At 40.2% G+C, this 57,671-nt stretch carries 56 protein-coding genes and 1 pseudogene; all 57 read right to left on the bottom strand.

The window, feature by feature from the left end; all coding sequences use genetic code 11:
• Window positions 1-230 (bottom strand): annotated as a pseudogene (locus IV73_RS06670) (signal recognition particle-docking protein FtsY); the annotation flags it as partial.
• A gap of 37 nt (window positions 231-267) precedes the next feature.
• Complete coding sequence (gene rnc / locus IV73_RS03655; RefSeq protein ID WP_057755056.1) at window positions 268-969, bottom strand: ribonuclease III; 702 nt, start codon at window positions 967-969, stop codon at window positions 268-270.
• 89 nt (window positions 970-1,058) lie between these two features.
• Complete coding sequence (gene acpP, locus IV73_RS03660; protein WP_057755059.1) at window positions 1,059-1,301, bottom strand: acyl carrier protein; 243 nt, start codon at window positions 1,299-1,301, stop codon at window positions 1,059-1,061.
• 121 nt (window positions 1,302-1,422) lie between these two features.
• Window positions 1,423-2,457 carry a phosphate acyltransferase PlsX gene (gene plsX / locus IV73_RS03665; protein WP_057755062.1) on the bottom strand — a complete coding sequence of 345 codons (1,035 nt, stop codon included), beginning with the start codon at window positions 2,455-2,457 and terminating at the stop codon, window positions 1,423-1,425.
• Window positions 2,458-2,511: 54 nt separating this feature from the next.
• A complete protein-coding gene (gene recG / locus IV73_RS03670; protein WP_236697730.1) occupies window positions 2,512-4,578 on the bottom strand; it encodes an ATP-dependent DNA helicase RecG in 2,067 nt (688 codons plus the stop codon).
• Between the two features lie 138 nt (window positions 4,579-4,716).
• Window positions 4,717-6,171 carry an NCS2 family permease gene (locus tag IV73_RS03675; protein ID WP_057755065.1) on the bottom strand — a complete coding sequence of 485 codons (1,455 nt, stop codon included), beginning with the start codon at window positions 6,169-6,171 and terminating at the stop codon, window positions 4,717-4,719.
• Between the two features lie 262 nt (window positions 6,172-6,433).
• On the bottom strand, window positions 6,434-8,116 hold the full coding sequence (gene argS, locus IV73_RS03680; RefSeq protein ID WP_057755068.1) for an arginine--tRNA ligase: 1,683 nt from the start codon (window positions 8,114-8,116) through the stop codon (window positions 6,434-6,436).
• A 21-nt stretch (window positions 8,117-8,137) separates the two neighbouring features.
• Window positions 8,138-8,470 carry a hypothetical protein gene (locus tag IV73_RS03685; protein ID WP_057755070.1) on the bottom strand — a complete coding sequence of 111 codons (333 nt, stop codon included), beginning with the start codon at window positions 8,468-8,470 and terminating at the stop codon, window positions 8,138-8,140.
• A 68-nt stretch (window positions 8,471-8,538) separates the two neighbouring features.
• Window positions 8,539-10,071 carry a Mur ligase family protein gene (locus tag IV73_RS03690; RefSeq protein ID WP_057755072.1) on the bottom strand — a complete coding sequence of 511 codons (1,533 nt, stop codon included), beginning with the start codon at window positions 10,069-10,071 and terminating at the stop codon, window positions 8,539-8,541.
• Between the two features lie 3 nt (window positions 10,072-10,074).
• Complete coding sequence (locus tag IV73_RS03695; protein ID WP_057755076.1) at window positions 10,075-11,370, bottom strand: bifunctional folylpolyglutamate synthase/dihydrofolate synthase; 1,296 nt, start codon at window positions 11,368-11,370, stop codon at window positions 10,075-10,077.
• 212 nt (window positions 11,371-11,582) lie between these two features.
• Window positions 11,583-12,476 (bottom strand): zinc metalloprotease HtpX, encoded by an 894-nt coding sequence (gene htpX / locus IV73_RS03700; RefSeq protein ID WP_057755079.1) that lies wholly within the window; start codon window positions 12,474-12,476, stop codon window positions 11,583-11,585.
• A 19-nt stretch (window positions 12,477-12,495) separates the two neighbouring features.
• Entirely contained in the window at window positions 12,496-13,056 is a 561-nt protein-coding gene (locus IV73_RS03705) for a LemA family protein (RefSeq protein ID WP_057755082.1), read from the bottom strand.
• Window positions 13,057-13,081: 25 nt separating this feature from the next.
• Window positions 13,082-14,806 (bottom strand): phospho-sugar mutase, encoded by a 1,725-nt coding sequence (locus tag IV73_RS03710; RefSeq protein ID WP_057755085.1) that lies wholly within the window; start codon window positions 14,804-14,806, stop codon window positions 13,082-13,084.
• A 177-nt stretch (window positions 14,807-14,983) separates the two neighbouring features.
• Window positions 14,984-16,660 (bottom strand): DAK2 domain-containing protein, encoded by a 1,677-nt coding sequence (locus IV73_RS03715; RefSeq protein WP_057755088.1) that lies wholly within the window; start codon window positions 16,658-16,660, stop codon window positions 14,984-14,986.
• Window positions 16,661-16,689: 29 nt separating this feature from the next.
• Window positions 16,690-17,052 carry an Asp23/Gls24 family envelope stress response protein gene (locus IV73_RS03720; protein WP_057755091.1) on the bottom strand — a complete coding sequence of 121 codons (363 nt, stop codon included), beginning with the start codon at window positions 17,050-17,052 and terminating at the stop codon, window positions 16,690-16,692.
• Window positions 17,053-17,358: 306 nt separating this feature from the next.
• Complete coding sequence (rpmB, locus tag IV73_RS03725) at window positions 17,359-17,559, bottom strand: 50S ribosomal protein L28 (protein ID WP_003609111.1); 201 nt, start codon at window positions 17,557-17,559, stop codon at window positions 17,359-17,361.
• 130 nt (window positions 17,560-17,689) lie between these two features.
• The gene (locus IV73_RS03730; RefSeq protein ID WP_057755093.1) at window positions 17,690-18,361 is read right to left on the bottom strand and encodes a thiamine diphosphokinase; all 672 of its coding nucleotides are present in this window, start codon (window positions 18,359-18,361) and stop codon (window positions 17,690-17,692) included.
• Between the two features lie 3 nt (window positions 18,362-18,364).
• A complete protein-coding gene (gene rpe, locus IV73_RS03735; RefSeq protein WP_057755095.1) occupies window positions 18,365-19,021 on the bottom strand; it encodes a ribulose-phosphate 3-epimerase in 657 nt (218 codons plus the stop codon).
• A 34-nt stretch (window positions 19,022-19,055) separates the two neighbouring features.
• A complete protein-coding gene (gene rsgA, locus IV73_RS03740; protein WP_057755098.1) occupies window positions 19,056-19,970 on the bottom strand; it encodes a ribosome small subunit-dependent GTPase A in 915 nt (304 codons plus the stop codon).
• 198 nt (window positions 19,971-20,168) lie between these two features.
• A complete protein-coding gene (gene pknB / locus IV73_RS03745) occupies window positions 20,169-22,145 on the bottom strand; it encodes a Stk1 family PASTA domain-containing Ser/Thr kinase (protein ID WP_057755101.1) in 1,977 nt (658 codons plus the stop codon).
• The gene (locus IV73_RS03750; RefSeq protein ID WP_057755102.1) at window positions 22,132-22,887 is read right to left on the bottom strand and encodes a Stp1/IreP family PP2C-type Ser/Thr phosphatase; all 756 of its coding nucleotides are present in this window, start codon (window positions 22,885-22,887) and stop codon (window positions 22,132-22,134) included. The genes pknB and IV73_RS03750 overlap by 14 nt, the downstream gene beginning before the upstream one ends.
• Window positions 22,888-22,922: 35 nt before the next feature.
• Complete coding sequence (gene rsmB / locus IV73_RS03755; protein ID WP_057755105.1) at window positions 22,923-24,296, bottom strand: 16S rRNA (cytosine(967)-C(5))-methyltransferase RsmB; 1,374 nt, start codon at window positions 24,294-24,296, stop codon at window positions 22,923-22,925.
• The gene (fmt, locus tag IV73_RS03760; RefSeq protein ID WP_057755108.1) at window positions 24,289-25,242 is read right to left on the bottom strand and encodes a methionyl-tRNA formyltransferase; all 954 of its coding nucleotides are present in this window, start codon (window positions 25,240-25,242) and stop codon (window positions 24,289-24,291) included. The genes rsmB and fmt overlap by 8 nt, the downstream gene beginning before the upstream one ends.
• 9 nt (window positions 25,243-25,251) lie before the next feature.
• A complete protein-coding gene (gene priA, locus IV73_RS03765; RefSeq protein WP_057755112.1) occupies window positions 25,252-27,684 on the bottom strand; it encodes a primosomal protein N' in 2,433 nt (810 codons plus the stop codon).
• 207 nt (window positions 27,685-27,891) lie between these two features.
• Window positions 27,892-29,076 carry an acetate/propionate family kinase gene (locus tag IV73_RS03770; protein ID WP_057755115.1) on the bottom strand — a complete coding sequence of 395 codons (1,185 nt, stop codon included), beginning with the start codon at window positions 29,074-29,076 and terminating at the stop codon, window positions 27,892-27,894.
• Window positions 29,077-29,208: 132 nt separating this feature from the next.
• A complete protein-coding gene (locus tag IV73_RS03775; protein WP_057755118.1) occupies window positions 29,209-30,225 on the bottom strand; it encodes a class I SAM-dependent methyltransferase in 1,017 nt (338 codons plus the stop codon).
• A gap of 95 nt (window positions 30,226-30,320) precedes the next feature.
• Complete coding sequence (locus tag IV73_RS03780; RefSeq protein WP_057755122.1) at window positions 30,321-30,515, bottom strand: hypothetical protein; 195 nt, start codon at window positions 30,513-30,515, stop codon at window positions 30,321-30,323.
• A gap of 4 nt (window positions 30,516-30,519) precedes the next feature.
• Window positions 30,520-31,035: a hypothetical protein gene (locus tag IV73_RS03785; protein WP_057755125.1), complete on the bottom strand. Its 516-nt coding sequence runs from the start codon at window positions 31,033-31,035 to the stop codon at window positions 30,520-30,522.
• Window positions 31,022-31,195: a hypothetical protein gene (locus tag IV73_RS03790; protein ID WP_157049536.1), complete on the bottom strand. Its 174-nt coding sequence runs from the start codon at window positions 31,193-31,195 to the stop codon at window positions 31,022-31,024. Before IV73_RS03790 ends, IV73_RS03785 begins: the two co-directional genes overlap by 14 nt.
• Before the next feature lie 10 nt (window positions 31,196-31,205).
• Window positions 31,206-31,622, bottom strand: coding sequence for a hypothetical protein (locus IV73_RS06675; protein WP_162258962.1), 417 nt, complete (start codon window positions 31,620-31,622; stop codon window positions 31,206-31,208).
• On the bottom strand, window positions 31,622-31,945 hold the full coding sequence (locus IV73_RS03800; protein WP_083485545.1) for a prepilin-type N-terminal cleavage/methylation domain-containing protein: 324 nt from the start codon (window positions 31,943-31,945) through the stop codon (window positions 31,622-31,624). Before IV73_RS03800 ends, IV73_RS06675 begins: the two co-directional genes overlap by 1 nt.
• Window positions 31,939-32,934, bottom strand: a complete 996-nt coding sequence (locus tag IV73_RS03805) for a type II secretion system F family protein (RefSeq protein WP_057755135.1) — start codon at window positions 32,932-32,934, stop codon at window positions 31,939-31,941. Before IV73_RS03805 ends, IV73_RS03800 begins: the two co-directional genes overlap by 7 nt.
• Window positions 32,927-33,826, bottom strand: a complete 900-nt coding sequence (gene comGA / locus IV73_RS03810) for a competence type IV pilus ATPase ComGA (RefSeq protein WP_057755137.1) — start codon at window positions 33,824-33,826, stop codon at window positions 32,927-32,929. The genes IV73_RS03805 and comGA overlap by 8 nt, the downstream gene beginning before the upstream one ends.
• Before the next feature lie 162 nt (window positions 33,827-33,988).
• Entirely contained in the window at window positions 33,989-35,320 is a 1,332-nt protein-coding gene (locus IV73_RS03815; protein ID WP_057755139.1) for a dihydrolipoyl dehydrogenase family protein, read from the bottom strand.
• Window positions 35,321-35,873: 553 nt separating this feature from the next.
• Window positions 35,874-36,599 carry a YebC/PmpR family DNA-binding transcriptional regulator gene (locus IV73_RS03820; RefSeq protein WP_057755142.1) on the bottom strand — a complete coding sequence of 242 codons (726 nt, stop codon included), beginning with the start codon at window positions 36,597-36,599 and terminating at the stop codon, window positions 35,874-35,876.
• Between the two features lie 200 nt (window positions 36,600-36,799).
• Window positions 36,800-38,209 (bottom strand): LysM peptidoglycan-binding domain-containing protein, encoded by a 1,410-nt coding sequence (locus IV73_RS03825; RefSeq protein ID WP_057755144.1) that lies wholly within the window; start codon window positions 38,207-38,209, stop codon window positions 36,800-36,802.
• Between the two features lie 209 nt (window positions 38,210-38,418).
• A complete protein-coding gene (glpK, locus tag IV73_RS03830) occupies window positions 38,419-39,924 on the bottom strand; it encodes a glycerol kinase GlpK (protein ID WP_057755147.1) in 1,506 nt (501 codons plus the stop codon).
• 136 nt (window positions 39,925-40,060) lie between these two features.
• Entirely contained in the window at window positions 40,061-40,246 is a 186-nt protein-coding gene (locus IV73_RS03835) for a 2-hydroxymuconate tautomerase (RefSeq protein ID WP_057755150.1), read from the bottom strand.
• Window positions 40,247-40,257: 11 nt separating this feature from the next.
• Window positions 40,258-41,187, bottom strand: a complete 930-nt coding sequence (locus tag IV73_RS03840; protein WP_057755153.1) for a YitT family protein — start codon at window positions 41,185-41,187, stop codon at window positions 40,258-40,260.
• Window positions 41,188-41,206: 19 nt separating this feature from the next.
• Window positions 41,207-42,574, bottom strand: coding sequence for a DEAD/DEAH box helicase (locus IV73_RS03845; RefSeq protein ID WP_057755156.1), 1,368 nt, complete (start codon window positions 42,572-42,574; stop codon window positions 41,207-41,209).
• A 9-nt stretch (window positions 42,575-42,583) separates the two neighbouring features.
• Window positions 42,584-43,531 (bottom strand): DHH family phosphoesterase, encoded by a 948-nt coding sequence (locus tag IV73_RS03850; RefSeq protein WP_057755159.1) that lies wholly within the window; start codon window positions 43,529-43,531, stop codon window positions 42,584-42,586.
• Window positions 43,532-43,610: 79 nt separating this feature from the next.
• Window positions 43,611-44,729, bottom strand: a complete 1,119-nt coding sequence (gene dinB / locus IV73_RS03855) for a DNA polymerase IV (protein WP_057755161.1) — start codon at window positions 44,727-44,729, stop codon at window positions 43,611-43,613.
• Window positions 44,730-44,875: 146 nt separating this feature from the next.
• Window positions 44,876-45,202: a preprotein translocase subunit YajC gene (yajC, locus tag IV73_RS03860; RefSeq protein ID WP_083485546.1), complete on the bottom strand. Its 327-nt coding sequence runs from the start codon at window positions 45,200-45,202 to the stop codon at window positions 44,876-44,878.
• A gap of 21 nt (window positions 45,203-45,223) precedes the next feature.
• Window positions 45,224-46,405 (bottom strand): tRNA guanosine(34) transglycosylase Tgt, encoded by a 1,182-nt coding sequence (gene tgt, locus IV73_RS03865; RefSeq protein ID WP_057755503.1) that lies wholly within the window; start codon window positions 46,403-46,405, stop codon window positions 45,224-45,226.
• 42 nt (window positions 46,406-46,447) lie between these two features.
• Complete coding sequence (gene queA / locus IV73_RS03870) at window positions 46,448-47,494, bottom strand: tRNA preQ1(34) S-adenosylmethionine ribosyltransferase-isomerase QueA (protein ID WP_057755164.1); 1,047 nt, start codon at window positions 47,492-47,494, stop codon at window positions 46,448-46,450.
• Entirely contained in the window at window positions 47,491-48,507 is a 1,017-nt protein-coding gene (gene ruvB / locus IV73_RS03875; protein ID WP_057755167.1) for a Holliday junction branch migration DNA helicase RuvB, read from the bottom strand. The genes queA and ruvB overlap by 4 nt, the downstream gene beginning before the upstream one ends.
• 12 nt (window positions 48,508-48,519) lie before the next feature.
• Complete coding sequence (gene ruvA / locus IV73_RS03880) at window positions 48,520-49,113, bottom strand: Holliday junction branch migration protein RuvA (protein ID WP_057755169.1); 594 nt, start codon at window positions 49,111-49,113, stop codon at window positions 48,520-48,522.
• Window positions 49,114-49,176: 63 nt separating this feature from the next.
• The gene (locus tag IV73_RS03885; RefSeq protein WP_057755172.1) at window positions 49,177-50,538 is read right to left on the bottom strand and encodes a Na+/H+ antiporter NhaC family protein; all 1,362 of its coding nucleotides are present in this window, start codon (window positions 50,536-50,538) and stop codon (window positions 49,177-49,179) included.
• A 393-nt stretch (window positions 50,539-50,931) separates the two neighbouring features.
• On the bottom strand, window positions 50,932-51,825 hold the full coding sequence (gene dprA / locus IV73_RS03890; RefSeq protein ID WP_057755174.1) for a DNA-processing protein DprA: 894 nt from the start codon (window positions 51,823-51,825) through the stop codon (window positions 50,932-50,934).
• Window positions 51,826-51,866: 41 nt separating this feature from the next.
• Window positions 51,867-52,625 (bottom strand): ribonuclease HII, encoded by a 759-nt coding sequence (locus IV73_RS03895; RefSeq protein ID WP_057755177.1) that lies wholly within the window; start codon window positions 52,623-52,625, stop codon window positions 51,867-51,869.
• The gene (gene ylqF / locus IV73_RS03900; RefSeq protein WP_057755180.1) at window positions 52,597-53,493 is read right to left on the bottom strand and encodes a ribosome biogenesis GTPase YlqF; all 897 of its coding nucleotides are present in this window, start codon (window positions 53,491-53,493) and stop codon (window positions 52,597-52,599) included. The genes IV73_RS03895 and ylqF overlap by 29 nt, the downstream gene beginning before the upstream one ends.
• A 19-nt stretch (window positions 53,494-53,512) precedes the next feature.
• Window positions 53,513-53,734: a YozE family protein gene (locus tag IV73_RS03905; RefSeq protein ID WP_057755182.1), complete on the bottom strand. Its 222-nt coding sequence runs from the start codon at window positions 53,732-53,734 to the stop codon at window positions 53,513-53,515.
• Window positions 53,727-54,341, bottom strand: coding sequence for a YpmS family protein (locus IV73_RS03910; RefSeq protein WP_057755185.1), 615 nt, complete (start codon window positions 54,339-54,341; stop codon window positions 53,727-53,729). The genes IV73_RS03905 and IV73_RS03910 overlap by 8 nt, the downstream gene beginning before the upstream one ends.
• 1 nt (window position 54,342) lies before the next feature.
• Window positions 54,343-55,227, bottom strand: a complete 885-nt coding sequence (locus IV73_RS03915) for a GDSL-type esterase/lipase family protein (protein WP_057755188.1) — start codon at window positions 55,225-55,227, stop codon at window positions 54,343-54,345.
• A 118-nt stretch (window positions 55,228-55,345) separates the two neighbouring features.
• The gene (locus IV73_RS03920; protein ID WP_057755190.1) at window positions 55,346-56,194 is read right to left on the bottom strand and encodes a DegV family protein; all 849 of its coding nucleotides are present in this window, start codon (window positions 56,192-56,194) and stop codon (window positions 55,346-55,348) included.
• A 29-nt stretch (window positions 56,195-56,223) separates the two neighbouring features.
• Window positions 56,224-57,090: a DegV family protein gene (locus IV73_RS03925; protein ID WP_057755193.1), complete on the bottom strand. Its 867-nt coding sequence runs from the start codon at window positions 57,088-57,090 to the stop codon at window positions 56,224-56,226.
• A 150-nt stretch (window positions 57,091-57,240) separates the two neighbouring features.
• Window positions 57,241-57,660 (bottom strand): MarR family winged helix-turn-helix transcriptional regulator, encoded by a 420-nt coding sequence (locus IV73_RS03930; protein ID WP_057755197.1) that lies wholly within the window; start codon window positions 57,658-57,660, stop codon window positions 57,241-57,243.
• Window positions 57,661-57,671 lie beyond the last annotated feature (11 nt).

The raw sequence follows: 57,671 nt of genomic DNA on the forward strand, positions 1-57,671 counted from the left end.
ATGATAGTCGCATCTTTGGCTGAATTGTCAACCATAGATGGCTTTATTACCACATTTTTTATTTCATGTGGCTCTAACACTTCGACACGAACCGGACTCTTTAAGCTAGCCAATTCGACTGGATGATCAGCATCAATATGCGGATATAGCGTTTCTACTTCCACCACCGTTGCCTTTTGTGGTGTTTCTTCTCCAGTAAAGGCTCGTTTAATCGCATCAAATAATCCCATTTACCTTACCTCATCATTTTAAAATGTTTGCCGTTACTTATTTATCCATGGTTAAATCTTTATAAGCGCGCCGAGCAGCAACTTTTTCAGCATCTTTTGTGGACTTTCCTTCACCAACAGCTAATTGCTTACCGTTCAATTGCACAGCTACAGTAAAAATCTGTTCATTATTTTCAATTTGTTCTTCTGAAATTTTTTGATAATTAATATCAACGGTTCCATTTTTTTGCAATAATTCTTGTAATTTTGATTTATAATCAACAAACCGATCATAAAATCCCGTATCAATCTTAGAAAAGAATACCTGCTCCAAAAGGTTCATGACCGCATCTTGACCTTGATCCAAGTACAAAGCTCCAATAAAGGCTTCCCATAAATCTTCTAACAAGCTATCGCGATTTCTGGCTCCAGAGATTTCTTCTCCGTGGCCTAATTGAACATAGTGATCAAGATGTAACTCACGTGACAAAGCTGCGAAAGAACGCGTTTGAACCATCAAAATGCGCAGCTCTGTCAATCGACCTTCATCCCAATCTGGATACCTTTTAAATAAGTAAACCGCCGAAGACTGTTGCATAATTGCGTCTCCTAAAAATTCCAAGCGTTGATAATCCCGCCCATGATAATTAGGATGTTCATTAATATAATTGGCTTGTGTTAAAGCTTCTTCTAATAAGGACAAATCATCAAAATGAATGTCATAACGTGCTTCAATCTCAGTCTGTAATTCTGAAAACATTATTTCCCTCTTTTCTGTTATTCCTTAAGTATACCAAAAAACCGGGACCCTGGGGCCTCGGTTTCACTAAATTAATTTAATCTTTTCATTTACTTTTGATGATTATAAATATAATCAACCGTATCATTAATGGTTGTGAGCTTATCCGCATCTTCATCTGGAATTTCAGCGTCAAACGCATCTTCCATTTCTAATACTAACTCCACAAAGTCAATTGAATCTGCGTCAATATCCTTTAAGAAATTTAAGTTTCCAGTTACTTGGTCCGGATTCAACTCAAAATGATCAGCAACTAGAGCTGCAACTTGATCGTAAATCGCTTGTTTTTCCATGATTATTACTTACTCCTTTAATTATCAACTTATTACTAAGTTTAAATCATGCTATCTTAGCACAAAACTGTCCGTTCTTTTAATCATTCAAAGTCAAAAGAACAAGCTAAGTATATCTTACTTAATTCTGCTGACTTGTCAAATCATTTTGATGTTCCGCTACAAAGGATTGAACGTTTCCGGTCAGATTAATCGTTAACATTTTTTCGATTTGCCCTAACGCTGCGGCAATGGCGTCCGGTCCCGCTGAACCATGAGCTTTCACTACTGGTGCTTTCACCCCCAGCACGACCGCGCCACCATATTGTTCCGGATTAAACTTTTCACCCAAATTTTTAAGTGCTGGCAATAATAACAAGCCGCCTAATTTCGTTCGTAAATTCCCTTGCTTAATCATGTTTTTAAGCATCTTCATCAACGTTTTTGCCGTTCCCTCAGTAGCTTTTAAAGCCGCATTTCCAGAGAAACCATCCGCAACTACTACGTCAGCGGCACCTTGCAATAATTCTGAAGATTCCACATTACCAATAAAATTCAAATACTTAGCATCAGACCCATTTTGTAATAAAACATGTGCTTCTTTATGCACTGAATCCCCTTTATCTGGTTCCGTCCCGTTATTCAACAGACCAACCCGCGGATTTTCATATTGTAAAATATCGTGCGCATAAAACGAACCTAAAATTCCATATTCATACAAATGACTAGCGCGATTTTCAGCATTCGCTCCCATATCCATCATGACAAAAGCATCATGCAGTCCGCCCATTGCTGGCATCAAGGTCATTAAAGCCGGACGACTAATCCCCTTTATTCGGCCAATCAAAAAGATAGCTGCTGCTAACACAGCTCCAGTATTTCCAGCGGAGAAAAAGGCATCTGCTTCCCCTGTTTTCACTGCTGTAGCGGCCATCACTAACGAACTTTGCTTCCGAGTCCGAACTGACTTAACTGGTTCGTCAGCCATGCCTAATGCATCGTCAGCTTGCACCAACTCAATTTGGCGTAAGTCCTGAATTAGCGGTTTCACTTTTGCTAAGTCACCATATAAAATAAATTCAACATTTGGCAATTGTTCGCGTGCCTTCTCAACCCCGGCAACCACCGTCTCTGGCGCATGATCGCCGCCCATTGCATCAACCGCAATTTTATACATTTTTATGGCCTCTTTTTTCTTTTTTTTCAATTTTACCACATCCCTCAAAATACCTTAATCAAAATTCCGGTACCGTTCCATGGTTTCCGATAAATAATGCGCCAAAGCTTTATTTTCTGGTGCTTGATCCCAATTGGGAGCATCTAACACCTGCATCGCACTTTGCTGAGCCGCCTCCATCATCAATAAATCTTTGACTGGATCACCTATCTTAAATTCGGGCATCCCCGATTGTCGACGACCAAGTACATCCCCGGCTCCACGCAATTCTAAATCCTTTTGTGCCAACACAAATCCATCTGTTGTTGCCGTCATGGCCTCCATTCGCTCAATGCCAAATTGCGTCTTTGGATCAGCAATTAAGAAAGCATACGATGCGCGTGATCCACGTCCGACGCGGCCACGCAATTGGTGTAACTGAGCCAAGCCAAAACGATCCGCGTCCAAAATCATCATAACGCTCGCATTGGGCACGTCAACGCCCACTTCAATAACGGTCGTGGCCACCAAAACTTGAAATTGGTTGGATTTAAATTGGCTCATCACAGCATCTTTTTCTTGATTATTCATCCGACCATGGAGCAGCCCAACTTGATATTGCGGCATAAAATACTTTTGTAACTCTTCATACACCGCGTGAGCATTTTGGACATCTAGCGCTTCAGACTCTTCAATTAAAGGCGTGACCACGTAAGCTTGCGCGCCTGTTTCTAATTGCTGCAAGATAAACTTGACCACTTGCTCTAAGGCATTCCCCCGCAACCAACGGGTCTGAATCGGCTGACGTCCCTTTGGTAATTGATCAATCACTGAAATATCCATCTCTCCATAACTCGTAATCGCCAACGTTCGCGGAATCGGGGTCGCCGTCATTGCTAAGATATCGGGATTCATCCCAATTTCACGTAACTTAGCTCGCTGTTTAACCCCAAAACGATGCTGCTCATCAATAATTGCCAAGCCTAAATTATGAAAGACGATATCGTCTTGAATTAACGCATGGGTTCCAATCAACAAATCAATTGATCCATCTGCCAAATCAGCTAATATTTGCCGTCTGGCTGCCGCCTTCGTCGAACCCGTCAACAATTCAACGCGCACTTCTGCCGGGTCAAAAAAGTCCCCTAATGTTTTGGCATGCTGTTGTGCTAGAATTTCCGTTGGGGCCATCAGCGCCGCTTGCATGCCGGCCGTAAATGCGGCATAAATCGCTAAAGCTGCTACCACCGTTTTACCCGAACCTACGTCGCCCTGCAACAAACGATTCATATGCTTAGGGCGGCGCATGTCAGCAACAATTTCATTGACCACCTTTTTTTGAGCATCCGTTAATTCAAAAGGTAACGTTTGAATGAAAGCTTTCAAACGTGGATTATCAAAGACGATTGCGCGCCCTTGATGATTTTGATCCATTAACTTTAATAGCTGCATCCGCATTTGAAAAATAAAAAATTCTTCAAACGAAGCCGTGCGCCGTGCATTTTGCGCCTCAATCAAAGATTGCGGAAAGTGCATTCCAAAAAACATCGCTTTACGTGACAACAATTTATATTGAGCTCGAATTGATTCTGGAATTAGGTTCACTAAATCATCTTGATATTTGCCTAACGCTTGCTCTATTAAACTTTTTAACGTCCGTTGTTGAATTTCTTTGGAAGCGGGATAAATAGCTTCCATTTCATCGACCTGATCAGGTAATAAAATTTTAATCCCACTCAGAGTTTGTTTACTTTTTTCATAAGTCCCATAGACCGCGACCTCTTGTTCTAAATCCAGTTTCTTTTGCAACCACGGTTGATTGAAAAAAGTCACCGCAATATTATCATGTTCAACTAAAAGCCGAAAATTTAACCGCGTTTTTTTATAACCAAATCGCGATAAAACTGGGGCTGAAGAAACCATGCCTTTAAACGTAACCTTTTCGCCGTCACCTGTTTCAGATGGTAGCTTTGTCGCCAAATCACTATATCGCAATGGAAATTTCATTAATAAGTCTTCAATCGTGAAGATAGATAAATGATGTAACCCGAGCAAACGCTTCTCACCTACTCCGCTCAATTCTTCCACGGAATTTTCTAATGGGATAGGCGCTGCGCCCATGGTATTAGTTTCTTCCTCCATTTTTTCACATCCTTCCGCAAAGCTTTATTCTCTTAATAGTTTAGCATTTTTTGCGATCAGAAAAAATTAATGCAACAATGCTTCCTCACTTAACAAAAAAAGCATTGAATTCTCATTCAATGCTTGGATACTAGTGGCTTAGCCAATTGCCATCGCTACGAAATTTAACATAAAGAGCAATGCAATTACCCACAATACCGGCGTAATCTCATGACGCTTATGCCGAGCTAACTTCACAACGATAAATAGAATAAAGCCAGCAGCAATTCCATATGAAATCGAATATGACAAGGCCATAAAGGCGGATGTAAAGAACGCTGGGATGGCAACTTCAATGTCATTCCAATCAATAGCTTTGAACTCATTCATCATTGAAATTCCAACCACGATTAAAATTGGCGCCGTAGCAGCTGAAGGTACAACCCCCACCAATGGGGCAGCCACAATTGAAAAGATGAAGCCAATGGCAACCACCACCGACGTCAATCCGGTCCGACCACCAGCATTAATACCAGCCGCAGATTCAATAAAGGTCGTTGTATTTGAGCTTCCATACATCCCGGCTAACATCGTCGCAAAAGTATCAGCAACCAAGCCACGATCCATCTTTGACTTAAAGCCTTTACCTTCTTCAAATTCTTTTTGATCTTTCTTTGAGAAAATTCCAGTCGTCATTCCAGTTCCAATAAAGGTTCCAATTGCATCAAACAAACCTGACAACCCCATTGAGAAGACCGTTAAAATCACAACCAAAATTTGCTTTGGAGTGGTAAACATTGACCATAATCCATCCTTCCCCAAGGCTGCGCCGAAAACTGTTTGGAAGTCATGGAAAGTCATTGAAAATGAATTTGCAATATCAACATGTAAATTAGTGACGCCCATGGGAATCCCAATCACGGTTGTAATCAATACTGATAATAGATAGGCTCCACGCACATTTTTAATCACTAGTACAACTAAAATTAAAAAGCCAAGCAATGCTAGTAAAACCGGGGCCGTATTGAAGTTCGCTAAAGTTGGTGTCGTTCCACCATTGGCCAACAAAGTATTAATTTGGCCAGCCTTATCCGCTGGATTGAAAGCATGATTATTTAAAGTCTCAATATTTTCACCACCTACGATGAAATTAATGAATCCAGCATTTTTTAAGCCAATATAAGCAATGAACAATCCAATTCCAGCAGCAATTGCATGCTTTAATTGTACCGGAATGGCTTTCACAATCGAAGCTCGTAATTTAGTTAATGTAATAACCACATCGACTAACCCAACTAAAAAGACCATCCCCAAAGCTTGTTGCCAAGTAAAGCCTAGGCCAAACACAATCGTATATGTAAACATGGCCTGCATCCCAATTGATGGTCCAATGGCATATGGTAAGTTCGCAAAAAGTCCCGTAATTAAGGTCCCCGTCACAATCGTTAAAATCGTGGCTAAAAATACCCCTTGTGACGGCATCCCCGTCATTGACAAGACGGATGGGTTTAAAAAGATAATATATCCCATGGCAATGAAAGTTGTTAAGCCTGCTGTAATTTCAGTGCGAACCGATGTATTATTTTCTGATAATTTGAAAAATTTTTCTAACACAATGCACTCCTTAAAAATAAAATAGCGCCTTTAAGTATTAATACCAAAGGCGCATGAAAGAAGAAAACGACGTAAAGAAAAGCCTTTACGTCGCTAACTAATATAATTTTAAATTACTCTAAAAAAGCAATCAAATTATGTTTTCATAGTCTGTGGCAAAACACGTTAACGACTAAAATAATTGAAATATTGTTATTAACAATACCCTTCTATCTTTTATTCGTCAAGCTCTTTTTGAAATCTTTGCCACAACTAAGCTATTTTACATTTCAACAGGCGCTGACACTCCTAAGAGACGTAATGCCTCAGTCAAAGTGTTTGAAACCGCTTGAACCAAAGCCAAACGTGCATTCAATTCGGCATCATCAGCTAAGATTTTAGAATTAGCATAGTACTTATTAAATGTCCGTGCTAGGTTCAAAGCATATTTAGCCACAACTGATGGTTCGCGATCGCGCCAAGCCCGGCGAATCACATTTTCGAATTCGCCAAGGAGCTTTTCAGTCTCCCAGACTTGTTCGTCACTAATCTCCAACTGATTTTCGTCAATTTCTTGATCAGCCTTCCGCAAGATTGAGTGTGCTCGTGCATTGGCATATTGAACGTATGGTCCGGTATCACCTTCAAAACGCACCACTTCTTCCAACTTAAAGTCAAAGTTCAAAGTCCGGTCGTTCATCAAATCATGGAAGACCACCGCTCCGGTTCCAACTTCATGGGCAGTCCGCTCTTTATTGGCCAAATCAGGGTTCTTTTCATTAATTTGTTCCAAAGCCAACTTCTCTGAATCAGCTAAAACATCCTTTAACAAAATAATCCGTCCTGAACGCGTTGAGAGTTTCTTTCCATCAACCGTAATCATTCCAAATGAAATGTGTTCAATATCATCAGCCCAAGCGTAACCCATCTCATTCAAAATGGCCTTCAATTGCTCAAAGTGCTCACGTTGCTCACCACCAACCACATACAAAGATTTAACGAAATTGTACGTCTTCTTCCGGTACGTGGCAGCAGCCAAATCACGCGTCATATACAGCGTGGCACCATCGCTTCGCTTAATCATCGCTGGATTCAAACCGTAAGCTTCCAAGTTCACAATTTGAGCACCTTGTGATTTTACTAGTTTGTGCTCTTGCTCTAACTTCTCAACAACACTGTCCATCTTATCATTGTAGAAAGCCTCACCATTGAAAGAATCAAATTGGATATCTAATGTATCGTAAAGATCCATAAATTCCTTCAATGATTCATCCCGGAACCATTGCCACAGTTGGATGGCTTCTTCATCACCGTCTTCTAGCTTCTTAAACCACATCCGGCCTTCATCATTTAACTCAGGAAGCTTCTCGGCTTCAGCGTGGAATTGCACGTAATATTTAACCAAAGTATTAATTGGATCGGCTTTCACCGCTTCTTCTGATCCCCAACGCTTATAAGCAACGATCAACTTACCAAACTGAGTTCCCCAATCACCTAAATGATTAATCTTAATTGGTTGGTAACCATTAGCAGATGAAATTTCTGCTAATGAGTTTCCAATAACGGTTGAACGAAGGTGTCCCATTGACATTGGTTTAGCAATGTTTGGCGATGACATATCAATCGTCACATGTCCAGCTTCACCATCAGTGTTGTGACCATAATTTTCAGTTTGCAAAACTTTAGCTAAAATTTGGCTTCCAGCGGTTTTAGGATCCATAAAAAAGTTGATATACGGTCCCACTGCTTCAATCTTCTTAAAGCCAGTTTGGTCAATCTTCTCCACCAAGTCAACGGCGATAATATTTGGAGCCTTCTTTAATTGTTTAGCTAAAATAAAAGTTGGGAAAGCATAGTCCCCTTTACTTGAATCTTTTGGAACTTCAATCTTGTCAATCAAAATTTGCTCATCTAGTTCGGGCTCCGCCTGTTTTAAGGTCGCTGCCACTTGTTTTTTATAGTCCATATTCTGACCCTCCTGCTTCACTTATTCATCATCTTTGACAATTGCTGTTTTAGAAGCTGTTTTTTCATCCTTGGTTGGTGCCTCATCTTCGACTGGTACTTCACGAGGGGCCGGGTTATCCGTCTTTACTAAGATTTTAGTATCTGACATCCGGGTAATGGCACGCCGATTGTATTCCACGACCGTTGCTTCATCACTTGGATCATTATCCGTAATCATCACCAATAATGCATGCTCATAAACCTTTTCGACAATTCCTTTAAAATCATGTTCAAAGTTAGCAAAAGCAGGTGCTTCAACGTAATCACCAATATCAAATTCGGATGTATTAATCATCGGTTCTTTTTTAGCCATTGGTAATTCTCCTTCTTATTTTGCATAAACATTCAAATCAAACTTAATCCATTATACCAAAAAAAACACTAACTTTCTAGGTCGGTAACGATTTCTTGCGCAATCTCCCAATCATTGGCATATGGAGTATTAACACCATTTATTTTCTGATACTCATCTAAGCCTTTCGCTGCTAAAACAACGACATCATCAGGCTGAGAAGCCGTAATGGCTAACTTAATCGCCTTAGCACGATCCATCTCTCGCATAACTTCGACCTGGGGGTTAACAATAGCAGCTTGAATTTCATCCGCAATGCCGGAGGGATCTTCATATTGAGGATCGTCGGCCGTTAAATATGCAACATCAGCAGCTTCGCTAATGGCTTGTCCAATGCCTGGGCGTCTAGAAACACCCTTATTACCGGGCGCTCCGACTACAATGCGTAATTTCTTCACGGTTTCATTCGAACGGATAAACTGCAATAACGCCGCAATAGATGCATAGTTATGCGCATAATCCACATAGATTGTTCCATGCTTTTGTGTATTAAAAATTTGCATCCGACCAGGAATCTTAACTTCACTCAAACCTGTTTGAATCGCTGCCACATCCGCTCCAACTAGGCGACTAGCAATTGCCGCAGCGGTTGCATTGCTTTCGTTAAAATCACCAGGCAAGTCTAACTGATAGCTGGCCTCAATCCCCAAGCGCTTTCCTTGTTCATCCTGTGTTACAAGCTCAAATTGTGATCCTTGTAAATCAGCATATTTTGTTTGATAGGCTACATCACTCCAATTTTCTTCAAATGTTTGCCCATATAACCAAATCCCATCCCGTGGCAACATATCCTCAGCACGTTCCATAATTTCACCAAAATGGTCGCTCTCGACATTCAAAACCACTTGATCAGAATGATCAATTAACATCAACTTATGCGCTAAATAATCCGCAAAAGTTGGATGCTCATTTTCACCAATATGATCTGGTGAAATATTTAAAAAGATTCCTACATCATACCGTAAACCGTAAACGCGTCGCATCTTAAACGCCTGTGAAGAAACTTCCATCACCATATGTGTCATTCCATTATCAACCGCTTCTCGCATTAATTTAAACAAATCAATCGATTCTGGCGTAGTCAAGCTTGACCGATAATGATGTTTAGGATTAGGGCCCGTAATTTGGCTAATCGTTGAGGACAGGGCCGTCTTATGGCCAGTCGATGTATCCAATATCGAATACATCATGTAAGCAGTTGAAGTCTTCCCTTTAGTTCCAGTAACCCCCACTAATTTCAAGGCGTTTTGCGGATAATCATAAAAAGCCATCCCCACAATACTCATAGCAGCTAAAGTATCATCCACATACCAAACTGGTACCGCTAAATCCAAAGCTTTCTCAATAGGAGCAACCACTCCAGCGGCTCCTTTAGCCATTGCTTGTTCCAAATATTTAGCTTTAAAATTTCCTTTAATAAAGAACAAATCGCCTGGTTGCACCGCTTGTGAATTATAGCTAACACCTGTCAGCACTAATTCAGGCTGGTCGTTGGTAACATTTTGCCTTAAAAGACCTTCTGATTGTAATAAATTAGTAATTTGATTTGCTTTTAAACCCATTAGTTATTCCTTTTCGTTCGTTCCGATTGCTTGCAAAGTATAAAATGATCCCGTTACCACAACCAAAGCGTGCGATGATTCTCGATAATGCCGGGCTAACTGCACCGCCGCACTGGGATCATCGGCAATCTCAATATCCAAGTCTGTATTGTGCACACAATAAGAAGCTAAGGCATCAGCTGTCATTGCGTCCTTACTATTTGGCGTCACCGCAATGATAGTTGAAGCCACATCCGCCACCAAATCAATCATGTCATGAGCGTTTTTATTATCTAATACGCCTAGTACAAAGACTGGCTTGAAAGGCAAATGCCAAGCTTTAATCGAATCAATTAAACCACTAATGCCGGCTGGCGTATCAGCACCATCATATAACACATTGCGTTGTGCATTAAATTCCATCCGCCCGGGAATTGAAACATGTGCTAAAGCTGTGGCAATTCGATCATTGGATAACCAAAATCCTTTTTTCCTTAAAACACCAATAATCTGTAGCACCGTACTTAAATTATAAGCTTGGTAATTACCGGTTAATGAAAGATACAAATCTGGCAGATCATCAATATTGAGCCGCAATCCTTTAGGTGAACTCGATAAAACCGTAATTTTCGGTACTTTGGCTGGGTTCCAGATTGCGCCAACTTGCTCAGCTCGCTTTTTTAAAATTTTAAAGGCGACTGCCTCTTGTCCAGGGTAACTAACTACAATCGACCCAGGCTTAATAATTTTACTTTTTTCTTCGGCTACATGAGTTAAACTTTGACCTGTTTGGAGCACATTGTCAACCGAAATTTTTGTGAACGCCACAATAAACGGATGAGCAATTACCCGGGTCGCATCTAAGTCGCCAGCGTGACCAGCTTCAAAAACAACAAAATGTAAATTTTGACGATCAAAATAAATCAAAGCAATTAAAACCCACCATTCAAACCGCGACAATACCGAAAAGTCACCACCATGGCGCTTAATCTGTGTAATAACATCGTTAACAATTTTGACGACTTCATCCGTCGTAATTGCTTTCTCATTGACCGTAATCATCTGTAAATCATCTTTTACGGCTTGTGATGAAAAGTGGCCAATCCGATAATTGCTCTCCGATAAAACCCGGGTTAAAATAGCACCAGTTGATCCACGACCATTTGTTCCCGCAACATAAATAATCCGTAAACTCTTATCCGGATTACCCATCCACGACAAAACTTCTCGGAGCATGCCGACACGGGCTAAGCTAGGTTCAGTCACACCAGCCGCACTAATCTTTTTCATAATCTTGTTGTATTCTTCGCGCCCCATCATAACTACTGTCCTTATATCTATATTAATGATTGCAAATTATTCAATCTGGATCAAATTAACGTTTTTCAAATTTTTTCACAGTGACTATCTTATACCTTAAAGTAAAAAAGCACCATCATAAAAATACTCTGATGATGCTTAAATATTCGTTGAAGCTTATTAAGCTTGGAATGATGCATGCTAAATTGCCATTCTACAATAATTCAAAACCATTACATCTTTCCCAATGCGGCAATTCGGTCTTCAACCGGCGGGTGTGTGGCAAAGAGCTTATTCATATTTTCAGCAGACAAAGGATTGCTAATATAAAGACCCGCACTGGAAGGTGCGACATTCTCTTCCTCCATCGGCTGACTCTGCGAAATCTTTTGCAAAGCCTGAATCAAGGCTTGCGGATTACGAGTTAGCTCGACCGCACCTGCGTCCGCCAAAAATTCGCGATTCCTTGAAATAGCCAACTGTACCATCGTCGCAACCATAGGGGCGAGGACCAAAACAAGTAAAGAGACTACCACTCCAACGATGTTCGTCGCGTTATTGTCATCATCACGCCGGCTACCACTTCCCCAAAACATGAAGTTCGTCCCAAAATTAGCGAGCAAAGAGATCAAAGAAGTCAAAGCAACTGCTAAAGTCTGAACTCGAATATCATAATTTCGAACATGAGTCATTTCATGGGCCATGACACCTTCCAATTCATTACGATTTAGCGTTTCTAAGATTCCTCGAGTGGCAGCGACTGCCGCTTGGTTGGGATTATTCCCCGTCGCAAAAGCATTTGGGGATGGATCATCAATAATAAAGACCCGCGGCATTGGCACCTGCGCCACTAAAGCCATATCTTCAACAACATGCCATAATTCTGGTGCCTCAGCGGGACCGCTAACTTCCTGAGCATGATTCATTTGCATAACGATATCAGTCGACTGACTAAAAACGTATACTCCATAAATCAGACCCAAAACTATTGCGATTAATAACCCCATCGATGCTGAACGCCACATAAAGTACCCTAAGGCAGCTCCTACGAGACCCACAAAGAAGAAAAACACCAAAAAGAGTCCAACGGTTTTACGCTTATTTTTGGTAATCTGTTCAAATAGCATGTCTCACTCCTTACTAACCTTAATCATCAAATGAGACTTTGGGCACACTTTTTTCAGCTTCCGGTGTTTCTAAAAAGACAGCTGGCTTAAAATGACTTAAATTAGCCACAATTGATGTCGGGAACATTTGTAACTTAGAATTATAATTTGCCGTTGTTGTATTAAATAATTGACGTGAATAAGCAATCTTATTTTCCGTATTCGTCAATTCTTCCATTAACTGTTGATATTGTTGATTGGCTTTTAAATCCGGATATGCTTCGGATAAAGCAAAAATTGATTTCAAAGAATTCGACAATTGATTTGAAATTTCCATTTTGGCTTGTGGATCATCATCTGATACCGTCATCAATTGATTCCGCAATCCAACGACTTTTTGCAAAGTTGATTGCTCATACTTAGCATAACCCTTCACCGTTTCCAACAAGTTTGGGATTAAATCATTCCGCCGCTTTAATTGTACATCAATCTGTGACCACGCTTCTTGCGTATGCATCCGAGCAGCCACTAATCCATTATAAATCACTACATATATAATAACTAAGACTACGATAATTCCTAAAAATATCCACATAAGCATTCACCCTTTCTAATCGCTTTACTGTTTAATCAATGTATTCTTGAATTGTGGCTTGAATGGCCGCCAATTTCTCAGCCGCTTGTTCTGCAGTGGCGCCCTTAGTTCCCACGTAGAACTTAATTTTAGGCTCCGTTCCAGAAGGACGAACAGCCACCCATGAACCATCGCTTAGCCAATATTTCAATACTTCTGCCTTAGGCAAAGTCATTGATGTCATTTTTTGTGTCAAAAGGTTTAATTCAGTTGACCGAGCAAAGTCTTGCAAGCTCTCTACCTTGATCCCGCCAAATGCAACTGGCATATTCTCGCGGAAATTAGCAATTATCTTTTCAATACGATCCTTCCCATCAACGCCGTCAAAAGTTAATGATTGCGTATTTTCTGCGAAGTAACCATACTTTTCAAACAATTCTTGCACACCATCATAAACTGTCTTACCTAATGACTTATAATAAGCCGCCACTTCGGCCATTAAGACGGTCGCTTGAATTGAATCCTTATCGCGCGCAAATGGTTTAACTAAATAGCCATATGATTCTTCAAAGCCAAAGAGGAAGGTATGTGCGCGTGTCGTCTCGTATTCTTTAATTTGTTCGGCGATATATTTAAAGCCGGTCAAAACGTTAATCGTCTGAACCCCAAAGCTTTGGGCGATATCAGCCGCAAATTCTGAAGATACAATTGACTTTACCAAGACCCCATTAGCTGGCAAGCTATGAGCAGCTTGATTTGCTGTAAGAATGTAATGCATCATAACGGCTCCAATTTGGTTACCAGTCAACAAAACATACTCACCAGAAGGTTGGCGTACCGCCGTCCCCATCCGGTCAGCATCTGGATCAACCGCAATCACCACATCAGCCCCGTTGGCTTTAGCTAAATCAATCCCCATTGCCAGGGCCTTAGGATCTTCCGGATTAGGCAATTTAACCGTTGGAAAATCACCATTGGGTTCCTTTTGTTCGGGAACCATCGTCACATTTTTAAAGCCAGCCTTTTCCAAAGCTGGTCCAGCAATGGCAGCACCCGTTCCATGTAATGGTGAATAAACCAACTTCATATCGCGTCCTACTGTTTCAATTAGCTCATGATTAATTGAAACGGTCTGTACATTTTTAAGGTAAGCTTGATCGATTTCATCCCCCACCACTTGATACAAACCAGCTTGTTGCAAAGACGTCATTTCAGCAACTGGTACTGCAAACATGTCAGCTTGACGAATTTCATTGGTAATGATATCTGATTCCTTTGGTGGCATCTGTCCACCATCTTCACCATAAATTTTATAACCATTATAATTCTTTGGGTTATGTGATGCTGTAATCATAATTCCAGCATAAGTTCCTAAGTGCCGGACTGCAAATGATAATTCTGGCGTTGGTCGCAAAGCATCAAAAACATAAGCTTTAATGCCATGGGAACCTAAAACTTTTCCTGCTTCTTGCGCAAAGACCCGAGAATAGTGGCGCGAATCATATGAAATCACTACTCCACGCTGCTTGATTGCTTCATCATTAAATGAATCCATCAAACGCGCTAAACCTTCTGTTGCTTGCCGCACCGTATAAATATTCATCCGATTAATACCGGCCCCTAAAATGCCGCGCATCCCAGCGGTTCCAAAACTTAGTGGGGTATAAAAAGCATCTTCTTTTTCTGCATCAGTTTTTAAATTATTTAAGTCTTCTTTTAAATCAGCTGGTAAATCTGGCTTATTTTGCCACAATTCATAATTTTCTTTCCAGTTCATGATTATTCTCCTCCATAGTTCAGTAAAACTATATTTGTTTTATTATATCACAGCCCTTAAATCGCAAGCGATGCCTTTTATTAAATCGATCAACATTTATAAAAAATAAAAAATGAGTACCCTTTAAAATGACAAAGATACTCACTAAAAAATCCATGAACTGGATTAATTAATACATTATTCAACTGCAATATAGATTGGATAGAGTGGTTGATTCCCTTTTTGGATGTCAACATCAATATCATCATCTAGATTAGTGACAATTTCTGCCAATTGGTTGGCTAACTTCTCATTACCGTCTTCACCATAGATGATAGTAACCATTTCATCTTCTTCAGTTAACATCTTCTTCAACAAAGCTTCCGCTGCACCTAGGATGTCTGCATCTGGCTCTGAAACCACGATATCGCCATCAAAAATTCCAATTGCATCTCCACTATGAATATTCAAGCCTTTCATAGTCGTATCCCGCACTGAAGTTGTGATTGAACCTGACTTAACATTGCCCATCGCATCAGTCATGGTAGCAGCATTCGTCGTCAAATCTGCATCTGGATTATATCCAACCAATAACGCGGTTAATCCTTGTGGAATGGTCCGCGTCTTAATAATTTCGACTGGTACATCGACCATGCTCTTAGCTTGTTCAGCGGCCATAAAGATATTTGAATCATTTGGCATAATCAAAACTTCTTTAGCCCCACTCTTTTGAATTGCTTCTACAATATCGGACGTTGACGGTGCTTGCGTGGCATCAATAATGATATTGGCCCCAGATGATTGAAAGAGATTTTGTACCCCTGTTCCAGTGGCAATCGCAATAATGGCACGCTCGATTTGAACTGACTGCTCATTTTTCTTTGCAGTTTCAGCTTCTTTTGATGCTTCAGCTTGTTGATTACGCATATTATCAACTTTCGTTTTACGTAATGACCCAAACTTAAGGCCCCATTCAAAGACTTTTCCGGGGTGTTCCGTGTGCACATGCACTTTGACTACTTCGTCATCATTAATAACTAACAATGAGTCACCTAGTTCAGCTAAATATGCATAAAATGTATCATAATCAAAATCAGTGTCATAAGTCGTTCCAACACCAAGATCAACCATCATTTCAGTACAGTATCCATATTTAATATTTTCAGGATTCAATTCACCTTGAACCCCAGTGTTGTGCATTTCTTTGATCATAGCTTCTAAGCCAGCATTATCAACGGTATCATGATTAGTTTCTTGACCAGATAAGACTGCATAAAAAGCTTCTAAGACGATGACCAATCCTTGACCACCAGAATCAACTACGCCAACCTCTTTTAAGACCGGCAATAGATCGGGTGTTGAAGCTAAGGCTACTTCAGCCGCATCGTAGGCCGCTTTAGCTACCGTCACGACGTCATCAGACTCTTTTGCCGTATTATTGGCAGCCGTTGCCGCTTCACGAATAACGGTTAAAATCGTTCCCTCGGTGGGCTTCATCACCGCTTTATAAGCTGTTTCAGCTCCACCCATTAAACCATTTGCAAAAGTCCGAGCTGTCAAAACATCTTCGTCTTTAACTGCCGAAGCAAATCCTCGGAAGATTTGTGATAAAATCACTCCCGAATTTCCACGTGCGCCCATTAAGAGCCCTTTTGACGTTGCTTTAGCTAAAACGCCTAGTCGTGTATCAACCTCATCACGTTCATATTCAGCTCCTGAAGCCATTGACAAAGTCATATTCGTTCCCGTGTCACCATCTGGGACTGGGAAAACATTCAACTTATTAATTTTTTCAGCATTGTTTTGCAAGGCACTTGCTGCCGCATTAATCATTTTGCCAAATTCAACATTGGTAATTTCCGTTACAACTTCCACAGTTTTTAATCCTCCGCCATTTACGCGTCTTATTCGCCCAAGATTCGTACACCCTGTACGATAACATTAACTTCATCAGCGACAACGCCCAACATACTGCTCAAATCATTCTTAACACGAGCTTGGACACTTTTTGAAATTTCTGAAATTTTCATGCCATATCCGACAATAATATAAACGTCCACTGCAATTCCATTTTCAATCTCACGTACGACAACGCCACGGCCATAATTATCACCGCTCAAAGCTTGATTAATTCCATCTCGTACAGGCGTCTGGCTCGCCATTCCAACAACACCATAATTATCAGTGGCTGCTCCACCAACAATTTTGGAAATTACATCGTTCTCAATTTGAACCATGCCTTGTTCGGTTTGAATTTTAACTGCCATGTCCAACACCCTCCTCTAAATCAATAATTGTATTTTTAATTTTAGCCCTATGAAAATTCTACTTAACGCAAAGAGCCTTCTACATATTCTACCGCATTTTTAATAAATTTAAAAAGATACGTTCAAATCATATGGAGAATTATAACGCACAAAGCCCAACTGTACAACAAAGTTTGAGCTTCGAAATAATTTAAAAAGCGTAATATTTCGTTAAGCGCCCCGTCAAGCCTTTTTGTATCTCAATACTTATCACTAAAATATAAAAAAAGTAGTCGACTATAAGTTGACTACCCTTTTCTATGAATTTTAAACGCGTTCAATTGAACCGTTCTTCAACCCAGCCTTCAAAGTACGGGCTGACAAGTAAACTTTCTTAGGGGCTGAACCGTTAATCTTAACGGTAACCTTTTGCAAGTTTGGCTTCCAGCTACGGCGGCTTGAGTTAAGAGCGTGTGAACGTTGGTTTCCAAAGCGTGTACGCTTTCCGTTGACTGCATCAACTGCCATGATGTGACCCTCCCATCTTAAGCTCATTATTTCAGTGCTTTTATTTACTTTAATTATATTATCAAAGCCCCACCCAATATGCAAGTGTTTCTGTAAAGTATTTTTACTTTACATCAATTTTTTAGGCTTTTCATGCTTTTTTAACGTCTTTGGACTGGATGACAGCAATCATTCCTTGCTCAAAAGAAAAATGATTGTGACTTCCATTAAATTCATTTGAACCCCAGATTTTAGGACCACCAGACCACTGCAAAGGATATTTTTCATCAGGCAACTCTAAATTTACCACCGGTTCCAAGGCAGCAAACCCTAAATAACGCAACTCAGGATTACGTTGAATTGTATAACTACCTGGTAAATAAAAGCGAATTTCATTATTTCGATCAATAAGCACCACTCGTTGCGCAAGTTCCCGAAAATCTGGCTCAATAAACATCCATATATTCCCTAACGCGTGATCTGCTCGGCCGCCCGTCGCCCCATAAATTTCTATCCACTTTGGGGAAAATCGCTGATCAACAGCTTTAAGAAGCGCTTGAGTATCGGTTGAAATTTGTTCAAATTTTTGGACAACCGTTGGTACTACCTGCTCAATTTTTTGCCGTTCAGCCGGACTAATTGAATCAAAATCGCCAATCGCAAAAATCGGTGGCTGATTTAGCGTAATCAAATCAATTGTTCCCCGATCTGCTGCTGCCCAAGGCCCTGATAATTCACCATTTTTCAATTCATCTGGCCACTCAGAATGTGGCCCGCCCAAGAGAATTCGCATTCGATCTTGCGGTAATACCGTATGTGCCATTTTTTAAGCCGTAACTTCCTTCAAACGAGCCACCTTAGCAGCCGGATCAACTTTATCATAAACATATGAACCAGCCACAGCCACGGTTGCTCCAGCATCATAAGCTAACTTAGTAGTCTCATCGTTGGCTCCACCGTCAATTTCAATATCAAAGTCATATCCATTGGCTTGCTTCAAAGCTGCTAATTGCTCAATTTTCTTAACTGTTTCAGGCAAGAACTTTTGTCCACCAAAACCAGGGTTAACCGTCATAACCAAAACTTGATCTACCATATACAAAACTGGTTCAATCGCTGAAACTGGGGTTCCAGGGTTAATCACGACTTCTGACTTAATTCCATGCTCATTAATTTGTTGCAAAGCGCGGTGCAAATGTTGAGTGGCTTCATAGTGCACTCCCAAAATATCAGCCCCGGCCTTGGCAAAATCATCAACATAACGTTCTGGTTGTTCAACCATCAAGTGAACGTCCAAAACCATGTTTGTCTTGGCTTTCAAAGCTTTCACCCATCCAGGACCATATGAGATGGATGGAACAAACATTCCGTCCATCACATCGATGTGCAAATATTCTGCTCCAGCGTCCTCAACCGTCTTAACATCGGCTTCCAAATTCAAATAATCTGCTGCTAAAATTGATGGTGCTACTTTAATTGCCATAATTTCCTCATTTCTATGATTGTTATATTAAGCACTAATGCTTCTTATCATGTTTATTATATACCGGACGTCGGCCTTCAATCAAATCATAAAATAATTTATAGTTGTCATAACGTGATTCCATAATTTCACCATCTGCTACAGCTGCTTTAACCGCGCATCCAGGCTCATTTAAATGTTGGCATCCCCGGAAACGACAACCTTTTGAAATTTGATTAATTTCCCGAAAATACAAGGTCAATTCCCGCGAAGGCATTTTAAAAACATCAAACGTCGAAAATCCAGGCGTGTCAGCAACCCAACCCTGACCTAACGAAACCAGTCCCACTTGGCGCGTTGTATGTTTACCACGACTCAACGCTTGTGAAACTTCTCCCGTTTTCAATTGTAACTCAGGATCTAAGTGATTTAACAAAGTTGATTTACCAGCTCCCGTTTGACCCATAACAACATTTAAGCCATGATCTAACTCATTCCTAATTTCGGTTAGACTCGCTTGATCAAACGCTGTTTGAGGTAAAATAACTTGGTAACCAGCTCGCCGATACCCATCTGATAATTTTTCAAATTGATGCAATTCAGCTTCCGTTAGTAAGTCGGTTTTAGTGAAATAAATAATTGGTTCGATATCATCACTTTCCAAAGTCACCAATTGACGATCTAATAAATTAGTCGAAAAGTCAGGCAACCTCACCGCCGTGACCAAAACAGCCTGATCAATATTTGCCACCGGTGGCCGTACCAAGCTATTCCGCCGTGAGTCAATTTCTAAAATATAACCTTCTATTTGATTATCCGCCGTAAAGGTCACAAAATCCCCTACTAATGGGGTCTGGCCCTTCTTTCGAAAATTACCCCGCGCCCGTGTGCGATACATTAATCCATCATCTGTTAAAACATCGTAAAAACCGGCTAATGATAAATGTATTTGTCCATGATAATTCGTCATTCTTTCCCCTTGTCTTAAAGTTTTCTCTCATTGTAACCTAAGCTCGCGTATCAAAACAAGCATAACCTGTGGGCTAGATTAATAGCAGCATCTTTTAACATTAAAAAATTCATGTCCTACTAGATCTATTAGCAGAACATGAATTTTAATTGATACTATATACGTCAACTTCACAGCCTTGTTTTTTATAATCCATTTTTAGGAATGACCATCCGCGTTATTATCATCACCACTATGACTATTTCCAGTTCCAGCCGAAACAGTTACTGTAATGGTATTCCCCTTTTGCATCTTATCACCGGCCGAAACGCTTTGGCTCGTAATCTTACCTTTTTCGGCTGAAGACGTTACGTCCGTTTTCGGTTGAACATTAATTCCATTTTTCTTAGCCCAACTTTGAACGTCACTTAAGGTTTTTCCACCAAAATCAGGTACGGTTACATCGTTAGAACCGGTTGAAATAGTAACCGTAATAACGGTCGCAAACGTTACTTTAGTTCCCGCTTTCACGGACTGACTAATCACCATATCAGCCGCCACTGTATCCGAACCAACTTGGTTAAACGAAACAGTTAATCCATTCTTATCAGCCCAAGCTTGAACTTGACTTTGACTCATATTTTGAAAACTAGGCACCGTAATGGTCTGCTGACCCCTAGAAACAGTAAAAGTTACCGTGGTATCACCAGGATTAACCAGCGTTTCTGCATCAACATCTTGCTCAATAATATAGCCTTCAGGAACATCTGTACTATTTTGCTGGACTTCTTTGACCGTAAAGCCCTTTTCTTCTAGCTGATGCTCAACTTTACTATACTTCTCACCAGTATAATCACCAAAACGGACTTTTTTAGCACCTGTTGAAACATACAAATTAACTGAAGAACCTTTGTCAACTTTGGTTCCTTCTCGAGGATCCGTCTTGATTACTTTTCCTTTACTAATTTGTTTATTGGAAACATGATAAACTTCACCGACTTTTAAGCCATCTTCCTTCAACGAATTTTTAGCCGATTTTTCAGTATAGCCTCGGAAGTCCGTCATAGTGACTTTATCAGACGAAACTAGTCCCACAATTAAAAAGATACCTAAAATTAAAGCTAATAATCCACCAAAGAACATCATACGGCGCCGTTTTTTAGATATTTTCTTTTTTGGCTTCTTTTGTGGTTTCTTTTCTTGTTCTTTTTGTTTTCTAGAAATTAGAGACGGACTAACTGCCCCATCTGCTTTGACATCTTTATTAGCGACCGCCGCAGCGGCCCCTATGACAGAAGCTGGGATAATTTTAGTTGCCGTACTATTAGAAATATCATTTTTAGCTGCCATTTCCAAACGAGGCTCATTAATCCGATCTTCTGCCATTACAGTTGATAAATCTTCACGCATTTCATCAACTGAATTATAACGATCCATTGCATTTTTTTGAGTTGCTTTTAAAATCACATTCTCTAAGGCTTGTGGAATTCGTGGATCAATATCACGCACGAAAGGCATCGGTTGTGTAGAGTGCATTAAAGCAACACTCACTGCTTCCGGCGCATCAAATGGAACCTTCCCCGCTAACATCTCGTACAAAATGATTCCTAATGCATAAATGTCACTCCGCGTCGTTGCTATGCCACCTTTAACTTGCTCGGGCGACATATAATGAATCGACCCAATTGCAACATCGGTTTTGGTCAAACCTAAACTCGATTGAGCCAAAGCAATCCCAAAATCAGTAATCTTAGCTCTTCCGGCTTCGTCAATTAAAATATTTTGAGGTTTTAAATCACGATGAATAATATTATGACTATGCGCCATCGCTACTCCAGCTAAAATATCATCCATAATTTGTAACGTCCGAGTAATCGTCAAGGGATGGTGCTTAGCAATATAACGCTTTAAATCCTCACCTTTGACGTACTCAGTGACTAAAAATTGTAACTGATTAGTCTCTCCAAAGTCATAAACCTGAATAATATTTGGATGTACTAATTCTGTCGAAGCCGCAATTTCATTTTCAAATCGTTGCCGAATCGTGCTATCATCGCGTAAATCCAATCGCAATAATTTGACTGAGACGTCACGATCCAAAATCATATCGTGGGCGCGATAGACATTGGCCATCCCCCCCTCACCTAGAGGTTCAATAATCTTATACCTTTCGGCAATTAACTCATTTGCTTGCATGTTGGCTACCAACCCCTTCTTGAATTCCCAACAAGGCTGTGACGTTATCTGGTGTTCCTTGTTGATTGGCAGTTGTAATTAAACTGGCTACGGCTTTAGAAATACTATCTGCTTGTTGAATAATCTGAATAATCTCATGATCTGTCAGCGCTTTACCTAAACCATCAGTAGTTAACAACAATAAATCGCCTTCTTTAATCCGCATATCTTGAATATCTGGATTAGCCGCTTCAGTTGCACCTAATTGCCGAGTGATCATATGCCGTCCAGGATGGTCAGCCGCTTCTTCAGACGTAATCGCCCCTTTGCGTAGTAATTCACTCGCCAAATTATGGTCCTGTGTTAATTGTAATATACTGTCCCGCCGCAATAAGTATGCCCGTGAATCACCTAAATTAGCAATCACTAAGGCATCGGGTAAAATCACTGCAATCACTAAGGTTGTTGCCATCCCCTGTAGTGTTTTATACCGATTGGCTGTCTTCAAAATTTCTTGATTTTCTTGAATGGTTTGTTCAACCAGCCATGCTCTAACCGTTGAAACTTGATCGAAATTGGTTTTAGTCCAATCATTGCCAATATGTGAAACCGCCATGGTTGCCGCTACATCACCAGCATTTTGTCCGCCCACACCATCAGCAACAATGGCCAATTGTAATCCTTTTTGATTGACAAAAACATCAACATAATCTTGATTTTCCGCTCGTTCTGTGCCTGTGTCGGTTGCAAAAGCCAGTCTCATACGCTAACCTCTCTTTAATTCTATCTAAAATAATCTTACTGTTTTTTTCTTAAGGTAGCAATAAAAAATCCGTCTGAACCATAATCATCTGGATAAATTTGTTGCGTGAGCTTTGTTTGACCAGATGTTTGAGCTGGTGATGTCAAAGCACCTTTTGTTTTGACTAATTCAAAATCAGAATGTTCACTTAAGAAAGCTTGTACCACGGCATCATTTTCAATTTCAAAAATGGTACAAGTTCCGTATACTAGCCGACCTTGCGGCTTTAGCTTTGGTGCGACTGCTTCTAAAATCGCTAATTGAATCTTTTGTAAATTTTGACTATCCTGGTATTGCTTTTCATACCTAATCTCTGGTTTACGACGCATTAAACCAAAGCCAGAACAAGGTGCATCGACCAAAATCGCATCAAAACTAGCATCTGCAAAGCGTTCATCAACATTGCGCGCATCTAATTGCTGTGCCATAATTTGGGCATCAACATGCAACCGTTGAGCATTTTCTTGAATTAAGCGCACCTTATGAGGATGAATATCTAATGCCTCTACCTGACCGCCTTGCTTCGGATCTAAATAAGTTGCAATTTGGGTTGTCTTTCCACCTGGTGCCGCCGCAGCATCCAATACATGCGCATTTGGTTGTAACTGTAAATTAGGCACCATCAAAGTAGCTGCCTCATCTTGAACGGTTACTAAACCATCTAATGCAGTATTAGAATTCGCAACATGCCCGTGCTCGACCACCAGCGCATCTGCACTGACCAGTGAAGGGTTAACGATAAAGCCTTCTTCTTCTAAACTAGCGATAGCTGTCTTCGGATCTGTTATAGCCCGATTAACCCGCACCGTTTGCCTAGGCGCCTGATTTAAGCTCATCGCAATCGACTGGGTTTTCTCAAAACCGACCTCTTGCTTCAATTGTTGAATGATCCAAATTGGAATAGATGTTTCAATCGAAAGCCGTTCTACTGGATCCTTGATAGCATCCATTGTTTGGACTCCTTGGCGATCAATTGCGTGCAAAATGCCCGTCACATATTTACGAATACCATCATGTCCTCGCCGCTTCGCGATTTGAATAGCTTCATCAAAAATGGCATGATTGGGAACTTTATCAAGATATTGCATTTGAAAAAGCGAAATCATCAAAAGTTCCTGGACGAACGGATCAGCTTTTCCCTTAGTAAAGGGTTGTAGCCAATATTCTAATGTCAAGCGATGTTGAATGACACCATAAACCAGGGTCGTAAGGAGGTTAACATCCCGTTGATCTAATTTTGAATCTTTAATAATTTGATTTAATTGTAAATTAGAATAAGCTCCATTTTTGACTTGTTCTAACGTCCGAACAGCTAAAGCCCGAGCATTTTGCTGTTCCCAATCTGCAATTTTTTGTTTTCCCTTACTCATTTGTAATCACCTGATCACCTTCATTAAAATTAGCGTGACCATTGAGATACGCCGTAATATCCATCACCGCCTTACCCGCTGGTTGAATCTGGTCAATTGCAACCGCATGACCATCATTTCCAGCAATCCAAAGTTCATGTTTATTTTTCAAAACCACCGTTCCAGCTTCAGCTTGATTTGTTTCATCTACCAAGTGAGCACTAATTAACTTAGTCCGCACACCATTAATCGTCGTATGCGCAATCGGAAATGGATTTAATCCCCGAATTTTATTAAAAATCGTCCGAGCCGGTTGGTTAAAGTCAATCACCTCTTCTTCTGGCTTAATCGTTGGGGCAAAAGTTACTTCCGCTTGGTTTTGAGGCCAGGCTTGATTCGTACCGGCAATTAAATCAGGTAAGGTTTGCAGTAATAAATCCCGTCCTAATAATGAAAGCTTTTCAAACATGGTCCCTGTTGTATCAGCATCAGTAATTGGCAAACGGGCTTGTGACAAAATATCTCCTGCATCCATTTCTTTAATCATGTACATAATTGAGACTCCCGTTTCATCATCACCATTCATCACAGCATAATGGATTGGGGCTCCTCCACGATATTTAGGAAGTAACGAAGCATGGACGTTAATTGCACCAATTTTAGCAGCTTTTAGCAATTTTGTTGGTAAAAATTGCCCGTAAGCTGCGGTAATCATAATATCCGGCTCCAATGCAATTAATTGGTCCATTTCAGCTGAACCAGATAATTTTGTCGGTTGGAAAATCGGTAATTGATGCTCCTGTGCTAAGGCTTTAACCGGGCTGGGCGTCAACGTATGTTTCCGTCCCACTGGTCGATCAGGTTGCGTTAAAACGGCTACTACTTCATAATCTGCTTCTTGCAACAATGCTTCTAAAATGTTCACTGCAAATACAGGTGTCCCCATAAATATAATCTTTGTCGTCATCTCTTACTCCTATCCAATATTCAAAGGGTCACGATCAATACTAATTTGAACCCCTTTTGCTTGCCATTTTTGCGCATCATCCATTAACTGTGTCATGGCTTGCTCTAGCTGTGCATCATGTTGATATCGAATCAACACTTGGTAATGATATTTATTTTTAAGTCTTTTAACTCCACTGGGCGCTGGGCCAAAAATCATCGTATTATCCGCGACATGATTTTTTAACCATTCTGCCGTTTGCATTGCCGCCTGAACTGCCTGCATCTCGTCCGCATGAACAAATTTAATCTGAATCGAATAATAATATGGTGCATAGCGCCATTGATGGCGCAAACGCATTTCCTGCTGGTAAAATCGTTCATAATCCTGATCTTTAGCCAATTGAATGGCATAATGCTGGGGATTAAAGGTTTGAATTAAGACCTCGCCCGCTTTATCTGCACGTCCTGCCCGACCAGCGACTTGAGTAATAAGCTGAAAAGTCCGTTCACTAGCCCTAAAATCTGGCAACCGTAAACTTGTATCAGCATTTAAAACGCCGACCAGCGTCACATTCGGAAAATCAAGTCCTTTCGCAATCATCTGGGTTCCAATTAAAATGTCAGCTTCTTGCCTTCCAAAACTCGTTAATAACTTTTCAACTGAGCCTTTACGCCGCGTTGTATCATTATCCATGCGTAAAATTTTAGCTTGTGGCAATAATTTTTGTAGTTGCATTTCCGCTTTCTGGGTACCCGTTCCAAACGGGCGAATGCGTTTCGAGTGGCATTGTGGGCACACATATGGCAAACTTTGTGTCGCCCCACAGACGTGACACTCTAAACGATGCGTATCAGCATGTACCGTCATCGCTAAATCACAGTTGGGACACATTGGGACATAACCGCAATCTCGACACATCATAAAATTAGCATAGCCCCGCCGGTTTAACATTAAAACCGTTTGTTCATGTCGAACTAAACGTGCTTTGATTGCCTCAATTAATTTTTTAGAATATAAATCATCACCATTTACTTTTAAAGATTCAGTCATATCAATAATTTCAGCACGTGGCAACGAATTGTTTTTAACTCGCTGTTGTAAGTGCAACAAAGTGTAAATCCCTTTTTGGGCGCGCGCGCGACTTTCCAAAGATGGGGTCGCTGAGCCTAAAACTACTGTTGCTTGATGAAAATCAGCCCGCCAATCAGCCACTTCTCGGGCATGATACCGTGGATTGTCATCTTGCTTATACGAATTTTCATGTTCTTCATCAATGATAATCAAGCCCAAATTCTCAACAGGCGCAAAAATGGCTGAACGAGCACCAACCACGACCCTGGCGGTTCCTTGATTGATACGACGCCATTCATCATAACGTTCGCCATCAGAAAGACCGGAATGTAAAACGGCTACTTGGGCCCCAAACCGGCCTTTAACACGCTGTACCATTTGCGGAGTTAGCGTGATTTCTGGTACCAACATAATCGCACTTTTTCCTAATTCCAAAGCCTGCGCAATACTATGTAAATAGACCTCTGTTTTACCAGAACCCGTTACACCTTCCAACAAAAAGGTGCGTTTTTTTTGTTCAATTAGCGCTTGTTGAATTGTTTGATAAGCTTCAAATTGTTCAAAATTCAAGGTTAATGGTTGAGCATACCCACTTAAATTCATCGTTTCGGGTTGACGATAAGCTTCGACATACTCTGTCTGTAGCCAGCCTTTTTCCTCAGCTTTTTTCACATCTTGACTGCTAAAATTAAATTCTTTTTCTAGTGCGCTAACTAAGCGCCATTCATCGTTACTGTGCTCGCTCAAATACGTTAACATGCGCGCTTGTTTCGTTGCACTAAGCTTTAATTCAGATCGTAATCGCAAATAATTCTCAGCCGTTTGCTGCGCTTTAAATTGCCGCACCAACTTGCTTTTAGCTTGGTTCTTGATATGATAATGAATTTTAATAATCTTTTGTTGCTGATACCTTTTTAAGACTGATAATAATTCGTCAGGAATTTCTTCGCGATTAAACGCCACTTCATCCCGGTCGGCAAAAAGTTGATGGACTCGCTCATCCATCACTTTGCTGGGCTCCATCAATACCAAACTTTTCTCATAACGTGCGCGAAAAAAATTAGGTAACATCGTTTGAAACATGCTAATTTGAAAAGCAAAATTTTGTTTAGCCATCACCTGTCCAAGTTGAATTAATTCAGGATTTAAAACTGGCTCTAAATCCAGAACTCCTTGAATTAATTTCAATTTTTTATCGGAAAACTCTGTAAAGTTATCTGTTTCCACGCTGACCACAAAGCCTTGAAGCAACCGACTTCCATTTCCAAATGGAGCCTGAACTCGCATTCCAGGAGTAACCACATCTTGCAATTGTTTTGGTATACCGTATGCCCAAGGACGATTTGTCTGTAAAGTTGGTACATCTACTATTACATTGGCAATTAACATCTGTGTTACTCCTTTCTAGCACGTTTTTAATTAATATATTGCTCGCTACCATAACTAGTTATTAAGCTAAAAATTCAGTAGTCATAGCACAAAGCCTTTAACTACTGAATCCTATAAGTGATATACCGGCTTACTAAGCGCAAACCACTTCAATATTTCATCGCCAACTTACAACGATAATCCACGTTTAGATGCCATCAATAAAGCTCACTTTAAAGCTTCCACATCACGCGCAATCATAATCTCTTCATCAGTTGGAACCACCAAAACTTGTGCAGTTGAATCATCCGTACTCAAGTTGGCCTCTTTTCCGTGCAAATCAGCATTCAAATCATCATCCATCCGAATTCCCATAAAATGCAAACGGTCAATAATATTCTTACGTTGCTCCGGTGAATTTTCACCAACTCCTCCAGCAAAGACCAAAACATCAACACCGCCCATTTCAACGATGTATTGTCCGATATAACGTAAGACCCGATCTTCCCACATGTCAATAGCTAACTTTGCGTGTGGATTAGTATCTTCTACGGCCTGCAAATCACGCATGTCTGAAGAAATCGTAGAGACACCCAACAAACCAGACTTCTTATTTAAGACATCTAACATTTGATCATTCGTCAACCCTTCACGTTCTTGAATATAGCTAACTAATGAGGGGTCAACATCGCCAGTCCGTGTAGCCATCATCACCCCAGCCAAGGGTGTAAATCCCATTGAAGTATCATATGATTTTCCATCTTTAATGGCAGTGATTGATGCGCCGGCTCCTAAATGAAGCGTAATCATCTTTAATTCTTCCAAAGGCTTACCTAACATCTCAGCCGCACGTGATGAAATATAGCGATGTGATGTTCCGTGAGCCCCATACTTACGTGCTCCGTACTTAGTGTAATATTCATATGGTAATCCATATAAGTAATTTACTTGTGGCATCGTTTGATGGAAAGCAGTATCAAAAACTGCTACTGAAATAGCGTTAGGTAATAACTTTTGGAAAGTTTTAATTCCTGCGATATTTGCGGGCTGATGTAGTGGCGCATAGTCAATCAACTTTTCTAACTTAGTCATTACTTCATCATCAACAACCACGGAATGGTTATACCATTCTCCACCAGCTACCACTCGGTGACCTACTCCAGTAATTTCTTGAATATCTTCGATAACGCCATGTTCGGTGAACTGCTCTAACATATAGGCAATTCCTTGTTCATGATTTTTGATATCTAAAATGTTTTCAAACTTTTCTCCATTAAATTTCAATGAAAAAATAGAATCTGATAGTCCAATCCGTTCAATTTGCCCCTTTGCAATCACCTTTTCTTCTGGCATTTCAATTAATTGAAATTTCAACGAAGAAGAGCCTGCATTAATCGCAATTGTTTTAGCCATCTTAAATATCTCCTTTTATGGTCTTGTTAATTTCACAAAACCCTTATTAACCAACATTTTACCATGGAAAGCCAAAGATTTACAACTTAAATCTAAGGTCAACCCGCATCTTAACATTCGCTAAAATACAACCTATGCTTGAACTTTTAAGCCGGGATTATTTTTAAACCACTGGTCAAATTCAGCAATAAATTTTTCGTTAGCTTCTTTATCGGTTAATTGCGGAATTTGGGCCAATAAAACGGGCTCTGCTTGTGTAGCATGTTGACCCGACTTTTGTAAAATCAAAACATGTTTATTGGCTGCAGGATTAGCAAATAACTCTTTTGGGAATTGTAAGATAGCTTGTAAATAGACGTCATCAGTTTGCAGCCAATTGAGTAAAGCTGGTGCTTGTTCAGATTTAAATAATTGGGCAGGTACTAGCAAGACTGCCACCCCATCATCATCTAGCATTTTCAAAGCCTTTTCAATTAACAAGTGATGAACGTAAGGCAGTTTTTCTTCATCTCCTTGGTAAACTTGATAACCTTCAATATCTCGATTAGGATAATATCCTACTGGCAAATCACCAATTACAATCTGTGTTGGTACTTTTTCTTCTAAGGTAATTGCATCTGCAAAATCTAATTGCCATTGTTCATCTAACAAATTCATCAAGCCATTCGCAATCGTTAACATCGTGTCATCATTTTCAATTCCACGTAATTCAACTTGTCGATCATCTTCTAATACTTGCGTCACAGTTGCAGCTAAATTCCCCGTGCCAAATCCTAAATCTGTAATATGGAGCGGTAATTTATAATTGCTCCCCAGCTCTTTAACCATAAATCCAATCCACATCCCAATCGCATCCGGGGTAATTTGATAATTTGCTTGTAACTTATCATCCATCATAGATCCAACTACAACTAATTGAAATATCTGGCGTTTTTGCGCCGAGTTAAATTGTGTTAAATTAAATTTTTTAGTTACTGTTGCCCACTGTGCAATTTGTTCTGAATCTACATCGTCACGATCCACTTGCCCATCAATTAACGCTGAAAAGATGATAATTAACGCTTCCATTGCGGAAATATCTAACTGTTGACTGATTTCATCTCGCAAAACTTGCCACGCTTGCACCGTGGTCTCAATTTTTTCATACATAATTTATCTTCATTCTCCTGTTAAAATCACTTTAATGACCAGTTTATCTATTTTAAGAATGAAGTGCAAGTTTTGCTTTATTTCAACGTTTTCTGCTATTCTCTACGTCCTTGTTGATACTCCGATATTTGACGCTCATAGTATTTAATATTCCGAATTAATTTACGATTTTGCGCCACAACCACACTATCTTTACGCATCTCTAGCTGAATTACACTCATGACGACCGTCAAGAGCGTCAAACACAAAACTAAATGTGTAACAGCAATATTTCCTGTTCTCTTTACCATATTTTTACTCATCTTCGCGATCTTTTAATGGAATTGTTAGCTTTTCATAAGCCACATAACAAGTATCTTCATGTGCTGGAATCCGCGAATGAAAAATATGCTCCGTTGGTTTAAATTCTAACCAAAAAGTTTCTGGGAATTTTGGATCTTCTTTAATATCAGTAATGTATATTTTTTTAATCATAGGCATATGTCCACCATGACCATACCGCGAACTTTTTAAAACCATGTTATTGCGAAAGTATCCTACATAATAAGGTTGCTTACGTGTACTTGAATACAAGGCTAATTCTCGACCGACATACCGATGCTCAATATACCCCAATAAACTAAATGTAAATCGCGGATGATTCAAATCCAACATAAACTGTCTAACTTGCAATTTGAAATCATATTGTTGACCAGCTACTTTTAAACTTTGAACCGTTTTAATAATACCCAATAAAGAAACAGTAACCATGGCCACTAATCCTAAACTCATTAACATTTCCGTTAAAATTATTCCTTTACGTTTTTTCAATCAGCTTTATCCAATCATATTTAACTTGCTGTACCCGTTCTAACAATTGAACTTGTTCTTTTTGATGGCGCACACGTTGTTGGCAAATAGTTTGTACACTTAAATTCGTACCGACAACAATACCACTCACGATCACCATTGCTAGTAATGCATCAAGCATAATCATCCCCTTACGCTCCATAAATTCTAAAATCACCCCATCCCATCGAAAATACAAGATCTTTAGTTTTATCATTGTGCATATTTTTTAGGTGAATACGTCCTGGTTGAACCCATCCACCATTACGAATATGAATAACATCTTCTTCACTGGGCTGCCATCCACGGGGCAAAGCTACTTTTTGATTATGTTCTTCAATACAAATATAGCCAGATTGCGTCCCCTTTTCTCCGTAAATCTCGCTATCGTATGTTAATTCAACATTGCGCCCTTTCGTAACTAACAAACGCAGCTCGGTTTCAAACTGATCCCAGTTTTCATTTGGCTCATCCTTTTTGGGTGGATGCCATAACAGCACAAAAGTTAAGCCTAAAATGCATAAAGCTACCACCATTTCCACCATAGAGCTTCCTTTTCTAAAATACATTAACGGCTACTAGAACGTGCTACTTCACCGTCCTTGCTAATATTAATTCCTAGATGGCGCATACGATCGACTTGCTGTTCATTTAAGTAGCGACCACTAATTAATTTATCTAAATTAGGTGGATTGTTAGGATATTCTAGCCGGAATAATTCTACTTGAGAGCGAACTGTTTGTTCCATCGCTTTTGCCTGCCGTTGATCAGCAATATCTCGAATCCGGTATAAATTCGGCAAAATCAACAACGTTAATAACCCAATAATAAATAAAGTTGTCACCACTTCAATCAATGTAAAGCCCTCTCGACGTTTCATTTTCTTTACCATGTTTTGATTTCTCCCATCTCAGAATACAGTGGCAACATAAAACTCACATACAATCCAATCACAACTACACCAATCAAAATAAAACAAACTGGCTGAATTAAATTCAAACAACGTTCAATTTGATGAATCACCCGGCGCCGTTTCAATTCAGCTAAAAATTCTAAATCTTTCCCCATCATTAAAGGCGTCTTGCCTGTTGATAAAACTGTTTGTGCCTCATCTGGCAATAAATTATTTTCTTTTAGATATACGATTAAATCAGAGCCATGCTCCAAATAAATTTGCATCTCACTCCCCAAAGCACCTACAAATGTCTTTTGACTATATTGACTGCTGCGCTTAACAATTGTGGCTAAATTAACACCACTTCTTAACAAGATCCCCACATTAAATGCCATATAATAACCAATAATATTACGTAATAATGATGATATAAATGGAATCTGCATGGCCAAACGCCAACGTTTTAAAGTTGGCACTCTTTTAAATTTAAACCAGAGTGAACAACATATCAGTATCAAGACGCCTAAGATTCCTCCACCATATATTGCCACGTCAATTAAATTAAAGTTAGAAGTTACTTGTAATTTGTGTGTGTAAAAAAACAAGGCTAATCCACCGCCTAAACTTCCAGTTAATAAAATTAATACAAACGGATAAAGCAATAACGCTTTAAATTTTTGTGTCTGTTGATAAGCCTGCCGTTCTAAACGTCCAACTTCCCTTATAATTGCTAATAAATTACCATGAATGGCTATAAATGAAAGCTGGAATTTAATTCGTTGATTAACATACGGCTTAATTACGTCAATGAAATCGGATCCACTTTCTAAGCTTGCCATTATGTGCTCCAAATCTTTTTCTAAATTTGGTCTCAACATCCTTAAAGTATTTAAAGCATCTTGTAATGAATAGCCTGTCTCTAAAAGATCGCTCAAATTTTCAAAAAAATAAACTTGATCCTTTGCGGTCCACTTCCCGTTACGCACGTTGCTTCTCCTTTAATTTCTCTTGTAGTTCATATCCATCTAAAACTTCTAAACGTCCACACGCCCCTTTGTCAACGGTTTGTACCATCTCTTGATAACCCACCATATTTAAAGCATATGCTAAGTCACTTTCATTAACTCCAAATGCCCGCATTCTATACCAAACGCCCAAACACGAACGTGCATGCACCGTACTTAATACTAAATGACCACTCATTGCCGCCTCAATAGCGATTTGAGCCGTTTTTGCATCTCTAATTTCACCAATCAATAAAATTTCCGGATGCAGTCTTAAAGCTATTTTTAATAACTTTGGATAAGTCATATCGGCAATTTCGTTCACCTGTAATTGTAGTAGTTCAGTATCTGCTAATTCGACAGGATCCTCGATGCTCAAGATTAACCTTGTTCGTTTCACATCTTGAAGTAGATAATGTAAAGTTGTCGTTTTCCCAGCCCCCATCTTACCGCTCAAAAGAAGCATCCCCGATGTGTTGCGTAAAGTTTGCATTAAACGTTGCAACGGCTTTTCAGATTCCCATTGTAAGTTTAAATCCGTAAGTTGATACAAGAAACGAATCACTAATGATTCTTGATTTAAAAAATTACCAACCCCTGAAATCCGGCAATGGTATTTTTGACCTCCCAATTGATAAACCATCCGACTTAACTGCGGACGTCGGGTTTCACTTAAATCCATCCCACTTTGATATTTAATATAACGAATTAATTTCCGTCCCTCCTCTATCGATATTCGTGTAATTTCTTGTAACATTTGCTGAGAAATCATTGCAATTCGGTATTCACCCGCATGCGGTAAAATATATAAATCACTTCCTTGTACTTTTAACACCTGTGCGACCAACTCATTAAAGCGTTTTTCAATAATCATGGCTTCCCCCTAACACTATAAAAGAACCCAAAATTACTAAAAACAACAATTTAATTTAAATTTTTTATGGATGAAATACTAACATTGGCTTGCCCCCATCATTCCAATTAAACAAAAAAGCATCACCCGGCGATGGAGCCAGATAATGCTTAATTTTAAATTTTATAAATTACCGATGGCATCAAAAGCAATGGCTGGGAAAATGTAAACCAATCGCTCCAATTGATCAGGAGTATATCCAAATTCAATAGCTGGTAACAAAGCATTAATGGTATCTTCTGCACGTTCTGAAATTTCAGTTGCGCCAACTAATTGCTGCTTTTGATTGAAAATCAAAGTCAACTTTGGATCTTTTTCATAATCGACTGCACGGTACCAATCACCAGATAAATCCTTCTCTTGAATCGTGTATTGCTCGGGGGCTTCTTTAGCCTCAGCAATCGTAACTCCAGCTTGCGCAATTCTTGGCGTAGTAAATACGTTCGTTGCGATAACTGGATAATCAATTGCGGCATCGGATTCCCCGGCAAAACGATGCATTAAATATTTCGATTCAAATTGAGCAGTTGGTGTCAACTTAGGTTGACGCTTATCAATTACATCCCCTGATGCATAGATACTTGGCACTGTCGTTTGTAAGTACTCATTGACTTCGATTCCTTGCGCACTAGCTTGAATTTGCAAGTCTTCAAGCCCCAAATTTTCAACATTGGCAACACGTCCAGTTGCATCCAAGACCCAATCCGCCGTGAATGTATCTTCTGACAAGACAACTTCAATTTGAGTTCCATTTTCTACAAACTTCTCTACCTCTTGATTTCGCACAATATTAACGCCACGTGCTTCCAAATCACTCAGCATCTGTTCAACATAGGTTTGATTAAACCTTGCTAAAGCTTTACCGCTATGCAAAAGCAATGTCACCTCTGAACCAGCTGCATTGGCCATCGTTGCAAATTCAACTCCAATGTAACCACCACCCACAACAACTAAATGCTTTGGCATATGATCTAGGTCCATAAATTCTTTAGAATCATGAGTCAAATCTTGGCCAGGCACTTCTAATTGATGGGGACGCAAGCCGGTCGAAATCACAATATTTTCGGCTGTAATTTTTTTATTGTCCACGCTTACTGTATGAGCGTCAACTAGCCGACCGTGTCCAAAATACATTTGAATGCCAGCGCCTTCCATTCCTGCTTGGAGGGCATCCGGAATGCCATCAATCGCTGCTTGCTTGTGAGCCCGGTTCTTTGCCCAATCAATCTCACCACTACCACTAATAATTCCATCAGAAGCACGCAAAGTCTGTTGTAAGGCCACTGGTGCATCTAGTAAAATTTTGGCATTACATCCCCAATTAGGGCAAGTCCCACCTACTTTCTCTGCTTCAACAATCGCTACACGCTTTCCCTTAGCTGCGAGCGGAATTGCTCCGTCAAAGGTTCCATGTCCGCTTCCGATATAAACTACGTCATAATCAAATTCTTGCATTATTACTGCCCTCCTATTGATACGTAATGTCAGTATTGCCGTGAAACATCATTTGCATTATTTTCCAATCAATCATCAAAATGTAAACTGAATCTCAATGTGGTATGTTGATTTTTACCACTACAAGACAATTAATCCATCAACGATTATCATCAAATAAACACTAATGATTAGCAAGCTTAGGCCTCAAAAACCAAAATTCATCAAATAAACAAATTCCCCCAATCAAGTAATTAAATTTTGATAACTTGATAAATGAACATTTTTTCTTCACAACGAAGCACAAAATAGCTGCACACCAATCGCTAAATCTTCACATTATCATTGTGCTCAAAATATCTTTATACAAACTTAAGGGCCGCTCAATTCATGAGCTTGTTTCTTGATAACCTATGCTTATTCTAGCATAATCATCCGTGAAATTTCATAAACCATCTAAAAAATTAAAATTTATTTTGAAAACGCCTTCAATTTGTGCTCTGCGTTCACAATTTAGCAAATAAAAAATGGCATTGATCTCAGGTCGCACACCTTTCTCAACACCATTCATTTATTATTCAGCAGTAGTATAAACTGCTGAAACGTCATCATCGTTTTCTAATTCGTCAACTAATTTAGCTAAGGTCTCAGCCTTGTCTGCAGGAACTTCCATTGGGTTATCTGCAATCATCGTGACTTCATCATTAACTAACTTATATCCCTTAGCTTCTAAAGCATCCCGCACTTCTGGAAAGGCCTTAGGATCAGTATAAATTTCAAATTGATCATCGTAAGTCTTCATATCGTCAGCCCCAGCTTCTAACATGTCTTCAAACAATTGATCTTCATCAACTTCTGGAGCGTCTTCGTCCCGAGGGATTTCTATATAACCTTTACGCTCAAATTGGAATGCCACTGAACCTGAAGTTCCCAATTCCCCACCGCTATGCTTAAAGGCGGTCCGGATATTTGAAGCTGTTCGGTTCGTATTATCCGTTAAAGCTTCAACCAATACGGCGATTCCAGCGGGTCCATACCCTTCATACGTCAATTCTTGGTAATTAGCACCACCAGCACCAGAAGCCTTGTCTAATGCTCGTTGCACATTATCCTTAGGCATGTTAGCTGCTTTAGCCTTTTCCATAACCAAACGCAACCCAGGATTTCCATCAGGGTCAACTCCGCCCGCTTTAGCTGCGGTATACAAATCACGTGATAACTTTTGGAAGATCTTTCCTCGCTTAGCATCTTGGGCGTTCTTACGTCCTTGAATGTTATGCCACTTACTGTGTCCTGACATTTCAAAAACCTCTTTTCAATCTTTTTAGACAGTTTGTTATCTATATCATAAAGCAAATGTTAAATTATTTCAATTATTATCTTAGCTTTAAGTATCTATTTATTGAGCCTGAATGGTTTGCCCAGACGGTTTTAAGCCTTTTGAAATCTATTCAATAAAAAAGGCTGAGCATTTTCATCTCAACCTTTAATTTTTAAAACTTAGATCACTGTGAAATCTGTTCCATTTGAAATTCCGTCAATCACGTTTCCATTAATTCCAAATCCAACCTTGGTTGTATCTGGGCTTAATAGCCAACGTCGGTGTCCCAAATTATTAGTAATCATTCCAACTGAAGCATCGTCAATATTCCAAGCATTAATGACTGATGAGCCAGCCGGCCAATCAATCGCGATTACTTCAGGACCAGCTCCCCAACTCCAGTGATCATCAGGAATTTGTCCAGTTGACGCTACTAAGTTGGCACGCCCTTGTGCTGTCATCGCCAAACGTGCATCCCAGACAACTGGCCGTAATCCACGTGAAGTTCGCAAAACATTTAGGGCATCCAACGTTGCTTGTTGCGCAGCTGAAATTCCATCAACTTCTGAACCTGAATTATTGTCTTGGTTCGTATCCCCAGCATTATTTTGATTATTATTTGCATCATTACCAGGATTGGTATTTACATCGCTACCAGCATCGGATTGATTATCACCATTGCCAGGTGCGACATTATTGTCATCATTGGCTTGATTATCATCATTTTGATTTGCGTCATCGCCAGTCGTATCATTTTGATCACCAGTGTTGCTTTGCCCAGCATTGTTATCAGGCGCGGGATTATTATTTGATTGGCTGTTGTCACTAGCTTGACTCGTCTCGTCATCTACGGCTGGTTGGTTATCATTTTGATTTGGCGTTGTATCTTGATTTTGACTCTCATCTACAACTGGGGCAGCTGAAGAACTATCAGCCTTAGAAGCTGAATCGTCTTGCGCTGGTGTTTGTTGTTTTTCATTAGTCGTTGGAATCGTAATATATTGTCCAACCCGTAAACTTGAGCCAGTCAAACCAGGATTAGCAGCTAACAAACTACTGTAAGAAACTCCAAAACGATTAGCGATGTTACTCAATGTATCACCATCAATCACCTTATACTTTTTTACATCATCATCCAGTTTAACTGGTTGTGATGCTTGACTAGATTCAACAGCAGCTGACTCAGCAGGTGTCAAAACATTAGCAGTATCCATTTTTTTAACAGAAGCACTACTTGTTGGTGCCGTCACATCACTAGTGTCTGCCACGTTCGCATCTGAAGCAATTTCTTGACTTGCCGGAGTTGCCACAATGGTTCCTGCTGATGAAATCACGTTCAAAGTTGACGTTACAACTTGGTCAACCGTATCAGCAGCGACCTTCGCAGCCACTTTATGATTCGTTTTGATGCCTTTATTTTTTACATTTTCTTCTTTAATTTGACTTGATGACGTTGCTTTTGCCAAAGACTCAGTATCTTGTCCTTTTTGCGTTAATTGTTCTACTCCAGCTTGAACTGCTGGAACTTGGGTTGCAGCTGCTACCCCTGCTGCACCAACTAATCCTACCGCAATTTTTTTATTAACCATTGCACGCCCCTACTTTCCTAAAATCATTCGTTACAATCTTTTCAATACTTATATAATAACGTATCTTTTTCGACGCATCGGCGAACAAATGTTCAAAATAGTATAAAACGCCAGTAAACTAGCCAAATACCGTAAATTAATTAATTTAAGTCATTGAATTTTGGATTTTTGACACAGTTTTGTAACATAATTTTTACTTAATTGCTATTTTAGCTTTCGCTATATGCGAACACATGTGCAGATTCAACGGCGCGTTGCCAGTTTTGATACTGCTTAACCATCCGTTCACTTTGGTATGCTCGCCCAGCTGCGGTAACTGTTGGAACATTTTTGGGTAAATCAGCTTGATCTTGCCAGAAGCCACTCTGCAAACCAGCTAAATAAGCGGCACCTCGTGCGGTCATTTCTAGTTTAACCGGACGCGTTATTTCGATTTGTAATAAGTCGGCTAAGAATTGATGCAAATAGTCATTGGCAGCCACCCCCCCATCAATCACTAATTGGGTGCGTTCAATACCAGTATCATCATACATTGCTTCTAAGACATCTTTCGTCTGATAGGCCAATGATTCTAACGTAGCCCGCACCAAATCCATATGATTTGTCATGCGCGTTAATCCAAAGGCTGCTCCTCGAATCTTTTGATCCCAATATGGCGCACCCAAACCTGCAAATGCAGGAACTAAATAAATGTCCTGATAGGGCTGAGCTAGGCTAGAATTTTGCGCCATTTGTGAGGAGAGCGTTACATCTTCTAAGATACCCATTCCTTCTTCTAACCACTGTAACGCTGCCCCAGCCACGAATATTGAACCTTCTAAAGCATAATTAACTTCATTATTAATACTATACGCAATCGTCGTCAATAAACCATACTTAGAAGTCTGCGGCTCATGTCCAGTATTCATCACAATAAAAGCCCCTGTCCCATAAGTGCTCTTAATTGCGCCCGCTTGGAAAGCCTGGTGCCCAAACAAAGCCGCCTGTTGATCCCCAATCAAGGCATTAATCGGAATTGGCGTTCCTAGTAGCGATGTCGTTCCAAAATCATCCGCCGAATTTTTAACCACCGGCAAACAACTCATCGGTATCTTTGCCAGCTGTAATAATTGTTGATCCCACTTCAAAGTATGAATATTAAATAACATGGTACGCGACGCATTTGTCATGTCAGTCGCATGTTCACGCCCCTCAGTTAAATTCCACAAAATCCACGTATCAATCGTTCCAAAACGCACCCGTTCTTGCTCAAACAATGGTTCCCACTCCGGATGTTCTTCCATCAACCACATAATTTTCGTCGCCGAAAAATAAGAATCCACCCAGAGTCCCGTTTTAGCATAAATAGTATCAATGACATCACTATCTTTAATACGTTCTGCTATTTGCGTGGATTGCTTCGATTGCCAGACAATCGCCGGCGCTAAAGGCTGTCCTGTCTCCGCATCCCATAAAACCGTTGTCTCACGTTGATTTGTAATCCCAATGGAGATAATATCAGCACTATCAATTTGATACTGTTCCAAAACTTCCAACATTAACGTGGCTGTATTTTCCCAAATCAAAGCTGCGTCCTGTTCAACCCACCCCGGCTGTCTGAATCTTGCATTTAAACTTTTTCGGACTAAGCCCACGGTCGCTCCTGAATGATCATATAAAATAACCCGTGTACTTGTGGTCCCTTGATCAATTGCCATCACATATTTTGCGGTCATACTTTCTATACTCCCATCCTTCAAGTTCAGCTATTGCCAGCGTTTTCCACCTAATTTCAAAAAAATACTAATTAACAGATTGCGTTAATTAGTATCTTTCTTATTCCAATCTGTATAACTTTAACTCAGAAATCAATTAAACTTCTGACTTCAAATTACCACCATCCATGTAGCGATTTTTAGGCATCTCATTCACGATTACCTTGATGGCTTCACGTGGTGCACCAGCGTTCTTTTCCACGGCGTCTGTGATTTCAGTCATCATCGCCTTCAATTGAGCTTCTGTTCGTCCTTCAACTAGTTCTACGTGTACAAATGGCATAATTATCTCCTTTAATTATTCAATGCATCTGATATCTGCTTTTGTGCAGCAACTTTTTCCATCTGAATCTGCCGTTGCAAATCTTCATTCACAAAGTTTTGTGATACCGTTAATGTATTTACGACATTAATGAATGCATCTGGATCTGCTTCTTTGGTATAGTATTCCATGTCACTTAGTTCATAACGTGACAAGACCATCATCAAGGTTTTTGAAGGCTCATTGGTATAAGCCCCTTTTGAATCCATCACCGTAATTCCACGGACAACATTGACCTGCAATGTCTCGATCACTTCTTCTGGATGCTTTGTTACGATAAAGGCTGTCATCTTCCGGTACTTAGTATAAATACTGTCCATCGCCGTCGACGTTGCATAAATCCCAATAATCGTATACATCGCATTTTGCCAGCCAATGAAGAAACCTGCGATAATAACAATCATTCCATTGATCATCATGCTAATGGAACCAATTGAACGTCCCGTTCGCTTTTGGACAATCGCCGCAACCACATCCATTCCACCAGTGGAAAAGCCTAACTTAAACGTTAATCCAATTCCAACTCCTAATAGCACGCCACCAAATAGTGCAGCTAAGATTGGCTCGTTATTAACAATGCTCACCTTAGGCAAAATAATTTGTAATTCTGAAGCCAATAAATTATTTAAAAAGCTCAAAACCACAAATCTTCGTCCAGCCCAAAACCATCCAGCAATCGCAATTGGGATATTAAAGAGCAAAATCACCGTTCCAACTTGAATCTTAATATGGAAGACCGCTTCCAAAAAAAGGTTTAGCAATTGTGCGATCCCATTGAAACCAGCGGAGAAAATATTATTTGGGATAAAGAAGAAGTTCATGGAAATCGCGACCATCAACGCCCCTACAATAAATCCACCAATTAAAATTACGTAGTCTTTAATGCGTGTCCAAAATAACATTATATCCCCCCTTTCTGGTTTAACGCCGATGCGTTTGATCCGATGCCTTCTTTTTAGCTTTCCGACTTGCCCGCAACTCTTCACGCGTGGCTACCCGTTTCTTGAAGCGGGCGTCTTTTGCAATTGCTGCCTTAATTTGTCGCTTATAGCCAGGTTTAACATTTTTCTTTTTCTTTTTAACCATTCCAATCATGGTTGGATCTAGTTTAGTTGTCGATTTATTTCGTTGACGGCGGCGGCGGCGATCAATTCCATCGCGCAGTTCACCTTGCACATAGTTTTTCGGTTCAAATTCAATTCCTAAGGCTTCCACGGCTGCCACACGTTGTTCCTCATCTGGATTATACAAAGTAATAGCTGTTCCGGCTTGGTTCATACGTCCCGTACGCCCTACCCGATGAATAAAGAACTCTAATTCACTTGGAATTCCATCATTAATGACTAAATCAACTCCTGGAATATCAATTCCGCGTGCGGCCAAATCAGTCGCAACCACGTATTGATAATCTAAATGTTGAATCGCCGCCATGGTCCGCTTACGTTCACGTGGCTTAATGTCACCATGAATTTCAGCCACCTTTAAGTGGTTTTGTCGCAAATATTGCGCTAATTCTTTAGCGCGCTCTTTTGTATTGGTAAATACCAACGCCATATAAGGTGAGCCCATCGTTAAGAGATGATAAATCACTTCATCTTTACTTCGCCCCTTTGTCCCCACTAACAAGTTGGTAATTGTATTAGCAATCACAGTCTCACTCGGAATTTCTTCCACGACTGGATTATTTAGGTATTTTTTCAAAAATGGTTGTAATTTTTGTGGAATAGTTGCCGAGAACACCATCATTTGTAAATCAGAAGGGAGCGCCCCAGCGATTGAATCGACATCTGGTAAAAATCCACCATCTAACGTCATGTCCGCTTCATCAATCACCAAGGTCTTGGCCGTATGTAAGTCTAACTTACCCATCTTACTTAAATCTAAGATACGTCCCGGCGTTCCAATGACCAATTGTGGTTGACCAGCATCTAACTGATTCACCTGCCGAGCTTTGTCTGTCCCACCGACATAATAACCAATCTTGGGTTGCTTTTCTGGCACAAATTGATTAGCGATTTGTTTAGCAGCATGTTCAATCTGTGCGGCTAATTCCCGTGAAGGGGTTGTAATAATAACTTGCACTTCACTAGCTTGGGTTAAATGTTCAAAAATTGGAATTAAGAACGCATGCGTCTTACCTGAACCAGTCTGTGACTGTCCCACCACCGAACGCCCCTGTAAAATCGTTGGAATCATCTTTTCTTGAACAGGCGTAGGTTTATCAAAATGCATTTCTGCTAAGGCCGCATAAATTTCGGACTTTAGATTATAATCTGTAAATTTTGCCATATTTTTCCTCTATTCTTCTTGCGCAGCTAGCGTAGCGTTGACTTCGGCAATAATTGTTTCTATCTCCGCTTGATCCTTTGCTTTAGCCCCTGATGCAAAAGGATGTCCACCACCACCGTGACGTGCTGCAACTTGATTAATCACAATGTTTCTTGAGCGAATGCGTACCCGATAAGTTTGATCTTCTTGTTCTTCAAAAACAATCCAGGCCTTAGCCGTATTGACCTTACCTAACAAGGGGACCACAAAAGCCGTTCCGAAATCACCAAGGTCAAAGCTTTCAACCACATCATGTTTTAAAATAATATAGTTCAAGCCTAAATCATTTAATTGCATTTCACTTAAAACATAGCCTGACATTTTAGCGGCGGCTGGCGAAATGGTATCCATAATTTGACTAAGATTAGTCCAGTCAAAATTAAATTGCATTAAGCCTGCTACAACTTCCATTGTATGACTATTAGTTGCATATAGGAACCTACCAGTATCACCAACAATTCCATAATAAAGAGCCGCTGCGCCAGCATCAGATAATTTAAGCTCATCTTTAAAGGTTTGATAAAAGGTAAAAATCAATTCCGACGTTGATGACATCCCAGGAATAACCCAGTTATAGTCACCATAAGGCTCTTCATTTGGGTGATGATCAATTTTGATAATCTCAGCCGCTTTATCCCAGCGCTCATCATCTACGCGCGGTGAATTCGCCGTATCTAAGACAATTACCAATGCATCATCATATAGTTGGTTTTCTAACTCATCCATTGTTCCCAACCATTCAGCGCTCGGTTTCATTTTTCCTACAACATACACAGCCTTATTAGGGAAGGATTGCTTAATCAAATCCGCCATCCCAAATTGCGATCCAAATGCGTCTGGATCTGGCCGTTGATGCCGATGAAGGATGATTGTATCATACTTCTTAATCGATGCTAAAATACTTGTTTCTGCTGACATAGTCGTTCTCTCATTTTCGTTTAATTTTATTATTAATTTTCCGATAGTACTAACCTCAAATTATACCATATGATACATTTTATTCCCCGTATAAATCTAAAGTAATCTCATCAAAATTGACTGGTGCTAAATTTTGGGCGGTTAGTCCAAGCAAACGGATCGGTTGTTGGTATCCGCCTATTTCTTCCCATAAATCCAAAGCTAGATTATATAAAATATCTACTTGGTTCATTATAAAGTCCGTTTCCGTTATTCGTCTAGTCTCAGTTTTGAAATCATCATCACGCATCTTCAATACTATCGTCTTACAATGAAAATGAGCTTGAATTAAATCTTGCTGCAATCGTATAGCTAGCTCCCGCAAGGCATCTAAAATTTCTTCCTCATTATCTAATGGTGGACCATAAGTGCGCTCATTGCCTAACGACTTCCGTTGCCGGTTACCCTGAACTTGCCGATCATCGACGCCACGAATTCGCAAGTATAAATCATATCCCAATTTACCAAAATGGCTCGCCAAATCAGTTTGCTTTTGCGCAAAAAGATCACGCCCCGTGTAAATACCAAGTTGGTGCATCACTGGTAAAGTTTTTTTGCCCACGCCGCGCACATCTTCAATCGGCAACGCATCTAAAAATATCCGAACATCTGATGAGCCAACAAACGTAAAGCCCTCGGGTTTATTATGCTCTGATGCTAATTTGGCTAAAAATTTATTAAATGAAACTCCCACAGAAGAAGTCAACTTAAGTTCTTCATAAATGGTCTGCTGTAAATGATGGGCTAACTCCACACTTGATGAAAAATCCAATTGGTGCCCCGTTACATCTAAATACGCCTCATCAAATGCAACTGGTTCAACTAAGTCAGTATAACGATGAAAAATGACATGCACTTGCTTGGAAACTGTTTTATATAGTTTGAAATCAGGTTGAACAAAATGTGCGTCCGGCGCTAATTTTAAAGCTTCGTTTGAACTCATGGCCGAGTGAACGCCCAAACGACGTGCTGCATAATTTGCAGTCGCTACGACTCCACGACCACCATTTTTGCGCGGATCACTCCCGATGATTAAAATTTCATTCCGATATTCGGGGTGTTCGCGCATTTCAACTTGCGCGTAAAAAGCATCCATATCCACATGAATAATCTGACGTTCTGTATTCAAGACAACCGGTACTTCTAACAAATCTGCCAAAATCTGCTACCCCCACGCTCATATTCAACTTGTTGGTCACTTTAAGCATTTTAACATTAATTTATTCCTAATTCATCCAAATAATAAAAAGGCTTAGACTTATCAGCATGATAAATCTAAACCCATCATTTAACCTTACAGTTTAATTAATCTTCTTGATCCGTATGCTTATCTTCTTCGACTGGTACCGTCGTAGTTGTAGCTTCAGGCGCAGCTGTGGCTGGCGTTACAACATTCTTAATCGCTGACCGTTCAAAAGTAAGCAACACTCCATCGGCGTCCAAGGTAATTGTTTTTTCATCAGAGTGATCAATCACACCATGTAATCCACCGATAGTGACAACTTCTGTCCCTGGTTGCAATTGTTGTAACATCTCTTGATGCTTCTTAGCTGCCTTTTGTTGTGGACGCACCATCATGAAGTACATCAAGGCCAAGAAAACGATAAAAATCAAAATACTATTCATTTGCATTATTTAAATCTCCTATAACTTTTAGAATAGACGGGCATTTGGCTTATTATAACCATAATCTTCAAGAACTTGTTCTCTAAATTCTATTAATTCATCATTATAAATAGCTTCACGCATCTCTTCCATTAACTTTAACAGATATCGCAAATTATGAACAGACGCAATATTTTGACCTAATAATTCATTAGCCTTAAATAAATGATGCAAATAGGCCTTTGTAAAGTTTTGTGAACCATAGTCTTCTGTATCTGCGTCAATTAGACTAAAGTCATCTTTATATCTACCATTTGTAATAACAATCCGGCCGTTCTTAGTCATTAATGACCCATTCCGTGCAATCCGAGTTGGTAAGACACAATCAAACATATCAATCCCACGAATCGCCGAATCAATTAAGGAATCAGGCGCCGCCACCCCCATCAAATAACGGGGCTTGTCAGCAGGCATCCAATCAACGGTAAAGTCTAAGACTCGATTCATTTCCTCTTTTGATTCACCCACAGACAAACCACCCACAGCATACCCAGGCAAGTCAAGATCAACTAACCCTTCAGCAGACAAACGTCGCAAATCTTTAAACCCAGCCCCTTGGATAATTCCAAATAAGGCTTGATCATTTGGGCGGGCATGGGCGATTTTAGCGCGCTTGGCCCAGCGTGTCGTCCGTTCAACGGAGTTTTTAACGTAATCATACGTTTCAAAATAAGGAATCGCCTCGTCCAATTGCATCATCACATCTGAACCCAAATTATTTTGAATGCGCATAGCCACTTCGGGAGACAAAAACATCGAAGCCCCATCAACGTGGTTTTTAAAATCGACCCCTTCTTCAGAAATTTTATTATTTTTAGCTAATGACCAAACTTGAAACCCACCAGAATCTGTCAAAATGGGGCCATTCCATTGCATAAATTTATGCAAACCACCCGCTTTAGCAATCAAATCATCCCCAGGACGGACCCATAAATGATATGTGTTCGACAAAATAAATTGCGTATTAATAGCTTCCAAATCACGGGGAGACACATTTTTAACTGAAGCTTGGGTCCCAACCGGCATAAACATCGGTGTGTGCACAATCCCATGGCGTGTGTAAATTCGGCCTAACCGGGCGCCCGTATGCTTTTCTACATGTAATAATTCATAAATAACTGGTCGATCTGGATCATTCAAATATTCTTCTTTTAATGGATATTTTTCCATTAAGAATTGATCAAACTTACTATATTGTTGCATAATTTCTCCCTAACGATAGATAAACATCGCATCACCAAATGAAAAGAACCGATAGCGTTCTTCAATTGCATGCTGATAAGCATTTAAAATATTTTCCCGGCCAGTAAAGGCTGCGACTAACATCACTAATGTTGACTTAGGTAAGTGGAAGTTAGTAATAAAAGCATCAACCACCGCCCATTGATAACCTGGCTTAATAAAAATGTCAGTCCAACCTGAATCCGCCTGTAAAACACCATTAAACTTCGATCCAATCGTCTCCAAAGTCCGAATGGAAGTCGTTCCCGTCGCGATAATACGACCACCATTTGCGTGCACTTCATTTAAAGTATCTGCTGCCGCTTGACTTAACTGATAGAATTCAGAATGCATTTTGTGCTCATTTAAATTATTCGTTTCAACAGGACGGAACGTTCCTAAACCAACATGCAGGGTTAATTCGACTAGCTTAACCCCTTTGGCTTCCACCTTAGCTAACAATTCTGGCGTCCAGTGGAGTCCAGCGGTTGGGGCCGCGGCGGAACCATTTACCTTGGAATAAACCGTCTGATAGCGTTCTTGATCATCCAATTTTTCCTTAATATACGGAGGTAAAGGCATCTCACCTAATGATTCCAAAACTTCTAAGAAAATTCCATCATAATGGAATTCCACCATCCGGCCCCCATGCTCTAATTCCTCTACTACCGTCGCAGTTAGTTCACCGTTTCCAAAAGAAATTTGGGCACCTACAGGGTACTTCCGCGCCGGCTTAACTAACGTCTCCCACACGTCTCCATGATCTTGACGCAACATTAAGACTTCAACATTCCCCCCTGTATCTGGTCGAATCCCATGCAATCGCGCAGGTAGGACTCGCGAATTATTCATCACAATTGCATCCCCAGGGTTTAAATAATCTAAAATGTCATAAAAATGGCGATCTTCCATTGCTCCTGTATCAGCATTCAATGTTAATAAACGTGAGCTGTCACGTTGTTTTAATGGTGTTTGCGCAATCAACTCTTGTGGCAAATCATAATCAAAATCATCTAAAGTATATTCTGGTAAACTCATTTTATATCTTCTTTCTTTGGATCATCCAAACCTAAATGCTCATATGCTAGTCGTGTGACTACGCGTCCTCGTGCAGTCCGCTTGATAAAACCAATTTGCAACAAATATGGTTCATACATTTCTTCTAATGTATCAACTTCTTCGCCAATATTAGCCGCTAGCGTTTTAATGCCGACGGGACCACCATCATAATAATTAATAATTGTCGTTAGTAGCTTCAAATCGACTTGATCCAAGCCTGACTGATCAATATTTAATAATCCTAAGGCGTAGTCCACCATGGCTTGGTCAATTTCATCTTGTCCTTGCACCATGGCAAAATCTCGGACCCGTCTTAGTAAACGATTGGCAATTCGTGGCGTCCCATGTGCCCGCTTGGCCAACGCCTGCGCACCTTTTTCTCCGATTTGAGTTTGGAAAAATTGCGCTGAACGCGAAATAATCGTCATTAATTCAGAATCAGTATAATAATTCATATGCTCAACAATTCCAAAACGATCCCGAAGCGGCTGTGACAACATCCCGGCCCGCGTAGTCGCTCCTATCAAGGTAAACGGTGGTAGCGGAAAATGAACCGGGTGCGAAGTTTCCCCCTCACCGACAATAATATCTACATAGTAATCTTCCATCGCCGAGTAAAGCATCTCTTCCACTGTTTTGGGCAAGCGATGAATTTCATCAATAAATAAAATATCGCCCGGCTGTAATTCATTTAATAAGGCTAATAAGTCACCTTGCTTTTCAATGACTGGTCCGGTGGTTGTTTTAATATTGACGCCCATTTCATTGGCAATCACTAACGCCAAAGTTGTCTTCCCTAAACCAGGTGGTCCATATAACAAAACATGATCTAATGCCTCTTCACGTTGCTGTGCCGCTTGAATATAAACTTGCAGACGATTTTTTAAAGCATTTTGACCAATATATTCTTGTAACTTTTGCGGACGTAATGATTGTTCTACTTGGGCTTCGACCGCATTTTCCGTTGTCTGATCTAAAATCCCATCATCCATGCTTCACTCCTACTAAACTAATAATTTCAATCCCGCCGAAATATAATCAGAAGTCGTTTTATCGGGCTGCTGTTGCAGCGCTTTCTCAACTTTTTTAACTTCTCGATCGCCATATCCCAGCGCACGTAAAGCCTCCAATGCATCATCAAGCGCTGGATTAGTTGACACAACTGGTGCCGCGACTCCTTCAATATTTTGAAAATCAAATGGTAACTTTGATAAATTATTTTGTAAGTCTAAGACCATTTGTTGTGCTGTTTTTTTACCGATCCCCGGGAATTTCGTCAAATAATTAATATTGCCGGCAACAATTGCTTGGACTAACCCCGAATGATCCGCGTTCGCCAAAATCGCCAAGGCACTTTTCGGTCCAATTCCAGAAACAGCTAATAATTGATCAAAAAGATTCTTTTCATCAACTGTTTGAAAGCCATACAAAGTAATTGCATCTTCGCGTACCACTTGTTCAACAAATAACTGCACTTCTTGTCCGATGGTAAAACGATATGGATTACCCATGACAACCCGATAACCGACGCCTGCTACCTCAATCACTACAAATTTGGGGGCCAAAACGGTAATAATTCCCTTTAAGTATTCGTACATGCTTTAACTCCTGTTTTTTAATTATAACCTAATTATAGCAAGCTCACGAATATTTAACGAGACTTATTTCACAGATCGTTCATCAGGTAACCCTAAACCTGTCCAGGCTGACAACAATGAAAAAATTGGTGAGAATAAGGCAAAAAAGACATAGGGCGCAAAGGCGCTCACTGAAACACCTAATGCTTGTGCCGCAAAGCTCCCAGCCACGCCCCACGGTACTAAGTAATTCACCACCGTCCCCGAGTCTTCCAGCCCCCGACTTAAGGCTAAGCGTGAAATTTTTAAGCTATCAAAAGCCGGTTTCCATAGCTGCCCTGGCAAGATGGTCGCCAAGTACTGCTCACCAATCATAAAATTCGCTCCAATCCCACTTAAAATCAAGCCAGTCAAAGTACCAGCAGTTGTCTTAATTTTGGCGACCAAAGGTTCCATTAAAGTTTGTAAAACGCGCATCTCAGTCAACACACCGCCCAGGGCTAAGGCAAACATGATAATAATAATTGTTGACATCATTGGCAGCATCCCTCCACGATTTAACAATCCCGCTAATAAGGAATTATGCACCGACGTATGGTAACCGTTCATCAAAAGATCAGCCAAATCTTGGGGTGTATTTTGCACCAAAAATGCTAAAGCCGACACTCCAACGTTCATTAATAGAGTTGGGATGGCGGGGATCCGCAAAATAGCCATCACTACCAATAAGCCTAGCGGAATCACGCTCCACCACGTAGGATGCAATAATATCATCAACGACGCTAAACTTTGTCCTGCATGACCATGATGTCCAAAACCTAACCAGGTAAATAGTAATAATGATACACCCAAAGCTGGTAAAGTGGTCCACATTAAATTACGAATATGTGCGAACAAATCGACTTCAGCAATTGACGCTGCTAAGTTTGTGGAATCTGACAAAGGTGACGATTTATCACCAAAAATGGCCCCCGATAAAATCGCTCCAGCTACCAACGCTGGCGAAAAACCTAAACTTGTTCCAATCCCCATCAAGGCCACCCCAACCGTTCCAATCGTGGTAAAGGCTGATCCAATCACTGATCCAATCACTGCGGTCACTAACACCGTGCTAGGTAAAAACCAAGTCGCGCTAGCACCCTTAAAGCCGAACCAAACTAAAGTTGGAATCACCCCCGTGGCCATCCATAACGCAATCAACATCCCAATCAACAAGAATAAGAACAAAGGGGCCAGCCCTGTCTTTAATCCTGCTAACATCGCAGCTTGCAACTCATCCCAGTGAGCGCCAAATAATCTTAAGAACAACATACTAACTAATAAGCTGACTAGCAAGGGAATGTAAGCTGGTAACTTCATCCCGATGATACCTACACTAAATATTATTAAAATCATAACAACTAGTAAACCGGCGCCGTTAAAGCCCCATTTCATTTGTTTTTGCATAACGTTACACCTCACGTTTCCAATCATGCATCAGCCACTAATCTCGCTGACTGCCTCTATAAAAAAATTTAATCACCCGATTTCTAAATAAAAAACGCCCCAACTACATCAATTGACATAGTTGGGACGAAAGTGATTTCCGCGGTACCACCCGAATTATTCACACAAAAGTGAATCTCTTTATTATTTAAAAATTAAAGGGAGTTCTCTAAATAGCGACTGTCTACAAAATACAGCCTATTTAAAAAACTTAATAATTCAATTCATTAGCCTGCACTACTCACAGCAACCGTAGTTTCTCTTACATTCAACTAATCAATCTACTGAATATCCCGAGTTTACCTGTAATTCAAAACTCTGTCAAGCCTCGCCAGTTTTTAATCTAAATTAAAGTTAAAACCACCAGTAATGAGCTTTTAACGCCTGCATGACATCTTGAGCATTTAAAACCGGCTCAGCCCCTTGTTGAATCAATTCATTGCAGCCTTGCGCACAATCATACGTTACCGCGCCAGGCACAGCCAACACACTCCGGTTATTCTGTACAGCTAAGGAGGCTGTAATCAAAGATCCAGACTGCCGTCGAGCTTCTACGACCAACGTATTATAACTCAGGCCAGCTAGGATCCGATTCCGTTCCGGAAAATATTGTTTTTGCGGGCCGACGTCTGGTAAATATTCACTTAAGATTAAGCCTTGTTGACTGATTGCAGATTGTAACGCACGATGACTGGCTGGATAAGTCCGCATCAAGCCCGTCCCAATTACCGCCACGGTTGATCCGCCGGCTGCCAAGGTTATTTCATGTGCTAAAGCATCCACGCCCCGCGCCAATCCCGAAACAATCACAACCCCTTGCGCGACCAACTGGGGCAACCACTGCTGTAAAATCGTCTGACCATAAGCGCCGTTTTGCCTGGCACCCACAACCGTTAAACATGGCTTTTGTAAATAAGTTAAATCACCTTGATAAAATAAAACCAACGGAGGATTCCAAATTTCTTTCAGGCGCTTCGGATAAGTTCCATCAAAAATTGTAATATACGGCATGGTTGCTGCCATAGATAACAGCTGGGCGCTTAAATCCTCTTGTTGCAAAAATTGCTGCAGCTGATTTCGTTCTGATTTTCGCAAATCACTAACCATTGCCACTTGTAACGCGTCACACCAATTGGACCAAGCTTGATCAGCGGGCCAAGTCATGCTTTTAAATAATTTATTTTTTTGTGTAAGTCGCACCTGCGTCATTAAAGTGAAAATTAAAATAAATTGATTTCTTTTCATCATTGAGTTCTCCTTATTCAAAAAGAACCCAATCATCGAAATTATCACAATCTTTTTTTTACCGGCGCAAACGTTTTACGATGAAGTGGTGTCACACCCAATTGATCAAGCGCCGCTAAATGCTCTTGGGTACCATAACCAGCATTTTTTTCAAACCCATAGCCTGGATACTTATCGACATAAGTTGCCATCAATCGATCTCGATAATCTTTGGCCAAAATACTAGCGGCGCCAATACTAATGCTCCGGTCATCCCCTTTAATCAAACTAGTCTGGGGGATTTCAACATCTAGTTCCATCGCATCAATCAACAAGGCTGCTGGCTGTTGCGCTAAATTTTGATATGCCAGCGTCATGGCTTTTTGTGCGGCTTGATAAATATTCAATACATCAATTTCATCCGCCTCCACCACACCAAACGCATAGTCCACAGCTTGCTCCTTAATCTGAGGGACTAAAACTTGCCGCTTCTTTAAACTCAATTGCTTTGAATCATGGACTTCCCATAAATCAAAATTTTGATCTAAAACGACTGCCGCAGCGACTACGGGGCCCGCCAAAGGACCACGTCCAACCTCATCAATACCTGCCACCAAGTCGCCCGTTTGCCAATAATGCTCTTCAAATTGCAAGCGTTGTTGAAACGCCACTTTTTGATGCACCATTTTTTCCTGACGACGTTCATATTGCTGAACCGCCAACTGAACGCCTTGCCGAGGGTCTTGCTTTAATCGTTCTAGCTCTGCGCTAGCGATTGGCTGTTGCAAGCGCGCTTTAATCTGTTGAATCGTTTCCCGCATCATCCAAAAAGCCTAATTCTTCCCGATCGGTTGGCCGTTCAATCGTATAAGTCCCCAATTTACCCCGCCGCAAATCAATCAACAACCGCTCACTACCACGCTCATAATCATCCTTAAAGCCCATTTTTTGCGTAATTAACAATAGCAAATCAACATTACTAAGCTGTACAAAACTATCAGGTGCTAACTTGTAGCGTTCAATAATCGCTTCTGGATGGTACCCGCGCATAAATTCTAATAGCGCTAAAGCAATGTCATCTAAATTCACCAATTGATCCTTAATAGCTCCCGTCATCGCTAGGTGTTGACCAACAACTTGATTTTCAAATTTAGGCCATAACACACCTGGCGTATCTAACAATTCCAAATTAGTGGGCGTTTTTAACCACTGTAATTTCTTCGTCACCCCCGGTCGATCCCCAGTAATAGCGACGTTTTTCATCACCAAATGATTAAGCAAAGTTGACTTACCAACATTTGGCACCCCTACAACTAACGCCCGAATCGCTTTATCTTTCACGCCACGTTCTGCCAATTGATCCCATTTTTTAGCCAAAATTTTACGGGCCGCTTTCGTCACAATTTGCGGTGTTTTCCGGTCTTTGACGTTTAACGCTACAACAGGAATATTTCGTTGTTCAAAATCTTGCAACCATTCTTGGGTAATTTTAGGATCAGCCAAATCCATCTTAGTCATTATCAACAAACGAGGCTTATCTCCCAAGACATGGTTCAATTCCGGATTACGTGAAGCTAATGGAATCCGGGCGTCAACTAATTCAAATACAATATCAACGTACTTCAAGTTTTCTTGCATCAAACGCAATGCTTTGGCCATATGACCGGGATACCATTGAATAATTTGTCCCATTTTAAATCTCCTTTTTGGGCTACTCTTCAGCAGCTAAGTATTGTTGCCAGGCTTCATCAAAGATGTCCATTGATTGTAAATAACCCCCATTTTCTTCCAAATATCGGGATATTTCATCAAAATCTTTACTTTGCTTAGGAAAACTTTGATCGTAAAAAGCGCCGTTAGCAAAATTTTTCACAGCGTCATGTGTAACTGGATCTCGTTGTGTCATTAGCCATTGATAAAATGTTCTACGCATGATTAGATAACCCCACTTGGAAAATGAATTGATTCTGTTGCATGTTTAATTTTTTAATTTTAATCCGCATCCCAGAAACCTCAGGGACTTCGGTAAAATCAATTAAAATGGTCTGCGCTTTACTATTAACCGTCACCCACTTAGGCAAATCCAAGGTATTTCCTAGCCCATTCATAACATATTTAACCGGCAACGGTAATTGGCCGACAGCCACTGAATCAGCATGGAGCAATAGATTGCCTTCTTTAGTAACTGAAGGGGTCATTTTCATCCCATAATCTACATTTTGACCTAATAATTTCGTCGTTCCATAGACCATCATACTAGTCGTACCCATCTCAAAACGGAATTTTCCCTTCAAATCAGGATCATCATTTAAATACTTATTCATCCACGCGTTTAAATTACGTTTAGTTAGTTGAACATCCATCGTCGCATCCGTCATTTGAATTGGTTGCTCCGTCTTAAATTGCTTTTCTTTACCTTGGGGCAAAGCAATTAATATCAAAGCTAGGAAGACCATCACGATTAAAGTCCCCCCAATTCCCCACAGAAGCCCTAATTGCCGTCCTTGCTGAAAACTTTGTTGATCTTTTGGTGCCTTCATTTTAATGCAACCACTCCTTCTTGTTTTTTTGCATCACTTTAAACAGCTCATTGGTCATAACGTCGTATCCTTTATTATTCGGGTGAAAATGATCTGCCTGTGAAATATAGCGATTTTTTTCACCATCCGGTTGATTTAAGGCTGCAGATACCATTTTATTATCCGTTGATCCTTGTGCTGATTCTTTGGCCTCTCGCACTAGCTTAACTTTTTTAGGAGCCGTTTCATACTGACCATACGTTAAGGGTTTAAATACCGAAACATAATACGCGTTCTTATCAGCTAATGCCACGCCCTTATTGACCCCATTATATAAATGAACAGCCTGATTTAAATCATTCCGATTCGCTAAATATACATATAATGGGTTATAGTTTCCATACACAAAAATTGGGGCATGTGGGTTTTGCCCGCGCAAATATGCGAAGAGTTGCTCGAACTTATGCTGATACTGCGCTTTGGTATCCCGAATTTCTGGCATGACATTCGGTTCTTTTTGCGTTTGAATCAATTTAAATAATTCTTGCTGCAAATCATTTCCGCCCGCTGTTACTACCAAAACATCAGCATGTTTAATTTTCTTTTGGGCGGTGGGATCAGCTTGAAGCCTTTTTAAAATTTGGTCTGAGCGATCACCTGATTTTCCAAAATTAGCGGTCTGCACATCACGATGATCGACATGTTCAATTTTATGAGCAATTCTTTGCTCATAACCACCCATATCTTTTGTATCTCCAATTCCCTCAGTTAAAGAGTCCCCAACTGTCACCAACTCGATACTCTCCTGACTCTTGGCCTGTGTCATTGGTAAAATCACTCCTGACCCTAGGAGCACAACACTTAATCCCAGCAACAGGCTTCCAACTGATTTTTCTAATTTTGGCATCTTAACTCAGCTTTCCTTCTTTCAAAATATCCATAACCATTTAAATGGTTGCAAGATATTATTATATCAAAAAAAGGCTCCAAACAATCAAATTGTTTAAGCCTCATTCATCAATCAACTATCCTTTAACTAAATAGCTCAATCCGTATGCACCTGCCCCAGTATGAGTAGCCACCACTGGTGAAGTTTGATTAATCGCAATCGTAGCATCTGGGAATTCTTGAGCTAAACGCGCACCCAACTCCGTCGCTTTTTCCGGAATTCCAGCGTGAGATAACCCAATCATTTCAATTCCTTGAGTCGCGTGCATTTCATCAATAATTTTATCAATATAGTTCCGAATGGTTTTAGCACCACGTCCTTTAACCTCTGCTATGATATCTCCATCAACAACGTGCGCACCAATCTTAATATTTAACAACCCCCCAATAAAACCGGTAGCTTTAGAAATTCGACCACCCGCTGAAAGATTATCCAAAGAATCTAATGTCAAATAAAGTTGTGTATTTTGCTTCGTTCTTTCCATTTCAGCTAAAATCTCAGCCGCATTTGCCCCCGTTTGGGCTAATTTAGCTGCCTTAATTACTTGAAAGCCCAAAGCACGATCTATAAATGTAGAATTTAGCACGTGGATATGGTCAGGGCTAACTAATTGTGCCGCCTGATGAGCGGTCTGACATGTCCCTGACAACTCGGGTGTTAAATGAATACTAATAACTTCTGATCCATCAGCCGTCAATCGTTCGTAAACATCCGAAAAGGCTCCAATAGCCGGCGTTGAGGTCTTGGGTATATTATTAGCTTCTCCCATTTTTTTCATAAATTCTTCTCGGCTCAACGTTACTCCATCTTCATAGAGCACATCATCAATCACCACAGTCAATGGAATAACCGTGATATCTAATTGCGCAATTTCTTCATCTGATAAAATTGCCGTTGAATCCGTTACTATTTTTACTTGTGACATACAATTAATCCTCCACCATCTCCTGATTATTATAAACTTTCTGGATCACGCATCCAAGCCAAAGCTAGTGCCCCTGCTCCTAAATGAACTCCAATTACTGGACTGAAATAAGATAATTCAAAATCCAAATCAGGGTATGCTTCTGCTAATTCCTGGCGCCACGCCTCACCTTCCAATTGCGCATTAGCATGAATGATCATAGGCTTAATTGGATAAGTCGTATTCATCAAAGCGTTTTTAAACAATTCTTCAACTCGCTTCTTAGATTTCTTCATTGAGCGCACTTTTTCATACGGAACAATATAATTCGAATCATTATCAAAAGTCAAAATTGGTTTAACCTTTAACATGGTTCCTACAATCGCCCCAGCGTTTGACAAACGGCCACCACGTACCAAATTATTTAAATCATCAACCACAAAATACTCATCCGTGGTCTTTTGCAATTCTTGCAAAACATGGACAATTTCTTCTGCTGTTTTTCCTTCTTCGACCATTCTCGCTGCTTTCAGGACTTGCCAGCCCATCAAACGCACCGTAATCTTTGAGTCCACTGGAATCACTTCTAAACCATCAATTTTATCTTTGATTGAATCAACATTATTAATAAAGCCAGAAATAGTACTTGTCAAATGAATTGAAATCACTTGCTCATAACCTTCATCACGTAAACTTTCATAAATACTAATCAATTCACCAATCGCTGGTTGTGAAGTTGAGGGAAACGACTTAGAATTTTTTAACTTATCGTAAAATTCTTTGGTCGTAATATCAATATTTTCTTTGTATTCTTTTCCTTCAAAAATAATTGGAATTGGAATCACCTTAATATTATATCGTTCAATTTCCTCTGAACTTAAGGTCGCCGTTGAATCCGTCATAATTGCAATTTTCATAGTTAATATCCTTTATCCTAGCATTTTATTTCGATAACCAAACAAATAATCAATGTCATTATACGCTGATATTAATTACCTGCCTAGTCAACAATCCATTTTAATCATGCTGGCTGAAAACCATATTTTCAATTATAACGCATCTCCGACTTAATCGACCACTTTACTTAACGATTTTCCTAACCGTTTTAAGAGAATTCGCAACATTGTTTGTTCCTCATCTGACCACATTTGAAAAATACGTTGTTCTAGTACTTCATTTTGCGTCGTCAAAGTTGCCAACTGGGCTTGACCCTGTGCAGTAACTTGATAAGTCAGCTGCCGATGATCGCGCCCTTTGGCTTGATGCTCAATTGCCTTCTTTTGTTCTAACGACTTCAATTGACGAGAAAGCGTTGAATTATCGAGCTCCATTGCTTGACTTAATTTATCTTGCGTATCAATGCCATCAGTAACCTGCATCAGTAACTTCCATTCGGCAATCGTCAAATTAACTTTTTTCACCATTTGCTGTAACTGCTTATGATAATCCTTTGCGTTCACCTGTAATTCATCTAAAATCGCTTGCATCAGCGCAGCCC

Source organism: Weissella kandleri (assembly GCF_001438705.1).
GTDB classification, from domain to species: Bacteria; Bacillota; Bacilli; order Lactobacillales; family Lactobacillaceae; genus Weissella; species Weissella kandleri.

Bases quoted from the DNA above. Each gene is read 5' to 3' on its own strand.
- IV73_RS03770 (WP_057755115.1), bottom strand. From the start codon at position 29,076: ATGGCTAAAACAATTGCGATTAATGCAGGCTCTTCTTCGTTGAAATTT.
- queA (WP_057755164.1), bottom strand. From the start codon at position 47,494: ATGAGTTTACCAGAATATACTTTAGATGATTTTGATTATGATTTGCCA.
- IV73_RS03850 (WP_057755159.1), bottom strand. From the start codon at position 43,531: ATGTCAGCAGAAACAAGTATTTTAGCATCGATTAAGAAGTATGATACA.
- rnc (WP_057755056.1), bottom strand. From the start codon at position 969: ATGTTTTCAGAATTACAGACTGAGATTGAAGCACGTTATGACATTCAT.
- IV73_RS03690 (WP_057755072.1), bottom strand. From the start codon at position 10,071: ATGGGTTTAAAAGCAAATCAAATTACTAATTTATTACAATCAGAAGGT.
- IV73_RS06675 (WP_162258962.1), bottom strand. From the start codon at position 31,622: ATGTATTTTAGAAAAGGAAGCTCTATGGTGGAAATGGTGGTAGCTTTA.
- priA (WP_057755112.1), bottom strand. From the start codon at position 27,684: ATGTTAATTGCCAATGTAATAGTAGATGTACCAACTTTACAGACAAAT.
- IV73_RS03845 (WP_057755156.1), bottom strand. From the start codon at position 42,574: ATGGCAAAATTTACAGATTATAATCTAAAGTCCGAAATTTATGCGGCC.
- IV73_RS03910 (WP_057755185.1), bottom strand. From the start codon at position 54,341: ATGAAGGCACCAAAAGATCAACAAAGTTTTCAGCAAGGACGGCAATTA.
- IV73_RS03905 (WP_057755182.1), bottom strand. From the start codon at position 53,734: ATGCGTAGAACATTTTATCAATGGCTAATGACACAACGAGATCCAGTT.
- rsgA (WP_057755098.1), bottom strand. From the start codon at position 19,970: ATGACGAATTATCATGGACAAATACATTTATCATTAGCCGGTTTTTAC.
- IV73_RS03720 (WP_057755091.1), bottom strand. From the start codon at position 17,052: ATGGCAGTTAAAATTCAAACCGAACAAGGCATGGTTCAAATTGAGAAC.
- IV73_RS03920 (WP_057755190.1), bottom strand. From the start codon at position 56,194: ATGTCACAAGTAAAAATAGTAACGGATTCAACGGCAATTTTATCAGAT.
- IV73_RS03705 (WP_057755082.1), bottom strand. From the start codon at position 13,056: ATGCTTATGTGGATATTTTTAGGAATTATCGTAGTCTTAGTTATTATA.
- htpX (WP_057755079.1), bottom strand. From the start codon at position 12,476: ATGCTATTTGAACAGATTACCAAAAATAAGCGTAAAACCGTTGGACTC.
- IV73_RS03840 (WP_057755153.1), bottom strand. From the start codon at position 41,187: ATGTTATTTTGGACACGCATTAAAGACTACGTAATTTTAATTGGTGGA.
- IV73_RS03885 (WP_057755172.1), bottom strand. From the start codon at position 50,538: ATGCAAAAACAAATGAAATGGGGCTTTAACGGCGCCGGTTTACTAGTT.
- ruvB (WP_057755167.1), bottom strand. From the start codon at position 48,507: ATGGATGATGGGATTTTAGATCAGACAACGGAAAATGCGGTCGAAGCC.
- plsX (WP_057755062.1), bottom strand. From the start codon at position 2,457: ATGTATAAAATTGCGGTTGATGCAATGGGCGGCGATCATGCGCCAGAG.
- IV73_RS03685 (WP_057755070.1), bottom strand. From the start codon at position 8,470: ATGGCTAAAAAAGAACCGATGATTAATACATCCGAATTTGATATTGGT.
- recG (WP_236697730.1), bottom strand. From the start codon at position 4,578: ATGGAGGAAGAAACTAATACCATGGGCGCAGCGCCTATCCCATTAGAA.
- IV73_RS03825 (WP_057755144.1), bottom strand. From the start codon at position 38,209: ATGGTTAATAAAAAAATTGCGGTAGGATTAGTTGGTGCAGCAGGGGTA.
- IV73_RS03820 (WP_057755142.1), bottom strand. From the start codon at position 36,599: ATGTCAGGACACAGTAAGTGGCATAACATTCAAGGACGTAAGAACGCC.
- glpK (WP_057755147.1), bottom strand. From the start codon at position 39,924: ATGACCGCAAAATATGTGATGGCAATTGATCAAGGGACCACAAGTACA.
- rpmB (WP_003609111.1), bottom strand. From the start codon at position 17,559: ATGGCAGTTGATGCAGTCAACGGAAAGCGTACACGCTTTGGAAACCAA.
- acpP (WP_057755059.1), bottom strand. From the start codon at position 1,301: ATGGAAAAACAAGCGATTTACGATCAAGTTGCAGCTCTAGTTGCTGAT.
- IV73_RS03815 (WP_057755139.1), bottom strand. From the start codon at position 35,320: ATGCAAGAATTTGATTATGACGTAGTTTATATCGGAAGCGGACATGGA.
- comGA (WP_057755137.1), bottom strand. From the start codon at position 33,826: ATGATTATTGAAAAACGCTTTAATGAGTTGGTCGCACAGGTGTTAAAA.
- pknB (WP_057755101.1), bottom strand. From the start codon at position 22,145: ATGCAAGCAAATGAGTTAATTGCCGAAAGGTATAAGATTATTGAACCT.
- fmt (WP_057755108.1), bottom strand. From the start codon at position 25,242: ATGACGACAAAGATTATATTTATGGGGACACCTGTATTTGCAGTGAAC.
- tgt (WP_057755503.1), bottom strand. From the start codon at position 46,405: ATGGAAAAATATCCATTAAAAGAAGAATATTTGAATGATCCAGATCGA.
- IV73_RS03835 (WP_057755150.1), bottom strand. From the start codon at position 40,246: ATGCCATTTGTACACGTAGAACTAGTTGAAGGACGAACAGAAGCTCAA.
- yajC (WP_083485546.1), bottom strand. From the start codon at position 45,202: ATGCAAATGAATAGTATTTTGATTTTTATCGTTTTCTTGGCCTTGATG.
- IV73_RS03800 (WP_083485545.1), bottom strand. From the start codon at position 31,945: ATGGTAAAGAAAATGAAACGTCGAGAGGGCTTTACATTGATTGAAGTG.
- argS (WP_057755068.1), bottom strand. From the start codon at position 8,116: ATGGACTATAAAAAACAAGTGGCAGCGACCTTAAAACAGGCGGAGCCC.
- ylqF (WP_057755180.1), bottom strand. From the start codon at position 53,493: ATGGGACAAATTATTCAATGGTATCCCGGTCATATGGCCAAAGCATTG.
- ruvA (WP_057755169.1), bottom strand. From the start codon at position 49,113: ATGTACGAATACTTAAAGGGAATTATTACCGTTTTGGCCCCCAAATTT.
- IV73_RS03915 (WP_057755188.1), bottom strand. From the start codon at position 55,227: ATGCCAAAATTAGAAAAATCAGTTGGAAGCCTGTTGCTGGGATTAAGT.
- IV73_RS03895 (WP_057755177.1), bottom strand. From the start codon at position 52,625: ATGATGCGGGAAACGATTCAACAGATTAAAGCGCGCTTGCAACAGCCA.
- IV73_RS03790 (WP_157049536.1), bottom strand. From the start codon at position 31,195: ATGCTTGATGCATTACTAGCAATGGTGATCGTGAGTGGTATTGTTGTC.
- IV73_RS03930 (WP_057755197.1), bottom strand. From the start codon at position 57,660: ATGCAAGCGATTTTAGATGAATTACAGGTGAACGCAAAGGATTATCAT.
- IV73_RS03925 (WP_057755193.1), bottom strand. From the start codon at position 57,090: ATGAAAATTGCAATTATGACGGATTCAACGGCGACCTTAAGTTCAGAG.
- IV73_RS03780 (WP_057755122.1), bottom strand. From the start codon at position 30,515: ATGGTAAAGAGAACAGGAAATATTGCTGTTACACATTTAGTTTTGTGT.
- IV73_RS03695 (WP_057755076.1), bottom strand. From the start codon at position 11,370: ATGATGGGGCGCGAAGAATACAACAAGATTATGAAAAAGATTAGTGCG.
- IV73_RS03710 (WP_057755085.1), bottom strand. From the start codon at position 14,806: ATGAACTGGAAAGAAAATTATGAATTGTGGCAAAATAAGCCAGATTTA.
- IV73_RS03730 (WP_057755093.1), bottom strand. From the start codon at position 18,361: ATGGCACATACGGTATTACCGCAAGATCGAATGCGAATTCTCTTGGGC.
- rpe (WP_057755095.1), bottom strand. From the start codon at position 19,021: ATGGCAATTAAAGTAGCACCATCAATTTTAGCAGCAGATTATTTGAAT.
- IV73_RS03750 (WP_057755102.1), bottom strand. From the start codon at position 22,887: ATGAGACTGGCTTTTGCAACCGACACAGGCACAGAACGAGCGGAAAAT.
- dprA (WP_057755174.1), bottom strand. From the start codon at position 51,825: ATGATGAAAAGAAATCAATTTATTTTAATTTTCACTTTAATGACGCAG.
- IV73_RS03775 (WP_057755118.1), bottom strand. From the start codon at position 30,225: ATGTATGAAAAAATTGAGACCACGGTGCAAGCGTGGCAAGTTTTGCGA.
- rsmB (WP_057755105.1), bottom strand. From the start codon at position 24,296: ATGAGTAAGGGAAAACAAAAAATTGCAGATTGGGAACAGCAAAATGCT.